Genomic DNA, 45088 nt, shown 5'->3' with positions numbered 1-45088 from the left:
GAAAGAACGTTCTGATCTGTCAAATGATCTTGGACCGTCATTTCTGTCGGTACGTTTGAAGTTATCTCTTTTGTCAAAAGAACGCTCTGATCTGTCGAATTTATTGAAGGAATCTTTTTTATCAAAAGATGTTGAAGAATTATTTTTATCAAATGGACGCGATCCTCTACCGAATGATTTTTCTGAATTATCTTTTGAACGGGAGGAATTATTATCTTTTTGGAATGATGGTCTGTCTGAGAATTTTTTAGATCCGAATGATCTATTTTCACGATTATCATCTTTTCTGAAAGATCCTCTTTCAGAAGAGTCGTTTGACCCGTATGATTTTTTTCCGAAACTATTGTTCTTGTCGCCTCTAGATTTGAAGCTGTCTGAGTTGCCTCGTGACTTTCTGGAGTTGTCATCACGACTGTTCCTTTTATTGCTGAATGGCATTGTGTTTTACTAAAAATGTGAACTGCAAAGTTAGGTATAATTTTGGGTTTTGCGAAAAAATCCTTATCTTTTTGTCTTTTGCTGAATTTACTTCATTTTTAGGCTAAAAAAGCCGCCTTAAAGGGAGTAGGAGGTAACTATTTGTTTTTTAAATAAATAGTGTTTACCTTTGTACCCTTGAATTTGAACCAAGCTATTTTTTGATCGATTAGACTCGTGGATAGGATAGCATTAAGGGAGTAAATGATAAGAAAGAAAGTTTTATGTAGTAGCGTAATTTTGTTTGCTTTATTGCTGTCGAAATTATACTCAACCCCACACAACAACGCTTCGAATGAAGGTAAGATCGCCCAATCGAAGCTCATCTTAATTCCAGCTCATTCTGGAAAAGATGACGAGAAGAAAGAAAAAGTCAATTCGTTGGAATCTTATATGAATTCCTTGACATTTGCCGAAGATTCCTTACCTATGGATCGTCCGCTTGTGGAAAGTAAATTGCGCAAATTTTTCAATCGATTCTCGTTTAAAAAGACAGGATCTTACGATATGCATAGAAAGGCAGAGACCTATTTACCAATGATCGCTAAGATCCTTAAATCACATGGTATTCCGGAGGACTTTAAGTACATTCCATTGGTGGAAAGCGGACTTAGTAAGGCTGTAGTCTCCTCTAAGGGGGCAGGTGGTTATTGGCAATTTATGCCCGCAACAGCCCGTTTGTATGGATTGCGAGTCAATGGTAAAGTCGATGACCGGAAAGATCTTGTTAAATCAACGCATGCTGCTGCCAGGTACCTTAAATATCTGTATGCCCAATTTGGAAACTGGACTTTGGTGGCTGCTGCATACAATGTCGGTGATGGTAGTCTAAAGGGCTCCATCAGGAGGCAAAAAAAGGATGACTATTTCGCGTTGAAGTTGAATAATGAAACGGGTTCGTATGTATACAAGCTTGTTTCAATGAAGGAAATTATTGAACATCCGCAGAAGCATGGCTATTCGCGTTATGCGAATAAAGAATTGGAAACCTTAGATCAGGAACCGAATATGCTGTAAAATCAGCTGAATTACAATAATGCCTGCAGTGCAATAGAAAAGGCTTTNNAAAGCCTTTTCTATTGCACTGTGTTTTTTAAGTCGTATATGGTCGAAGCATTTTTATCTTAAATCGACTATATCGAATCCTTTGTAGTCATTCTTGTTAAATACGAATAGATTATCTGAAAGTGCCTTATTGCCCTGTTGTGATGCTAATGTATAGGTATAGCGGTTTCCACTTTTATCAAATATAGTGGTATCGTAGATCAAATTTGTTGCTTTATTGATGCGCAGCTTTATCTTTGAATAGTTTTTTTTGCTATCCACTGGCGTTAAATTCACGACATTCAATGTAAGTCCATTGACCTTTTCGGCATTGGTCAATGTATACTTAAAACCAGTCGTATAGAAGCTAAAGATATTTGTTGCGTTGATCTCATTGGTCGAATTGCTGGCTTCTGAAATTTCAACTTCTTTTTCAGCTTTCATGATATTCCACTGTGTTTTGGCGTCTGATATCAATACTTGATTTTTGGTGTTCACCTGATATTTGTTGTTAGCCTTGTCCAGGTATAGGGTTCCAGCATCTGTATGTGATCCTCCGTTCGCTTGTTTAATAAGCAATGAGAAGTTGGCCTGTATTGTTTTGTATGTATTGTACTTTTGGCTCACTTTTGTCAATAGCGCCTTAGCAGCCGCATCATTTTGTGCATAACTGTTTTGACTGTATATCATTAATAGCAGCCCTACAATAAACCATAATTGCTTTTTCATTTTAGTTGTCCTTTTTTAACGTCTCCAAAAATTGTTCTAATGAATACTCATCTGGATAGAGCACTTCGCGTGCTTTACTACCTTCAAATGGACCTACAATTCCTGCAGCTTCCAATTGATCGATGATTCGTCCTGCTCTGTTATAACCCAATTTTAATTTACGTTGGATTAATGAAGTTGAGCCTTGCTGATGCATGACAATCAATCGGGCAGCTTCTTCGAACAATTGATCGCGGTCTTTGGGGTCGAAATCTGTACTACCAGAACCATCACCGTTTTCATCTACGTATTCTGGAAGCATAAATGCCGAAGGATAGCCTCGTTGTGCACCGATGTAGTCGGAAATCTGTTCAACTTCAGGTGTATCGACAAATGCACATTGAATACGTATCAGATCACTTCCCGTAGCCAGCAGCATATCACCTCGACCGATCAACTGATCAGCCCCGCCTGTATCTAGAATAGTCCGTGAATCGACTTTTGATAAAACACGGAATGCAAGACGAGCAGGGAAGTTGGCCTTAATTGTACCGGTAATGATATTAACAGATGGTCGCTGGGTCGCTATGACCAGGTGAATGCCCACTGCACGGGCTAATTGGGCCAAGCGCGCAATTGGTGTTTCTACCTCTTTTCCTGCTGTCATCATCAAGTCGGCAAACTCATCAACAATAAGAACGATATAAGGTAAGAATCGATGACCCTCTTCAGGGTTTAATCGGCGATTGATAAATTTTGAATTATATTCCTTTAAATTACGTACCTGAGCATTTTTTAACAAATCATAACGCTGATCCATCTCTATACACAAGCTATTTAGTGTGTTAATTACTTTTTTAGTATCGGTAATGATGGCGTCTCCGTCATCAGGTAATTTCGCAAGGAAGTGCCGTTCAACTTTTTTGAATAAAGAGAGTTCCACTTTTTTAGGGTCAACGAGTACGAATTTGAGCTCAGCCGGATGTTTTTTGTACAGCAAAGAGGTCAGAATGGCATTAATACCGACTGATTTACCTTGGCCGGTAGCACCTGCAACCAAGAGGTGGGGCATTTTCGCTAAATCTGCAATATACACTTCATTGGAGATTGTTTTACCTAACGCAATAGGCAGATCCATTTCTGTTTTTTGAAACTTCTCTGTAGCGAGTACCGATCGCATGGATACCATCTCCGGATTGGAGTTTGGTACTTCAATACCGATAGTTCCTTTTCCGGGCATAGGCGCAATAATACGGATGCCTAAAGCAGCAAGACTTAAAGCAATGTCATCTTCTAGATTCTTGATTTTTGAAATCCTTACCCCTGGTTTTGGTATAATTTCATACAAAGTTACCGTTGGTCCGATGGTTGCTTTAATGCTTTCGATCTCAATGCTATAGTTTCTCAGGGTATCAACAATCTTGTTTTTGTTTGCTTCGAGTTCGTGTTGATTGATTGTTATTTTACCCCCACCATAGTCTCTCAATAAATCCAAAGTTGGGTGTTGATAACCCGAAAGATCCAATTTTGGATCATATTGTCCGAATTGCGCCACAAGGTCGCTGGCGGTAATTTCTTTTTCTTCTTTGATATCTTCGACAACCAGACCTGGCACTGCTTCGATTTCGAGTGATGTTTCAGGTTCTTTTTGCGACGGAGTCGCTACAGCTGGCGGTTGGTATTCACGTATTAGCGGTACCTCCGCGTCTTCGAATTCTTCATTCGGCTGGTCAATTGTAAAACTGATAGATGGTGTATGCTCTGTTCGATCCATCGGACTATCATCAAATGATAGTACCACTTTATCTTTTGGATCAATCTGTACATCAGGTATTGGTTGATGGGTAAATGCAGGGCGTTGACGCTCTTCTTGTACTTCCTTTTCGCGGGCAGATTGAAAACGCTCGTTGATGGATGTCGGCCGTTGGATGGATTCCCGTACAGATTGGATGGAATCATCTTCGATATGAATTTTGTTCCTTAGGTTTTGTGTAGCGTATTCATCTTCGTCCTCCTGATCTATATCTCCCGAAAACGAACTGGATTTTCTGTTGCTGAAAAGAACAAATTTGAAATCTAGGTTGTATAATAAGATTAATGTGGTGAGGTATGCAAAAGCTAATATACAGCCAACGCCGACAATGCCAACTTGTGCTTCCAATAATTTATTGGTCCAAAAGCCAAATTTACCCTCGAGCATATGCGGAGTGTCGGCCATAAATCCATGTAAGAAGCCCAGTGTTACGGAAATAAAAACGATGGCAATAAAGGAATAGACCACAGTACGGTACAATGGTAGCAAAGATTTTTTAAACAACAAGCGATAACCTAAAATAAAGATTACTGGGATAAAAAGAAACGATGCGACGCCAAACCATTCGTACATGAACTGGTTGGCAAGCAATGCCCCAAATTTCCCTAATTTATTATCGACAACAGGTAGATCCACCGCTTCGTCATTAATCTCTTCTACAGACCGGAATAATGTAGACCAGCCGCCATTGGTTTTAGCGATATAACTTTGATCGTCTTCCCAGGTAAATAGATACGAAACGAAAGCTGTGGCAAAAGCCAATGAAAGCAAGATCAATAAAATTCCTAATATCTTGACCGCTTTTTGCTGTGCATCAGAATAATCTGTTGGCACAGTGTTTTTTAGACTTTTTTCTTTTTTTAATGTTGTCGATTCCTTTTGAGAGGCACGTTTGCCGGAAACTGAATTTCCTGTCTGCCTAAATGTATTTCCTTTGTTTGACATTGAAAAGCTCACAATTATACTGCTTACAAACTTAGTTATTTTGATAGTATTTAAGGATTCCTATGATCTATTATTTTAAGTTTGTCGTTTTTTATGCATGAATAAATTTAGATGTCGCTAAAAAGCGTGATAGGTATAAGGACTAGCAAATACTATGCCCTGCAAATGGGTCGGATAAAAGAATGGTGAATAGCTGTAATGGATTGTCGTACTTTCGATATTCTTGGAGTTGCAGTAAAATATGTAGTTTTACGAAAAAATACAAGAGATAGCATGAACACGTTTGAGATACGTAAAGCGACATTAGCTGATAAAGAACGAATTTGGGAGATCATACAGCAGGCGATTGCCTTGAGGAAGGAACAAGGCAGCAGGCAATGGCAAGATGGGTATCCGAATGAGGATGTCGTACAATCGGATATTGATAAAGGATATGGCCATGTCGTTGAAGTAGCGCATAGGATTGTAGGTTATGTTGCAATAATTTTTGATGTGGAGCCTGCTTATGATGATATCGAAGGGGAATGGTTGAGCAATGGTCCCTATGTCGGTATACACAGACTTGCCTCGGCGCAGGATCCCCATATAAAGGGTCTGGGAACGGCTATTATGCTGGGGGTTGAGGAGATTGCAATTGATCATTCGGTTTATAGTATCAAGGTAGATACTAATTTTGATAATGGCGGTATGTTGCACGTGTTTCAAAAATTGGGATACCAATATTGTGGTGAGGTGCATTTTAGAGGTGCGTCACGTAAAGCTTTTGAAAAACTATTAAAATAAAATAACCAGACCTATTTTTTTAACGGAATAAAAATGGCTTTGGATTGCGTAAAAAAGTCCCTTTTGATTTTTTCAAAAGGGACTTTTTTATGTTTATGGATTATTAAACCAGGATATTGCTGATCACTAATCTGCGATAATCAGGTAATAATTCTTTTTACCGCGTTGTGCAACAATATATTTATTGTTTAGCAGATGATTGATGGTAATGGAGGCTTCAATATCCGTAGCTTTTTCTCTATTGATAGAAACTCCCCCGCCTTGCAGCATTTTTCGGGCTTCGCCTTTTGAAGGGAATACTTGAGTCTGAACAGCCAGTAAATCAAGAATATTGATGCCTGTAGCGAGATCTGTACGAGCGATCTGGAATTGCGGAATACCTTCAAATACTTCCAGAACAGCCTCATGATCTAAATTGTCCAAGAATTCCAACGAACCATTTCCAAAAAGAAATTCAGAAGTTTTGATCGCTGTTTCATAAGCTTCTTCCGAGTGTGTGCGAATGGTGATATCTTTTGCCAATGCTTTTTGAACTAAACGTAAATGAGGGGCAGCATCATGGTCTGCAATAATAGCCTCTATTTCGTTTTGAGGTTTTAGCGTAAAGATTTTGATCCAGTTTTTAGCATCATCATCGGATGTATTCAACCAAAATTGGTAATATTTATACGGAGAAGTTTTCTTTGGATCTAGCCATACTGCCCCAGATTCTGTCTTTCCAAATTTTTGGCCATCCGCTTTTTTGATCAATTGTGTGGTGATGGCATAGGCTGTTCCTTGATCCTGACGACGAATCATTTCACTTCCTGTTACGATATTACCCCATTGATCGGACCCACCCATCTGAATTTTGCAGTTGTGGTGCTTCCATAGGTAATAGAAGTCATATCCCTGAATCAATTGATAGGTAAATTCTGTAAATGAAAGACCATTGTCGCCTTCTAAACGTTTTTTTACAGAATCTTTTGCCATCATATAGTTAACGGTAATCATTTTACCAATATCACGGATAAAGTCCAAAAATTTAAAATCTTTAAACCAATCGTAATTATTAACCATTTGGGCATCATTTTCACCTTCTCCAAATTCGAGAAATTTGCCTAACTGTTTTTTCAGACAAGCTACATTATGCTGTAGGGTAGCTTCGTCCAACAAGTTACGCTCTGCAGATTTGAAAGAAGGGTCTCCAATCATCCCCGTTGCGCCTCCAACCAAAGCCACCGGCTTATGGCCCGCATTTTGGAAGTGGATCAATGTCATGATTTGAGTTAAGTGTCCTACGTGTAGAGAGTCTCCTGTGGGGTCAAAACCGATATAACCAGCGACTTTCTCCTTATTTAGTAAGTCTTCAGTTCCCGGCATAATGTCTTGTAACATGCCTCTCCAACGTAATTCTTCTACAAAGCTCATTGTTAAATGGATTTAATTTTTTAATTTACAAGATGCAAAGATAGGAGATTAAGCGTATATTGAGCGAATAAATCCGTATAAAACCACACGCTAATAAGCTGGTATGAATTTTTTATCACATTTTTATTTTGAGCGGTTTGCCACTAACCCCGAACGTATTGTAGGTGGATTGTTACCCGATCTATTAAAGAATGCTGATAAATCTTTTATGCTAAAGCCTCGTCAGTATGAAGATGAGCTTTTGAATAACCCTTTATTGGAGCAAATGTATATCGGTTGGAACCGTCATATTGAAGTGGATCGACTTTTTCATAATTCAAACTATTTTTTTCATCATACCCATCAGCTCAAATTACAAATTCAGCCTAGTTTGGTGGGAATGCCTATCCGGCCTTCCTTTATGGCACATATTGGCCTAGAGCTTTTGTTGGATCATATACTCACACAAAAGAGCGCTGTTTCCATCGATAAATTCTACGCCGCGCTAATACATGTCAACCAAGATGCCCTGCGAAAGTTTTTGGCAATAAATCAACTTCATGACATTCCGAAGTTTGAAAAATTCTATCATCAGTTTATAGACTGGAAGTATATTTACGACTATGCGAAAATGGAAAAAATTGCAGGTGCGCTTTTCAACATTTGTAAGCGATTGTGGCATTTTGATGTTTCAGCCGAGCAAAGACATCTTTTGACAGAACAGCTAATTTCCTATTTGCATACACGGTTGGCCGATTATCAGGAAATTTACCAGTATATTCAATATGAGCTGATGGACTTTAGTTAGCCTATCAAAAAATACCAATAGTATAAGACCTTGAAAATATTTATTTTCGCATAATTTTAAGTACCAAAACTAAATTTACATGTCACATAGACTTTTTCGGAAGAAAAGTGTTGATCAGATTCTCCATGACACTCAAAAAGAGGAGGGAACAGGCCTTGCAAAGGTGTTGGGTGTAACAGATCTGGTTTCTTTGGGTATCGCCGCCATTGTTGGAGCTGGAATTTTTAGCACAATCGGACTGGCCAGTTATGAAGGTGGGCCTGCAGTATCACTTCTCTTTGTTTTTACAGCTTTTGCCTGTGTTTTTACGGCATTGGCTTATGCGCAATTTGCCAGTACAGTTCCTGTTTCGGGCTCGGCGTATACCTATGCTTATGTGGCATTTGGTGAATTGTTTGCCTGGATCATCGGTTGGGCATTGGTTTTAGAGTATGCGGTTTCGAATACGGTTATTGCGATTTCGTGGTCGCAGTATTTTGTTTCCATGCTGGAGGGCTTTGGTGTTCACATACCTCCTTGGTTATCCATGGCTCCAGGCTACGCGTACGATGCTGTGGACAAAATGAACCAGCATGGTGCGTCTGCCTTAACTGCAATCGATCAGCATGGGTTAGATGCTTTTAATAGCGCTCCACGAATCGGAGGGCTACCTATTATTTTCGATTTACCAGCGGGGGTCATTACATTTTTGGTCACATGGTTGGTTTATATCGGTATAAAGGAATCTCAAAAAGCGAGTATGATCATGGTGATGATCAAAGTTGCTATTATTCTAGCGGTAATATTTGGTGGAATATTCTTCATAAAGCCCGAAAACTGGACTCCTTTCGCACCTAATGGCCTTAAAGGTGTACTCGGAAGTGTTGCCGCTGTGTTCTTTGCCTTCATCGGATTTGATTCGATATCGACAACTGCCGAAGAGTGTAAAAACCCACAGCGCGACCTGCCTAAAGCCATGATTTATTGTTTATTGATTTGTACAGTACTGTATGTAGCCATAACCTTGGTATTGACAGGAATGGTCAATTATACAGAATTGAATGTAAAAGATCCGTTGGCTTTTGTTTTTAAATACGTCGGCTTTGATCATATGGCGGGAATTATATCCGTGACTTCCGTAATTGCCATCACTAGTGCCTTACTGGTATATCAACTGGCTCAACCAAGAATCTGGATGACCATGAGCAGGGATGGTCTGTTGTGGAAGAAATTTGCAACGATCCATCCCAAATATAAAACGCCTTCTTTCGCTACGATCGTCACGGGGTTGGTGGTAGCCATCCCATCGTTATTTTTTAAAATGGACTTCTTTGTGGATCTGACGAGCGTGGGTACCTTTTTTGCCTTTATCCTTGTTTGTGCAGGCGTATTGTATATGGACTATTCCGGCTTATCTGCAAAATCGAAATTTAAGGTTCCTTATATCAACGGTAAATATGTAGTGGGTGGTGGACTGTTGATTGCTATTGTGCTCATTTTTATATACGGCCAGGGAACGGTACAGGAATGGAAATCGCTGTCGGCACTTGAAATTATAGAACATAAAATGCTCGTCATTATATTTTGGCTGATTTGGCTCGGGCTAAGTGTTTACAGTTTCAAAATGAGCTTTTCTTTATTGCCTGTCGTTGGTATCCTGATCAATTTGTATTTGATGACGGAATTGGGGGCTAGTAATTGGATTATATTTGTGATCTGGCTCGTGGTCGGCTTGGCTGTGTATTTTATGTATGGCTATAAGCATTCTAAGTTAAACAAGTTGACGGAAGTATAACAGCTGAAATCTTATTCAAAAAAGGAGCTATTTTTCGTAAGATAGCTCCTTTTTTATATCCTGTATGTCGTTATTAGAATCTCCATAGGAGGATCCGACTTACTTTGTTGCCTTGTTCCATGCGGATTACCTCAGTCTCTTTTACATTTATTTTTTTTAGTTTGTGCTGTAAAAAGCGAATATCTTCACGATGTGCCACTAAGGTCGTGAACCATTTTACTTGATCTTTGTGGAACTGGCTTTCAAAGATCATGCGTGACAGAAAGGCTTTTTCACCACCATCGCACCATAATTCGCTTCCCTGTCCAGAAAAAGTTTGTGTCACCGGTTTTTCGTCTATTTTAGCATCTTTTATACCAGTAGTTTTGCGGATGGATTGTTGTAAAGCTTCGGTTTGAGAGCTAAAAAACGGCGGGTTACAGATCACTACATCGTATTTTTCACCTGGAAGGATGATATCTTTGAATATGGCCTTTGGATTATTTTGCAGGCGTATTTGTATGCTCTTTTTTAGGCTCATGTTTGTCCGTGTTATCTCGATAGCATTTTTATATGCACTCTTGATAATTTCGGAACCTACAAAGCTCCAGCCATATTCCTGATGACCGATGATCGGGTAAATACAATTGGCTCCAACACCGATATCGAGGATATGAATATTTCCGCCTTTTGGAATTTCATTGTTGTTGTCGCGCGCAAGCACATCGGCGATATAATGAATATAATCAGCGCGGCCGGGAATAGGAGGGCAAAGATTCTCTTTGGGAATGTCCCAGTGTTGAATGTGATAGTATTTCTTTAGAAGCGCCTTGTTTAATGTCTTCACGGCATCAGGATTGTTAAAATCGATGGATTTTACATTGTAAGCGTTTGCTATTACAAATTCCTTGAGCGAGGGTTCTACTTTGCTCAGTTCTTCAAAATTGTAGTTATCGAGATGTCTATTTCTAGGATGTAATTTCTTTTTTGGATTAGCGTCTGCCATGATGTATTATTTGCAACAAAAGTAATGCAATTCTATTGAATAAAAAAGGTGATGCTTTAGCATCACCTTGAGAAGTATTAATCTTTTCGTATGAGATGGACTTCTGAAGTCTGTGGAAAATTGAGCGGTACGCGCTCTATGGTAACAAAACTAGAATCCAAACCAAAACCTTTTTCTTCGGATAAGCTCATTTTTTTGAGGTAACCATAGATGTCCATAATAACCTTTTCTATCCAAGTCATCTGATTGGTTTTGGAAAGTACTTTTTCTAAAACAACAAATTTAAAATCGCCTGGTATATTATGTTTACGTAAGGTGTCGTACTGACTAGTGATGTCAATTTCACCTTTTTTCACCATTTCTTCCACAACTTTTCTAAACAATAAACTGATGCGTTGCTCTTCTCTAAAACCAAGTTTGAAATCAATTCGTATTAACTTCCCAGGGATAAGTTGATCGATCGAATATTCTTTGGTGTGTGGATGATCCATCACGTCAACATGTACCAGCCAATATACGTCGGCCCGCTTTGGTTTTTTATTTATAATGGAATAAATAATTTTAGCTTCTATCTCTGATTTAAAATTTGCGCTTGTTAGGTACACCAAATGTGATGCATATGGTGGCACAGATTTGTCTTCACTTAATTCTGAGATGATGGGGTAATATTTGTTGATATTGATAAAGTTGACATAGCGATTTTTAATTTTTCGCGCTGTATACCAACAGTACATTGTTACGAATAATGCCGTGGCAAGCATCAGGGTTAACCAGCCACCATGAGCAATTTTTACCCCATTTCCTACTAAGAAAGTTAACTCGATGACAAAGTAGGCGATCAAGAATATAGCAATCACTGCACGATTGACTTTTTTCATCGACAGAAAATAACCCATTAAGACCGTCGTCATCAAAACGGTTAGATTGATAGCGAGACCATAGGCTGCGTCCATTCGGCTGGATTCTTCGAAAACCCAGATGACAATCATACAGCCTATCCATAAAATTAAATTGATGGAAGGAACATACAGCTGTCCTTTATGTTCGCTTGGATAGCGGATAGCAACTTTAGGCCATATATTCAATCGTACTGCTTCCGAAATTAAGGTGTAAGATCCGGATATCATGGCTTGACTCGCTATGACAGCAGCAATTGTCGCTATAGCGATACCGTAGCCGATAAACCAATCGGGCATGATCGAATAGAATGGGTTTGATCCACCTAGAACACGTCCCTCTTGCGTCAATAACCAGGCACCTTGTCCGAAATAATTTAATATCAGCGTGATCTTTACATAAATCCAGCTAATACGGATGTTGTTTTTACCACAGTGCCCCATATCCGAATATAAAGCCTCGGCTCCGGTAGTACATAAAAACACCGCGCCAATCAATAATAGCGAATGCGGGTAAGTAATCAGAATATGAAAGGCATAATAGGGATTGATTGCTTTCATGACTTCGGGTGCAAGGTGAAGATGGGATAAACCAAGCACGCCAATAATTGAAAACCAGATGGTCATCAACGGCCCAAAAACCTTTCCAACAACGGATGTTCCAAATCGCTGAATTATAAATAATAAGGATATGATTGTAACAACGATAGGAACTGTAGGTAATCCAGGGAATTTGATGTCTAGACCTTCAATAGCTGAAGATATTGTGATGGCAGGTGTGATCATTCCATCAGCCAATAAGGTGGCAGCACCGATCATCGCCGGGAAGATTAACCAAGGTGCGCGCTTACGTACCAAAGAATAAAGGGATAAAATGCCCCCTTCACCTTTATTGTCTGCCCGTAATGTAATCCAAACGTATTTAACGGTTGTTTGGAGTGTCAGCGTCCAAAAAACGCAGGATAGTCCTCCCAAGACCAGGTCTTTTTGGATGGCTCCTTGTCCCATGATTGCTTTGAAAACGTATAACGGGGAGGTTCCTATATCTCCAAAAACAATTCCTAAACTGATCAATAATCCGGCGAAACTCACCTTATTGATACTGCTGTGATGACTATTGTCTGCCATTTATCAAGTATTTTATTTCAAAATATACTGCAAAAATATACTTTTTGCCTGTACTTTAAGTAGGTACATTTGCTGCGCCAAATTTTAGCATTTCCTTTGACATGCGCAAGAGCTGTTAAAATTTGTTAAAAGAAACTTGGAAAGGCCCTTCTTGACAAAAAACTTTTAAACAAAATACTAACTTTGTTGTTGATAATTCAAATAGTTAGCGTTATATTTGATTAAACCGTAACCAGTATTTGAAGTCTAATTTAACACTATGGGGAGAAATCTACTTAAAGCAGCTTTTTTGACACTATTATCCGCACTGACATTGTGCAGTGGGGGGGCAAGGGTGTATGCAAAGTCTCCTTATGACCATACTTTTTCGCAACATATTTGGGACGGCAATGAGGCATTCGGAGGTGATAAAACGATCAAGGAAACAGAGAAACTGATCAATAATGTTAAGGTATTCTATAATCCAATTGCAGAGCAAATAAACCTTTCTTTTAAATTGGCAAAATCTTCGGGTGTTTCTATCAAAGTTATGGACGCATTGGGCAATGAGATTCTTCAATTAATGAATGGTAATCTGGATTCAGGAATTCAAAATCTTTCTTTTGAGCATGGCGGAAAATTAACCACAGGATTTTACTTCGTAAGGGTAGTGGCTGGTTCTGAAACTGTTGTTAAAAGATTTTCTATCCGATAAGGAGACAATTGACAAGATAATTCGTTAGTATACAAAAACAGCAGCGGGANNTCCCGCTGCTGTTTTTGTATAGCGTTTATTTGTGGCTTTAGTCTTGTAATTCTTCGATCCAAAGGCCATCATCTTTAATGATTTTGATCAATTCGTCCAAGGCATGTGCAGAACTCACATTTTTCTTGACAACCTGCTGGCCTCTATACAACGTAACTTTATCAGGTCCCGCTCCCACATAGCCATAGTCTGCATCAGCCATTTCACCAGGACCATTCACAATGCAGCCCATGATACCAATTTTTAACCCTTTTAAATGGTTCGTGCGGCTTCGAATCATCTGGGTAGTTTCTTGTAGATCAAACAAGGTTCTGCCACAACTTGGGCAGGATATATATTCTGTCTTGGATATTCTTGATCGCGTTGCCTGCAAAATTCCGAAAGATAATGAGGCTATGTTTTCCAATGCTGTTGCCGGTGAATCAATCCAGATTCCCGATCCTAATCCATCGATCAATAGCGCGCCTAGATCTGTCGATGCATAAAGCTGTATTTTGGAAATAGGTTCTTCGGGATTCATATATTCACCAATAGGGCCTGAGAAATCTTCTTTTGGATAGGAGCGTTTAATAATGACTGGATTGTTGATGCCTATTTCCTGCAAATTACGGAAAAATTGTCTTTGATCTGCCATCCCGTGCAAGTAATCGGTTTCCACTATAAATACGACAGTTTTGTCAAGCTGTAAAGATTCAAACAATGGGGTCAACAAATCTGAATTGCAGATTTTGACCATATTCAACACCGTATCTTTATAGTCCGCTGCTACAAATTGTGCTAAGGTAAAGAGGGGATGGATGTTGGTTTTATCAGCAAGTTGGAACCAAGTGTCGTAGTTATAAATCTGTTTCAGGTTGGCCGGCATAGTGAAAGACGGTAAACTATCTGCGAGATAAACAAAGTCTACAGACTGCTCGCCCATGTGATATTTATCCAATAGGATATCATAGCGATAGCCAACTTTGGTAAGTATCTGGGCGTCTTTCAAATTTTCTTTGGAGATATCAACGACAATCCTGGGAACTAAAGCCCCCCCGATGAATGTATTTACTTCTTCGCTGGTATAAGGGACAATGGGTGTGTCTGTGGATAGTTGAATAATTTCTTGTTTGGGCTGAAGCTCGAGGTTTGCCTGCCGTTTGCTATATCGATTGACAAGAGCTATTGCTACGGGGGCTTCGCGTTCGGGTTCTTCGGTTAACGATACGCGTACAGTATCTCCCAGTCCATCCTCCAACAGTGTTCCAATGCCGACGGCAGATTTCACACGGCCATCTTCACCATCTCCGGCTTCCGTTACTCCGAGATGTAGCGGGTAGTTCATGTTTTCGGAAACCATTTTTTCGACCAACAAACGGTAGGCTTTTACCATGACCTGCGGATTGGATGATTTCATTGAGATACAAAGGTTATAAAAATTCAGGTCTTCGCACATCCGGATAAACTCCATGGCCGATTCAACCATGCCTTCAGGCGTATCGCCATAATGGCTCATAATTCTGTCGGATAAGGAACCATGGTTGGTGCCAATGCGCATGGCTGTACCATTTTCTTTACAGATATTGACAAGTGGAGCAAATTTATGATAAATGCGCTCCAATTCAAGTTTATATTCAGCTTCGGTATACGACAGCTGATCGAATTTTTTCTTGTCCGCATAGTTTCCGGGGTTGACCCTTACTTTCTCTACGATACGGGCGGCTACCTCGGCAGCATTGGGGGTAAAATGAATATCAGCAACTAAAGGAACATTATATCCTCTTCGCCGGAGTTCATTCTTTATATTGGCTAAATTTTGTGCTTCTTTTATACTGGGAGCGGTAATACGAACGTATTCGCAGCCCGCTTCAACCATCCGAATCGTCTGTTCAACTGACCCCATCGTATCCATGGTATCTACCGTTGTCATACTTTGAATACGAATGGGATTATCGCCACCCATTGGAGTATCACCGATTTGAATTTCCCTCGTTTTCCATCTTGAATAATCTACCTTGGAATTGCAATAGATTCCAGGCAATGTCAACATATTACTTGTGTCCATATCTAACACAAAGTTAACTTTTCTTGACTAAAAATCGGCTGTCAATTAATATCTTCTAATTTTTATTGATGCAATACCACCGTTGATGTCAAAATCGAATTTTTGAGTAGCTGTGTCGTAATTTATCGATTTTGCTTCTCCTTCACTTTTAAGGAAATCGCCCTCATAATCTGTAGAGGATAACGCATTATCGCTTGTAATACGGCAGGCCGCATTTTTCGGAATCATGATTTCGATTGATGACGCTCCGGCGTCCATCGAAATCTTTGTTGTAGCCAGTGGCTGACCCAATTTTAGTTTTAAACTTGTTGCACCGGCATCGATATCTAATGCCTCTATTTTATAGGGGGAAAGATCCAGCTTGGCATCAATCGCGCCGACATCAAAATTCAGGTTCCATACGATGTTGGGGTTTAAAGCAATAAAAGTATTATTATTTTTGCTATTGAAATCCTTGTTTTGGAATTTCCCTTTTAAATTGATGTCAACTTTTTCGGTAGACTCTCCATGTACGGTTACGCCCAGTAAATATTCTTTTGAGGTATTATATGCCGAGAAGATCTGTGACGTCGTGCTGCTATCATTTCTTAATGAGGTGGCGCCTAAATCGAGATTCAAGGTAGCACTTTGGATTTTATTGTTCAGTGGTACGTTGAGCTTTTCCGTTGTATAATTCGTTTTATCATTTGGATCATCATTATATTTGACGCCAAGGGTTTTACTCTTTAATAGCTGTGTTAATAGTGGTTCCTTAGGTGTCGATAGGCCGATGTATGTCAGGAACCCTAAAATGACCACGGTAGAGCCAATGGCAACAAATTGTCCAACCTGTTGATCTTTGGGTACCAGCATACGAATTCCGGCAAGAACGATAAACAGCGGCCAATATCTAAAAATACCGGCCCAATTGAATGAAATTGTGTCAAGCTGTGACAATAATAAGACAACGCCTATAAAGAGAATGGTGATACCAGTTGTTATTCTTCGTGTATTCATAACTAATTCTGTTTGTTAATATATCTCAAAAGTAATTCGATTTGGGAGATACTGTATGAATGTTTAGGCTATTATACATAAAAAATCGGTAAATGTGACTAATTGATCGGTAAGTAATTTCGTTTTTCCATTACTTTTTGGCTTTTTGCTTGTTTATATATTACCGGGAATTAATTACCTTTAATGGATATCTCGGCTTAATATAGTCTTATAATTGACGTAATACATTGAAATTAAATAGATAACATGATCTTTCATCACATTGGTGCCTATCTCATACTCCTCAAATCAGTATTTAAAAGACCGGAGAAGGGGCGGATTTATTGGAAGGAAACCGTATTGGCAATGACCGATATTGGTATTGGCTCGCTCGGCCTTATCGTCATTATCTCCACCTTTATTGGTGCTGTTATGACCATGCAAATAGCCTTTCAGATGGTTTCGGACTTGATACCTAATTCGATTATAGGCTCTATCAATCGGGATTCGAATATCTTGGAATTGGGGCCAACGATATCTGGCTTGGTTTTAATGGGAAAAATTGGTTCGTCCATATCTTCACAGATTGGCTCTATGCGTGTTACAGAGCAGATTGATGCCTTGGAAATTATGGGGATCAATGCTCCTGGCTATTTGATTTTGCCTAAAATTTTGGCTGGTGTGACCATGATTCCGATGTTGGTTATTATTTCCATCGTGTGCGCCTTGGTGGGCGGCCTATTGGGGGGATCCCTTTCGGGAGCTGTTACGCAAGCAGATTATATTTTGGGGATTCAAGATGGCTTTAATGGTTTTACCGTAACGGTGGCACTTGTAAAAGCGGTGGTCTTTGGATTTATTATTACATCGATTTCTGCTTATAAAGGATATCATGTGAAGGGTGGGGCTTTGGAAGTTGGGCAGGCGAGCACGGAAGCTGTAGTGGTAGGCTGTATTACCATTCTAGCGGCGGATTATGTAATTACGGCACTAATGCTTTAAAAAGATTTTATGATTCAAATCGAAGATATTAACAAGTCGTTTGGTGATAATCATGTGCTGAAAGGTATCAGTGCGAATTTTGAACCCGGTAAAGTGAGTTTGATTATTGGTGGTTCGGGGTCGGGAAAGAGCACCTTATTGAAGTGCATCGTTGGGTTGCATCAACCGGAAAAAGGAAAGGTCATTTTTGACGACAAAGATTTTACTCGGATGAATTTTGAAGAACGTGTCCCCATTCGTAAAGAAATAGGTATGCTTTTTCAGAATTCAGCATTATTTGATTCGATGACTGTCGAACAAAATATTATGTTTTCTTTGGATATGTTTACGGACATGTCGAAAGCGGAGAAATTGGACCGGGCAAATCATTGTCTAGAACAGGTTAATCTGGAGGGACGGAATAAGCTATTTCCTGCCGAGCTCTCAGGCGGGATGAAAAAGCGGGTAGGGATTGCGCGTGCGATCAGTATGAATCCCAAATACCTTTTTTGTGATGAGCCTAATTCGGGTCTAGACCCTGAAACTTCTATTGTTATCGATGAGTTAATTTTGAAGATAACTCAAGAATTAAAATGTACAACAGTTGTTGTTACGCATGATATGAATTCTGTAATGGGAATAGGGGAATATATTTTGTTTCTTTACCAAGGGGCGAAGTTTTGGGAAGGGTCCAATAAGGATATGATGCGCTCGGATGTGAAAGAATTAAACAACTTTGTCTTTGCAAGCCCATTGATGAAAAGTGCTAAGGCCTCGATGGGCGAATAACGGGTGAGATTATTGTTTTAGTGTGTCCGATTTTAGGCGCTGATCGGGGTTAGGATCATGCAGATTTCTTTTCTATTGAAATTTAGCTTAGTTTTGTCGGAAAATTTTGATTTTGGCAGCAACAAATATACAACTATTGACTCCACAGCATTGGAGAGACTATGAACTCATTGATTGTGGTGATTTTGAAAAATTGGAACGCTTTGGTGATTTAATTCTGGTCAGACCTGAGCCTCAGGCTGTATGGCCTAAGGCGTTGAGTGAAGCAGATTGGAACAAACGTTATCATATCAAATTCAAAGGTCGTTCGGCTACTTCTGGAGAATGGTTGAAGAAAAATCCGAAGGTTCAGGACCGTTGGCACATCGAATATAAAAATAGCGATGTGGCTATCAAATTTAGGTTGGGCCTGACATCTTTTAAACACGTCGGGATATTTCCGGAACAGGCTGTAAATTGGGACTATATTTCAGAATCTGTTCGTTCATTTAAGACGGAAAAACCGAAGGTTCTCAATCTTTTCGCATACACGGGAGGAGCATCTTTAATAGCGAAAGCTGCTGGTGCGGATACAACTCACGTGGATTCGATTAAACAGGTTGTGACCTGGGCGAATGAAAATATGGAAATTTCCAACTTGGATAACATTCGTTGGGTTGTTGAGGATGCGTTAAAGTTTGTAAAGCGTGAACTGAAAAGAGGTAATACCTATAATGGAATTATTTTGGATCCACCAGCTTATGGACATGGGCCGAAAGGTGAGAAATGGAAATTGGAAGACCACATTATGGAAATGATGACAGAGGTTGTTCAACTATTGGATCCTCAAGAACATTTCTTGATTTTAAATACCTATTCTTTAGGTTTCTCTTCGGTTATTGTGGAAAATTTAATTAAGACTGCTTTTCCGAAGGTTGAAAACTTAGAAATAGGCGAGCTATTTTTACAAGCAACTGCAGGTCCGAAACTTCCACTTGGCGTATTTGGTAAATTCCGTAAGATAGCGAAGTAATACGGTCAAAAGATTTCTGATAACAAACACGGGGCGNNCGCCCCGTGTTTGTTATCAGAGACAATTGTTTTAATATGCATCAGGCGCATTACATATGGATATCCTTCAACCGTAGCGATGCGAGTTCCAGCTGCTTTGGGATGGCTGCAATGATGTTCTGCGGGATATGTGATAAGTGTTGAGCTAGCTCATCATAGTAAGCAATCCCAGCTTGTAACTGCGCTTTAAATTTGGCTACATACTTTACCTTTTTATCATTAATGATGTTTTGATTATCTGTTACATATTTTTGAATATGATCAATGTACAGGTTGAGTTCGTTGATCAGGACAAATGGGCGATTGTTATTTTCAAAGACTGAGATACGGCCATAGATATGATCGATCATTTCCCGTAAAGTGTATTGTTTTTTAAACCAAACAAGATTTGGACCCGGACAAATGGCGACGGCGGTCTGTTCTTTAGTCTTCTGGATATTGTATTTAAGATAGGCAGGTGCTGCGAGTCCTTCACAAAGACAGGTCTTTTCGGTAATGGCCTCAAAAGCTTTTTCGTATTCAGCAGCAGACAGGTTTTGTTGTTTTAGTTCCTGTATCTTTTGATGTTGATATACGCGTGATGCGGTGCAGATGGGCTTGTCACCGAACTCGGTGTTGGAAATAAGATACTCTTTTTTGCAGGGGCTTCCAGGGCGGCCTTTTTTAATTCGTTCTACTCGTAAGTGCTCAGCGCCACTTTTTCTAAAGTTGTTGAATGGAATGCCTAATGGAGATGCTCCACTGCAGTAGAAGTCTTCTTTTTCGGCAAGTTCCAATGTTTTCAACGTTTCTTGATCTACCGTAGTTGCTTCGGGTACCATTAGGAATGGAGATCCCCATCCTACAGCGTCAAATCCATAATAATCTAAAAAAAACTGATGTTCTGAAGCGGTACCCACCCCTCCTTGAACGGTATATTTGATAACGGGAGGTATGGTTAAAAAGCGCTTTTGAGCATTCCAATATTCTTGGTATATCTCGAAAAGTTCGGCTTTTAAACTTTCTTTCTTTTCTTTGAATTCTTGAAGGATTGGACCAAGAAGAAAGCCATCCGTTGCGAAAGCATGTCCACCACAGTTCAAACCGGATTCTATTCTGAATTCAGATACCCAAACCCCTCTTTTGGCGAGATATTTTGCCTGAATGAGTGCCGATCGGAAATCGCTTACTTTGAGTGTTACCTTTTTGTCGAACATACTTTCATTATCAGGGAAGAAAGCTGGCAATTCAGCAAGGTAAGCATATAGGTGTGGATTCATTCCAGCGGAAAGGATAAGCGAAGAATGAAGATTGGAATTTGCAAAGCCACGTAAGGCTGCTAGTGCATCCGAAAATCGCTCGTCTAATACCTTACCGTCTTTATAGTTTATCTTGTCAACTTTGGACATGATATTAACATCAATGTCACCCGGCTTTAGATAAGTGATCAATAAATCTTGGAGTTCGGTCTTAATGGCCAGATTTGTTTCCATCTCCATAGCGTGATACAGCGGCTTGGAGGGATGTGAATCTGGTAGAAGCTGAAAGTATTTTGCCAATTCTGAGCCTTTTGTAAAGGGTTGATGTTTTAAGGCTGTAATTTGTTTATTGACCACAAATTGTACCAGATTGAGGTATGCTGTGATTCTATTTGCCCGATAATCTTCTTCAGATGTGCGGATTGGTTGATAGGGGATTTGATATTCTCCACAGTAATAGCAGCGCATGCGCTCGATTAGTTCATCGTCAACGATAGACATCACGGAGGAGATTCCGTACTGTGCAACCTTAATTGCTGAATCGATCGAGAAAGCTAGGCCTAATACGGGGATATGAAAAGTATGCGTCATTCTTAAATATTTCTTTTACGAAAGAATGAAGAATAACGCTAAAAAAAAGTAATGATTGTTTTATGGGGATATGATTGTAATCACTATTCAAATACAATTGTTTTGTAGTCGTTGCGCATGACACGATCCTCGCTAAGCAGGCGAATTGCACGGCTTAAAACGGCTTTTTCTATTTCCTTTCCAGCAGTAACCATGTCTTTCACCGTGTAGGTGTGGTTGACATGCCGTATATCCTGGACGATGATCGGACCTTCATCAAGTTGGTCGGTCACGAAATGCGCTGTGGCTCCAATAATCTTAACACCTCTTGCATGTGCCTGTTTGTAAGGGTTGGCTCCGATAAATGCCGGTAGGAAGGAATGGTGGATATTCACTAATTTATTCTCAAAAGTTCCAACAAACGCTGGTGATAAGATTCGCATGAATTTAGCTAAAATGATATAATCGAAATGATATTGTTGGATTTGTGCTATCAGTTGTTTTTCGAACGTTTCCTTTGTCAGGTTTTCATGTGAGATACAGTGAAAAGGAATGTCGAATTTTTCTGTAAAAGAGCGTAGCGATTCATAATTGCCAATGACAGCCTGCACTTCGGCTCCCCAAGTTTCGAAATGCTGTCGTACAAGTATGTCTGCAAGGCAGTGATGCTCTTTGGTCACCAAGACAACAATCTTTTTTCGGGTATTGGGGTTGATCTGTATTTGAGCAGAGGGAGGAAGGACCTCAGCCAAGGAGTCGGAAAGCTGTTTTTGATCCATTACTAGACCGTTACAGACTACACGCACGAAGAATTTATTGGCTTCTTCATCTACATATTCGCGCATGGTGACAATATTGAGCTGATATTTTGCAAGCGTGTTTGAGATGTTGGCGACTAGTCCAACGGCGTCTTGACATTGGATCAAAATTAGGGTTTGGTTGTGCATGAAATTTGGTTGTAGGTTATTGAAAAAAAGCGGGCTATGTTAACCCGCTTTTTTTGTTAGTTCTTCTTCTAGGTCAACTTCAACACGTAGATTTTCGACGATATGTTTTTGTCTATCGGGCGTGTTTTTACCCATGTAATATTCTAATAACTGTTGAATCTTATTGTCTTTGGACAAGATAACAGGATCAAGGCGGATATCTTTTCCGATAAATAAACCAAACTCGGAAGGTGATATTTCACCCAGACCTTTGAATCGGGTAATTTCGGGTTTAGCTCCTAATTTTGCGATTGCTTTTTGCCGTTCTTCGTCGGAATAGCAATAAATTGTTTCCTTTTTATTGCGGACACGGAAAAGGGGCGTCTGCAAAATGGAAACGTGTCCTGCTTTAACAAGGTCTGGGAAGAACTGTAAGAAAAACGTTAATAATAGCAAACGGATGTGCATTCCATCAACGTCGGCATCGGTAGCGATAACGATATTGTTGTAACGTAATCCATCTAGACCATCTTCAATATTAAGTGCATGTTGCAAAAGATTGAATTCTTCGTTTTCATAAACAATCTTTTTGGACATTCCATAAGAGTTAAGCGGCTTTCCTTTTAGGCTAAACACGGCTTGAGTCTGTACGTCGCGTGATTTGGTGATCGAACCAGAAGCAGAATCCCCCTCGGTAATAAACAGTGTCGTTTCTTGGTTGCGTTCATTTTTATCGCTAAAATGCACTTTACAGTCACGTAGTTTACGATTATGAAGAGAGGCTTTTTTTGCCCTTTCGTTGGCCAATTTTTTAATACCCGCGATGTCCTTGCGCTCGCGTTCGGATTGCAGGATTCGTTTCTGAAGGGCATCTGCCGTAGCTGGATTTTTATGCAGGTAATCATCCAATGCTTTTTTTACAAAGTCATTAATGAAGCCTCTTACAGTCGGGCCTTCAGGACCGACACTTTGGGAACCCAATTTTGTTTTAGTTTGAGATTCGAAAACAGGTTCTTGTACTTTGATGGCGATTGCTCCGATGATTGAAGACCGAATATCCGATGCGTCAAATTCTTTTTTGTAGAATTCGCGGATCGTTTTGACGAGTGCTTCACGAAATGCTGCCTGATGTGTTCCCCCTTGGGTTGTATGTTGTCCGTTTACGAAGGAATAGTATTCCTCTCCATATTGTTGTCCATGTGTCATGGCAATTTCAATGTCTTCACCACGCAGGTGAATAATTGGATAGCGCATGGATTCGGCATCAATATTACGTTCCAATAAGTCTTTTAGACCATGCTCGGAAATAAATTTCTGATTATTGAAATTAATCGTAAGCCCAGAATTCAGGAACACATAATTCCAGATCATGTTTTCAACAAATTCTAGTCTGTATTTATAATTCCGGAAAATGGAGTCGTCTGGATAGAATGTTACCGCTGTGCCATTTCGTTGCGTTGTTTCTTTTTGTTCATCATTGACTAATTCTCCCTTAGCGAATTGAGCGATGCGGGTAATATTTTGCCGATAGGACTGTACGGTGAACTGACTGGACAAAGCGTTCACTGCTTTCGTACCGACCCCATTTAAACCGACGGACTTTTGGAAAGCCTTACTATCATATTTACCACCTGTATTGATTTTAGAAACAACATCAACAACAGAACCAATTGGAATACCACGTCCATAATCGCGTACGGAAACTTTATTCTCGTTTACCGTGATATCAATCGTTTTACCAGCTCCCATAACAAACTCATCGATGGAGTTGTCAACGACCTCTTTCAATAAAACATAAATACCATCATCATAGGCCGAACCGTCCCCCAACTTTCCAATGTACATTCCCGGACGAAGGCGAATATGCTCTTTCCAATCCAGGGACCTAATGCTGTCTTCGTTATATGTACTCATAAATTTATGTTGAACTTAGCTAGCAAAAGTAAAAAAAATAAACTACGATAAGTAGTCTAAAAGGCTAAATTTTTTAGATATCCCCAGTTTATGTCCAGATGATGAAAATTGCTGGTTTGCCGGGAAATGTTTACATTTAGTGTAAGTAATTTTAAAGCGAATAATTTATGGGATTATTTGATAAAATCAGGAATGAGTTTGTCGATATTATCGAATGGGTCGATAATAGTACGGATACAATTGTGTGGAAATTTCCAAGGTATCAGAATGAAATAAAAATGGGTGCACAATTGACCGTGAGGGAAGGACAGGCAGCCGTATTTTTAAACGAAGGTGTGGTGGCTGATGTCTTTCAACCCGGTCGTTACGAATTGACAACCCAAAACATGCCCATCATGACTACCATTAGGGGGTGGAAGTATGGATTCAACAGTCCTTTCAAAGCGGATGTTTATTTTGTGAATCTTCGTCAATTTGTTAATCAGAAATGGGGTACCAAAAATCCAATCATGTTGCGGGATCCTGAATTTGGACCCATTCGACTCCGAGCTTTTGGTAATTTCTCCTTTCAAGTGAAAGATGTTACCGTGTTCATGAAACAGTTGGTTTCAACAACACCGGTATTTACGGTTGAAGATATCACAGAACAGCTTCGAAACATTGCGGTATCGAGAGGGATGGATGCTATTGCTGAGTCCAAAATTCCTGCATTGGATCTTGCATCCAACTACGATGAAGTTTCAGCCTTGATACAGCAGAAAATTGGAGCCGATTTTGATGAGTTGGGATTAAGTTTAACGAAGTTTTTAATAGAAAATATTTCTTTCCCAGAAGAAGTTGAAAAGGCACTTGATAAGCGAAGTAGCATGGGCGTTGTTGGTAATCTTGGAGCATATGCTCAATTTCAAGCTGCTAATTCGATGGAGAAAGCTGCTGAGAACCCAACTAGTGGAGGGATCGTAGGTGCTGGATTTGGTGCGGGACTGGGAGCGGGAATGGTTGGTCAAATGGGAAATGTCTTTCAACAAAATAGTTTTGATGGAAACAATCCAACTGGAGTAGGGGGTGCAGGTGCTTCTGCTACAACAGCGGGGCCGCCGCCGCTGCCTAAAAGCGTAGCTTATTATCTCGCGATTAAAGGAAAACAGGAAGGACCGTTTGATCATGAACAATTGAGTAGCCTTGTCCAGGATGGCACGCTAAATACGGCTACCCTCGTTTGGAGAGAAGGACTTGAGAACTGGATTGAAGCTGATAAGGTGAGCGATTTGAAAGGACTTTTTTCACAGATTCCGCCTCCGATACCAGGAGTTTAGGAAAGAAACGCATGACTGTGTTGTATGAGTTTTGAAGAAAAAACCTCCGAGATAGAGCAAGGATTGAAATGTCAGGGCTGTGGTGCAATTCTGACTTATCAGCCCGGTACTTCCTATTTGGAATGTTCCTATTGTGGAACCAGAAATGAAATAGCTGATCAGTTGCCAGAAAATGGGCGTATTGAATCAACGGATTATAAGGTCTTTGGAGCCGCGATGGAAGGACTCGAAGATGAACGATATAGTTATTTAGCTGAGGTCGTGCATTGCGGCAACTGTGGTGCAAACTCGCGTTTGAATCCTCATGTTACGGCAGATTTGTGTGCCTTTTGTGCATCACCATTGGTCATTGACCATCAGCAAAAACGTATTGTAAAACCGCATGGTGTTGTTCCTTTTGGTGTTGACTATAAAAGTGCTTTTGGGCTATTGACGCAATGGGCTGGGAAGGTATGGTTTGCACCGAATGACTTTACGCGGATTTTTAACGCTAGGAATGACCGTTTAAAGGGGGTATATATTCCTTTTTGGTCCTATGATGCAGAGGTGAATTCTGATTACATCGGCTCGCGTGGTGAGTATTATTATGTGACAAGGACGAGGCGTAATTCGGATGGCGAAACAGAAGAGTACGAAGAAAGACGAACCAACTGGTATCCAACTTCAGGTACTATTTATAGCCAATTTAAGGATATTGTTATTTCTGGATCAACCTCCCTTCCGGAAAAGTTTTCCGAAAAGATCGGGCCGTGGAATTTGGGCTATCTAAAACCTTTCAATGAGCAGTATCTGAGTGGTTTTATCGCAGAAACTTTCAGTGTAGGTCATGTGAAAGCGGCAACAACTGCCCGAGCGATTATGGACCGGGAAATCGAGCGACAGGTTGAGAATGACATCGGTGGCGATACGCAGGATATCGATTCCATTGATAGTGATTTTAAATCCATTAAATTGAAATATATTCTTTTGCCCGTTTGGTTATCTGCTTATCAATACAAAGGAAAGAGTTATCAGATCATGGTTAATGCATTTAATGGTAAAGTGTACGGGCAACGACCTTATAGCTTTTGGAAAATCGCTTTTTTGGTATTGGCGATCATTATTGTTTTGTATCTCTTGAGTTTTATGGGATGACAAAAAAGGTTATATAAAAAACGCTGTTCTCTTAGTTTGAGAACAGCGTTTTTTTATAGGCTAAAAGGTGCCTATTTGTTTAACGATAGTAGAAATCCAATGGTAAAGTTGGCGTCCCAATCAAAAACAAAGGTATCGCAGTTGGTCGCATCTTTAATTGCTTTATAAATGTTAACACCGCTTTTTGTTTTTATTTTATCAGTGTTGTAGGAAGCTGGGTCATTCAAAACGGTAAAACGTTCTTCACCTTGGCGCGTTTGCGACGCAAGTTCAAATGGAACGCCACCGATGATAAAACAAACTTCTCTTTTATTTTCCGGAATCTTTTCGCCTAATTTTTTTACTTCTGCATAGACAGCATCATCTTTGAGATCTTTCTCATAGTACTTTGCGCCGGGTGCTTCTACAGATTTTGTATCGCCATCGATCCATGAAATTTTTGTATTACCAGACCCGATGTCAACAACAAATGCATTGTCTTCATATGCTTTTGGAAGGACCGATTTTAATGCAAGCTTTCCTTCTTGCTCTGCTGTAACCAAGTTGACCACAAAGCCCATTTTTCTAAGTTCGCTGCTAATGATAGTTGTTTTGGGTTCCTTTTGCGCTCCAGAGCTAATGACGAAATGTATATTTTTCGATTTAACACCTTTATCCAGCATCATGCCGATATAGTCTTTTAATCCTTTGCGAATATCTTCGGTATTTGCCAATCCTTCATAAGCAAAAGATTTTCCAAAATCTTTGGAAACGATTTCCCAACGATTCTCTTTATCCATATTGACGACGAAGGAATTGAACCCAGAGGCGCCCACTTCAACCACTCCTTTGTATTCACCGTCAACAGGCTTTTCAGGTTGATAGTTGAATGATCGAGTGTCTTTCGAGCCCGATGAGTGGTTTGAATCCGCATTTTTGTGACTAGTTGAGTCTGTTTGTACAGTAGGGTTAGCATCAAATTTGCCCGATTGCATTGCCCAGTAACCGATTGCCAAAATAGGTAAGGCAATAATAATTGCTTTAATAGGCCATCTTAATCTTGCCCATGTTGATCTTTCTTCCATAATGTTGAAGTAATATAATTTTATAGTTAATCAAGTAATGTAAATCCTTTATCCACTTTCTCTTCGGGCTTGAGCTCATAGCTAGCGTCTGTCATCTGCGTTACATTCAAAACCTTCAGATTGCGCTCGTCTACTTTGCGGATGAATTCTTCTAATTCACCCTGCGTTGGCGCTCCACCGACAGTGATGTTGTTGTTTTGATCCAGGAAATCCAAATTGGACCGGATAGAGGCTATATTTTGGCTAATGGCACCTGTTGCGGCATTCATGGCCTCTTGAAATGCCCAGCCATCTTTGATATTGAACACATCAGCAAGGCCGTCGGTGGCATTCTTCATTTTTTGGGTCGCTTCTAGCTTCTTCGAAATGATGGAAATGCTGCTATCTAAGGTGCTAACATAAATTCGGGCGGCACTTTCATTGTCTTTGAGTACTTCCAATACTTTAGCAAACTGATTGGCATATTGGACATAGCTACGCGCATTTTGCTCTTCTGATTCTCCTTCTTTTCCCAATAGAAAGGCTTTAGTACGCGTTTCCTTAGCATCTCTGGCATAAGCATTTGCTTTTTCTGCGTTATTTTTACTGGCTTCTTCTTTCGATTTTTCGTCGAGATTAGCTGCTTCCGCTGTAAAACGTTTGGCATACGTATATTTTTCTTCCGCAGTCTTTTGTGCTGTTTCACCACTTTGAATCATATCAATGCGGACTCCATCGACATTGCTAATTTTTTCCTTTACTCGTTTCAGCGTGTCTTTTGCATCTCTTGACAGCAATTGTAAGGTTTCTATTGGGTTATTTCTAATGATGGATTTTTCACCTTTAAATAGTAGGACGGTTCCCAATCGGTGCAATAGCGAAATGATCTTTGGCGCTAGCAATAATAAGGTAATCAGGATAATACTGAATATCACAAAAAGTATACTTTTTCCGGCATATTCCAGCATAATCGGTAAATATTTGAAAAATGCAAAGGCTCCGCCAAGTAAAAGCGCCCAAAAGAAAACTTTTGATGCAGTCTTTTTTGCTTCTGGAGATTGTAGCTGTGCAGGCAGATGATCGCCCAATACTTGAAATATCGGAAGTTGCGTCTTTATCTCAGCGGGAATGTTAACATACTGATCTTTTCTTTCCATTGATTTATTTTTATGTTATCGATTGATTAATCATACGTAGTGCAGCGTTGATTTCGGTAACAACCTCATCAACGGCCGCGTTGCCGATGTTTATTTTTTGTTCAATATCTTTAATTCTGGGTGCGTACTTTTCATTAATCTGTCCCAAAGCGAGCTGTTTTTTCTGTAGGTCATCTTGCAATTTGGCGATATTCTCCGTTATTGTTTTGATTTCAGTGTTCAGATTTGCAATCTCCATGGTTCGGTCCTGTTCAGTCTTTTTCTTTTCAGCCTGTTTTTGTTCCGATTCTTTGGCAATGGTTTCTTTCAGTTTATTAGCATAATTTGTGCCAGTTGCTACTAGTTTATCCTTAGTTAACGAACTGTCTACAAATTTAAGTGATGTATAAGCTGCTTTGAGTGTGTTTTCCTCCACTTTTCCCATCGCTGCTGCAGCATTCCATACCTCAAAAAAGTCTACCCCTTGTTCATTTAGTTTTTCCAGAATGGCATAGACCTTTAATTTCATTTCTTTAAGGTCGGTAGTTCCATCGTTGGCCGTTATCGGGATTGGAGGAGGTGTTTTGCCAGTTGTTGGCGTAGCAGGAGAATAGGATGGTTCCTTATAAGGGGTGTTTGGAATAGCATTTGGTGCAGGCGCCAATGGCGTTTGTGGGCGCTGGCTTTGCTGGGGTTGATCATCTTCAAAAATTAATTTTTTCAGACTGTTTAATATACCAGATCCTCTTTTAGTGTCGTCGTTGCTCATCATATCATAGTTGCTTATATCTTTACTAAAATAATAAAAAATACTATTCTCTTCTAATGAATTGCGCTATGGAATAGCTGAAATGGCCACCGGGGTATGAGAGCTTGCAAAGAAGCGACGAAATGCATCTGTAAGGGAGTGAATCAGCTGCTAGGGCATTATGTTTGGGGTAAAAACAAAGATTCCCAATTGTTGATTGGGAATCTTTGTTTTGGCGGTAACGGTCCTGTGGGACTATTACCTGCCAAAATCGTCCTGTACGCGAACGATATCGTCTTCGTCAGAAGGGTTGTTGGCATCTGTATGTTGCCAAATTTCTGCTAAAATACCGAAGCCGTCCAATCCAATTAAACGGTGGCGTTGTCCTTGGCGCAATCGGATTGTTTCGCCTTCTTTCAATGTAGATACGACAGATTCTTCATCTGTGTCAGAAACCATAACCCCTACGTTACCTTGAATAACACGCCAGATTTCAGCCCGGCGGTGGTGGTATTGCCAAGATAGTCTTTTATCCGGCGCAACAATTAGAATTTTAGGACTTAATTTTCCGGATATTCTTAATTCTTGCACATCCATTCCGCCGAAATATTCATCGGCAAATTCCTGTGCCTGCGTTTCGTCAATGACGAAAAATCCGCCCCAAGGACGCGCTGCATCTGATTTATCGATACGAAAACCTTTGGAAGTCAGCATTTCCTGTACATTTTCAAACAATGCAATTTTATCTATAGCCATATTACAATTCTAAAAATTTGTTATTCGTTAATTTAGCAGCTAAATATAAAAAAAATCTATTAATAATTTAAGTTAACCGTTTTAGCAATATTTACATACCAACTATAGTTATTTCTTTGGTCGTGCTCAATAGCTATGTGCCAGGTAAAGTTAAAAATGAAATTGCTAATTTTGTGATCAATCTAATTTCAGGATATGTCAAACTTTCAAGTCGATCGGGAAAATACTGCATTTATGCAGGCTGTTGCTTTCGTTAACCAAACGAATCAAAACGTATTTATCACAGGGAAGGCAGGTACTGGAAAAACGACGTTCTTGAAGTATATCAAGGAGCATAGTTACAAGAAGATGGCGATTACCGCACCTACTGGCGTTGCTGCGATGAACGCAGGCGGAACGACTTTGCACTCTTTATTTTGGCTTCCTTTTGGAACTTTTATAGAAGATTATGAGTTGCGGTGGGACGAGCAGGATAGTCATATTTACAATAAATCCCGTCTCTTCAGCACGATTAAACTGACGAAGCAACGCCGGGCGATTTTGCAGGAACTTGAACTGTTGGTGATTGACGAGGTGTCGATGGTTCGCGCAGATACATTGGATGCGATTAATGTTATCCTTCAATCTGTTCGTCGCGATATGCGGCCTTTTGGAGGATTGCAGGTGTTGTTTATCGGAGACTTGTACCAGTTGCCACCTGTCGTGAAAGATGCCGAGTGGAATGTATTAAAAGATCATTACTCTTCTGTTTTCTTCTTCAATGCCAAGATATTGAGAGATAATCCGTTGGTAATGTTAGAGCTTAATAAAATCTATCGTCAGCAAGACGAGGGTTTTATTTCCATTTTGAATGCCATACGAAACAACCAGTGTACAAGTGAAATGCTAGCGACCTTAAATGGTTATTATCAACAGGACTTTGTCCCAAATGAAGAGGAGCAGTATATTACATTGACCTCCCATAATCGAAATGCGGATGAAATAAACGGAGCGAAGTTGGCCTCATTATCGGGGAAAATGTTAAATCTTAAGGCTGTTGTCAAAGATGATTTTGCGCAGGGTTCCTACCCCGCTGAAGAAACGTTATCCTTAAAGATAGGGGCACAGGTGATGTTTATTCGAAACGATTCGGGAGATGAGCGTAAATATTACAATGGAAAGATTGGTACGGTAAAGGATATCGATACGGTGCAGGGCACAGTAACGGTTACATTTCCTGATGGCTCTGAATCTGTAACGGTAAAAAGGGAGACCTGGGAGAATATCCGTTATAATTATGATAAGGGACAGGATCAGATTAAGGAGGAGATTTTAGGTACATTCTCACAATTTCCGCTTCGGCTCGCCTGGGCGATCACTATCCATAAAAGTCAGGGATTAACATTTGAAAAAGCAATCATTGATGCGGGTACCTCTTTTGCAGCAGGTCAGGTTTATGTTGCATTGAGCCGTTTAACGAGTTTGGATGGACTTGTATTAAAGTCTATCATTCCTTCTTATGCCATCCGTACCGATTATCAGGTTGTTGAATTTGCACAGCGCGCGCAGGCTCAGCCTGATATCAATTCGATTCTGGAGCAGTGCCAACGGAATTACCTTGGTCAGATTTTGATGCACGGATTTCGGTGGGATGGCTTATTGGTGGAGACGTCTGATTTATTGAAGTCGCTCGAAGAACGTAACATTGATGGTAAGGAACAAGCGGTATTGTTTTTTCAGCAACTGGTCAAGCACCTGCAGATGCAAGAGAAAGTTGCCCACAAGTTTATTGTTGTGTTATATGATTTGTTACGTGATAAAAATGCAATTGATTACGATGTTATCTGTGAGCGTTCTACCGCGGCAGTCAATTGGTTTTTGCCAAAAATGGATACCGATCTGATTGATGCGCTGAACAAACATATTGAAGAATATCAGATACGGAAACGTACCAAGAAATATATTGACGAGTTGAAAGTGCTATTGCTTGATTACAAGCGAAAACGCGAACAGTTGCAGCATTGTCTTCTTATTGCTGCTACACTATCCAAACGAGAAGATTTTCAAACGGCGATGTCGGATGTAGCTGCTCGTGTGAAGACTAAAGAGAAAGATGATTTGGCTGCGCAAACTGCAGATGAAGAAGGACCTAAAAAATTAGATACGAAAGAGATTTCTCTAGAAATGTTTAAGGATGGAATGAGCATTGCTGAAATAGCAGGTAAGCGCGGGATGGTTGCAGGCACGATTTACGGACATTTGATTACCTTTGTAGGGACAGAAGTGGAGGCTACAGAGTTGATCGAGCAGGAGAAGTTGGATCGTATACTAGATGTGATCCGGACAAACCCAGATAAATCATCTTCTGAACTTAAAATGCTTTTGGGGACAGATATAGACTATCCAGATATTAAAATTGGACAAAAAGTTTTGGGATTGTAGGCAATAAGGATTTATGATGTATATTTGTAACAAATATTGTGATGTAGTTTGTTGAGCGTCCATTGATAACCTGACGATTTCTTATGGAAGACAAGAAAGATCCTAACAAGTGGCTTGTGTTGACAACTATTTCGACTCAGATGGTTTTTACCATTTACGTATTTTATTTATTAGGAGATTGGTTGGATGGCAAGTTTCATAGTGATAACCAATTATGGATGAAAATCTGTACCCTTGCTGGGATTGGGATTTCTCTCTACCAGGTCATTAGACAAGTGAATCGATTAAACGATAGATGATAGTATATTTAAAGCAGGCACTTATTTTATTTTTTGTTGCGGTATTGGTATTTGCCCTTCATTTCTTTTTGTTAAAATCTTTTGATGGAATACAAAATCTAGATGATCTACATTTTCCATTGTATGAAATATATGTTTTTCAATTGATTTTATCGATTATTATTATGGCAGGAGTGACTTACTTTTCGCAGCAATTTCCACAATATGTCGGTTTTATTTTCTTAGGATTATTGACGTTAAAATTCGTCCTAAATTATCTGTATATCCATAGCGGCCTAGCAAAACCACAGGCCGATATTTTAAAATATAACTATTTGATCGTTGTCGTTTTATTCCTTTTTTACGATGTGGTATTTGCTTATAAGGCTTTAAACAAATCCTAATGGAGAAAACGATAGTTTTTTCAAAAAAATGTAATATTAAAGTAGCTTTTATGCTTTATATGTAGTATTTTCGCAAAAATTTTAAATAACATAATAGTAGTATCGTGAGTCTTAAAAGAACACTTCAATTTTTAGCAGTTATTCTGTTTGCAGTTGCGCCATTTTTAACAAAGGCCGATGAGCATGCACACGGAGAAAAATCGCAGGCTGAGGAAATCAATAGCCATATTGAGCATCACTTACAAGATGATTATTATTTTAGCTTCTTTTCCGATGAAGAGACAGGTAAACACTTTGGCTTTTCATTGCCAGTTATTTTGATTGACAATGGCTTGAAAGTTTTTATGGCTTCTGCATTTGATCACGGTAATAAGGTTGCTGAAGTTGATGGTCAATACTATGCATTATACCATGGCAAAATTTATAAGACCGATGCTACTGGTAATTTAGGTGGTCATGAGTACCGCAAAAATGCCGACGGTAGTTATGTTATGACTGTAAACGAGAATGGGAAGGAAGTGAAAAAGGAATTTGAAACTTCTTATGTTGTCGGTTCTCATGAAATTCACGATGCTGTCGATTTTCATCCTACAGTAGCGATGCCTTTGGATTTCTCGATCACAAAGAGTGTTGTAGGTTTATTTCTAGCTGCATTTTTAATGTTTTGGGCATTTATAAGCTTGGCTAAAACCTATAAAAAGGGTGCTAACAACTTACCCAAAGGTGTAGGACGTGTATTAGAACCTTTGGTTATCTATGTGCGTGATGAGATGGCAATTCCAAACATCGGTCATCGTTATAAAGAATTTATGCCCTATTTATTGTCTGTATTTTTCTTGATCTGGATTTTGAACTTAGTTGGTTTGACACCACTAGGATTTAATGTGACAGGTAACATTACAGTAACATTATGTTTGGCTCTTTTTACTTTTTTAATTGTAAATATCAAAGCAAACGCAAACTATTGGAAACACATTTTCTGGATGCCGGGTGTTCCTGTTCCGTTTAAATTCGTTTTGGCGCCAATTGAAGTATTGGGTTTGTTTACAAAGCCATTCTCTTTGATGGTTCGTTTGTTTGCAAATATTACAGCTGGTCACACGGTTGTGATGGGATTGATTGCGATTGTTTATTTATTGCAACACCAATTGACAGTAGTGGGTAGTATCGGTGTTTCCATGTTCTTAACAATCTTCTTGATGGTTATTGAGTTATTGGTTGCCTTTTTACAAGCATTTATTTTTACGATGTTGTCATCCTTATTTATCGGTATGGCTGTTGAAGAACATCACGATCATTAATTAGCAAATTTTTTAATTATTCAAATCATACATTATGTACAATTTAATTGGAGCCGGTTTAATCGTTATCGGTGCAGGTTTAGGTTTAGGTAAAATTGGTGGTTCTGCAATGGAAGCTATCGCTCGTCAACCAGAAGCAGCATCTAAAATCCAAACTGCAATGATTATCATTGGTGCCTTACTTGAAGGTTTAGCATTCGGTGCTTTATTATTAGGTAAATAGTCACAACGGTTTTATGATATAACCTGCAACGGTTGGTTGCAGGTTATATTATTCCTGAATCTTAAAAAATAAAAATTATCATTATATAGTATAACAATGGATAAATTAATACATTCGTTTTCGTACGGTTTGTTTTTTTGGATGGTCATCGTCCTTGTAGTTATTATCTTTTTATTAGGTAAATACGCTTGGAAACCAATTGTTGATGCCCTAGACGAACGTGAAAAAGGTATTGCAAGCGCTTTGGAGGCAGCTGAAAAAGCTAAATTGGAAATGGCTCGTTTAACAAATGAAAACGAACAATTACTGAAAGAAGCACGCGCAGAGCGCGACATTATCCTTAAAGAGGCTAAAGAGCTTAAAGATAAGATCGTAGCTGAGGCAAAAACTCAGGCACAGGCTGAAGGTGCAAAAATGATTGCTCAAGCGAAAGAGGAGATCAATGAACAAAAGAACAAAGCTTTGGCTGAGGTTAAGTCACAGGTTTCATCTCTGTCTTTGGATATTGCTCGTAAAGTGTTAAACAAAGAATTTGAGGACCAAGGAAAGCAAGAAGCTTTAGTAGCAGACTTGCTTAATGACGTTAAATTGAACTAATCCGGTCACTCAAATTACGAAATAGAATTATGTCAGTATTTAAAGTAGCATCGAGATATGCGAAGTCATTAATTGACTTGGCAGGCGAGCAAGGCTCACTGGAAACAATCAAGACCGATATGGATTCATTCATTGCGGTTTTGAAATCCAGTACCGAACTGCAAGCTGTTTTGGCCAATCCTATTGTCCCTTTGGATAAAAAGAAAAACGTATTGGATGCGCTATTTAAAGATAAGATCAATCCAAATATCTTGGCGTTCTTTAAGATCATGATCAATAAAGGTCGTGGTGAGATAGTATATGCCACGGCTCAAGAATTTATTCGTGAGTTTAATGAGGTGAAAGGAATTGTGAATGCTACAGTTACATCTGCAGCGCCACTTTCTGAAGCTAATTTGGCGGCGATGAAAGATGTACTTGCAAAAGAAACCAATGCTCAAGTAATATTGGTCAATAAAGTTGATCATAATTTGATCGGTGGTTTTGTAGTCAATATTGGCGATCGCCAGATTGACGCAAGTATTGCTGGTAAGTTGAATAAATTGGAAAGATATTTGAATCAGAATAATTAGTTTTTTCTGAGATTTGAAGTAAAATAAATCAAAAAACCCCTTATAATAATTAAAATGATAGAGGTAAGACCAGATGAAGTTTCGGCAATTCTAAGAGAGCAATTGTCGGGCTTTAAATCAGAAGCCGAACTAGAGGAAGTGGGTACCGTACTTGCTGTGGGTGACGGTATTGCTCGTATTTACGGCTTAACTAAAGTTCAGTCCGGTGAGTTGGTTGAATTTGATAACGGATTACAAGGTATTGTATTAAACTTAGAAGAAGACAACGTTGGTGTTGTACTTTTAGGTCCTTCTGATGAAATCAAAGAAGGAGATACTATTAAGCGTACCAACCGTATTGCATCCATCAAAGTTGGTGAAGGCTTGTTGGGACGTGTTGTAAATACTTTAGGTCAACCAATCGATGGTAAAGGACCTATTCAAGGTGATTTGTATGAAATGCCTATCGAGCGTAAAGCTCCAGGTGTTATCTACCGTCAGCCGGTAACTGAGCCATTACAAACAGGTATCAAAGCGATCGATGCGATGATCCCAGTTGGTCGTGGTCAACGTGAGTTGGTTATTGGTGACCGTCAAACAGGTAAAACCGCTGTTTGTATTGATACAATCTTGAACCAAAAAGAATTCTACGATGCAGGAGAACCTGTATTTTGTATCTACGTTGCCGTAGGTCAAAAGAACTCTACCGTTGCGAATATCGTGCGTACATTGGAAGAGAGAGGTGCTATGGCTTATACAGTAGTTGTTGCTGCATCTGCTGCTGATCCTGCTCCACTTCAGTTCTATGCGCCTATGGCAGGTGCTGCTATCGGCGAATTCTTCCGTGATACAGGCCGTCCGGCATTGATCGTTTATGATGATTTGTCTAAACAAGCGGTAGCTTACCGTGAGGTTTCGTTGTTGTTACGTCGTCCACCGGGCCGCGAAGCATACCCAGGTGACGTATTTTATCTACACAGCCGTTTATTGGAGCGTGCAGCGAAAATCAACTCTTCGGATGATATCGCACGCAACATGAACGATTTACCAGAATCAATCAAACATTTGGTGAAAGGTGGTGGCTCGTTGACTGCGCTTCCGATCATCGAAACTCAAGCGGGTGACGTTTCTGCTTATATCCCAACCAACGTAATTTCAATTACAGATGGTCAGATCTTCTTGGAGTCTAACTTGTTTAACGCAGGTATCCGTCCAGCGATCAACGTAGGTATCTCTGTTTCTCGTGTAGGTGGTAATGCGCAGATCAAACCGATGAAAAAGGTATCTGGTACACTAAAGTTGGATCAAGCGCAGTACCGTGAATTGGAAGCTTTTGCTAAATTTGGTTCTGATCTAGATGCTGCTACTAAATCTGTCTTGGATAAAGGTGTTCGTAACGTTGAGATCTTGAAACAAGGTCAATACTCTCCGGTTTCTGTTGAGAAGCAAGTTGCGATCATTTATATCGGAACTAAAGGTTTGTTGCGTAACGTTCCTGTAAATAAAGTGAGAGAATTTGAAGAAGAATTCTTGACTCAATTGGAGCAACGTCATCCAGAAGTATTGTCAGCTTTTAAAGCGAATAAGTTCTCCGATGAATTAACTGCAGTATTAGAAACAGTAGCTAAGGATTTAGCATCAAAATATTAATAGTAATGAGTATTTGGTATTGAGTCTATCGATAAGGCTCGATACTCAATACTAGGTACTTAATACTTAAAACAAATATGGCAAATTTAAAAGAAGTAAGAAACCGGATTACCTCAGTATCATCAACACAGCAGATCACGAAAGCTATGAAAATGGTTTCGGCTGCTAAATTGAAACGCGCTACTAACGCTATCTTACAATTGCGACCATATGCGAATAAACTAAGAGATATTTTGGCGGATGTTTCTGCGAGTGTTGAGGGAAGTAATTCTCCTTTTACAGTGGATCGCGAGCCAAATAAGGTGTTGATCGTTGTTGTTTCTTCTAACAGAGGATTGGCCGGAGCATTCAACGCAAATGTTATCAAAGCAACGAATAACTTGATCGCCAACAAATATGCCGAGCAACATGCGAAAGGAAATTTGAGTATCATTGGTATTGGTAAAAAGGGTTATGATTTCTTTTCGAAGCGTAACTTTAATGTGGTAGCTAATCACTCTGATTTGTTTTCTGATTTAAATTTTGGTTCTGTATCCGTGGTGACTGAATTTATCATGGAACAATTCAAAGAAGGTAATTTTGATCGTGTTGAAGTGGTTTATAATCAGTTCAAAAATGCAGCAGTTCAAGAGTTGACTGCAGAGCAGATTTTACCATTATTACCTGTAGAAGAAAACAAACAACATACGCATAAAGCAAAAATAGAAGCTGAGGTGGATTATATCATCGAGCCTTCCAAAGAGAAGATTATCGAGGAGTTGATTCCTAAAGCAATCAAGATTCAATTATACAAAGCTGTTTTAGACTCGAATGCTTCTGAGCATGGAGCACGTATGACAGCGATGGATAAAGCGACAGAAAATGCAGGTGATTTATTAAAATCATTGAAGCTATCTTACAACCAGGCACGTCAGGCAGCAATTACAACAGAATTGACGGAGATCGTATCTGGTGCAGCAGCATTATCAAACGGATAATTTTTTTATTCGGAAACACATAGAAAAAGGTGCTGATCATATCATATGATCAGCACCTTTTTTTAATCAACTAAATTACCATCGAATCAAGGCCGAGCCCCAGGTAAACCCTGCTCCAAAAGCTGCCAAGCATACGAGATCACCTTCTTTAATCTTTCCTTCTTCCCAAGCCTCGCATAGTGCTATCGGTACAGAGGCTGCAGTGGTATTCCCATATTTCTGAATGTTGTTGAATACCTGATCTTCCCTTAATCCGAGAGTTTTCTGTACAAATTGCGAAATGCGAAGATTGGCCTGATGCGGAATCAATAAATCGATATCACTGGTTTTTAAATTATTTTTTGCCAGCGCTTCGTGAATGACCTCAGGAAATTTGACAACAGCTTTTTTGAAGACGGCCTGGCCATCCATATTTGGAAAAGCAGTTCCATCTTCGAGCATCTCTTTGGTCATCAATAATCCGCCCAATTCCTGATCCGGCCATTTGGGCATTTTATCTAGCCAAATTCCACTGGAAGCTCCGGGGTAATACATCGCTAGCTTTTCGGCTTCGGCTCCATCTGAATGTAAGTGCGTGCTCAGGATTCCCTTGCCATTTTCGGTTGTAGGCTGCACAACTACTGCTCCAGCACCATCGCCGAAAATCACTGAAACGGCTCGTCCTCTCGTAGAAAAGTCAAGTGCAAAAGAATGTTTCTCCGAACCAACCACTAATACATTTTTGTACATCCCTGTTTTGACAAATTGATCGGCAATAGAAAGGGCATATATAAAACCAGAACATTGGTTTCTAATATCCAGTGCCCCGACCTCCTTCATCTTCATTTCCCGTTGCAGTAGAACGGCGCAGCCCGGAAAATAATAATCTGGTGATAAAGTGGCAAAGATGATGAAGTCGACATCTTCAGATGTAATATGGGCTCGTTCGATGGCAATTTTAGCCGCTTCGACTCCCATTGTTGTGGTGGTCTCGCCTATTCGGTCGGCATATCTACGTTCTTTAATTCCTGTTCGTTCTTGAATCCATTCGTCACTGGTATCCATAAAGCGTGTGAGATCGTCATTGGTATAGACGTTTTTTGGAACGTAATAGCCAATTCCTGCAATTTTTGACTGTAACATAATAAATTCTGCTAATTGATTGTATTCTTCCCTTTTATAATATCGTTAATTTAAAAAAAAATATTCTATTTTTGCAGCATGGGTACCCAAACTGCTGAAGAAACCTTTACGTTAGAAGAGATTTTAGCCTCGGTCAAAGAGTCTAATCGACTCATTTTATGGAATGATGAAACCAATACGTTTGAACATGTGATTCACTGTTTAATTTATCATTTGCAATATACCGAAAAGCAAGCCGAGAAGATTGCCTGGAAAGTACATACTGAAGGAAAATGTGCTGTACTGGAAGGGAGTTATACGGAGATGGAAATCTATCGCAAAATTTTGAAAGCAGAAGGTTTAACTGTCTCTGTAGAATAACTTGCCATTCTTTTGTTACCGTAATAATATGGTTACGCTTCGGTTTTGTCTATAAGTTTTAGTTTTCTTTGTAGATCATAACTATAAACTAAGCTGAAGCTCTCATGTTGTTTAACGCTAAATCGTTTAAATCTTTTTTATTTGTATTCTTTTTACCTGTTGTTCTTTTTGCTCAAACAGGTCAAATCAAAGCTATTTTAGTCGATAGCGCAACCGCTAAGCCTATATTATCTGCAAGTGCCGCACTCATGGATACGAAAAATAATACCTTTGTCAAAGGCGGACAGTCTGTAGACCAAGGATTTCTCTTGTTATCTGATATTAAACCCGGTAAATACAATATACGTTTTTCCTATGTCGGCTATGAAACAAAATCTATTGATGCTGTAGAGATCTTAGGAGGAAAGAGTAAAGATCTAGGCCGCATTGCATTGAAGCCCATAGGTAATATCTTGAATGAAGTGGTGGTTGAAGGAAGGGTTCCAGCCATGCAAATTGGTATAGACCGTAAAACGTTCAATGTAGGCGAGAGCTTGGTCAGTGCTGGCGGAACTGCAACAGATGTATTAGCTAATGTTCCAACCCTACAGGTTGATCAGGACGGATCGGTCAGTTTGCGCGGATCAAGTAGCGTAAAAATTTTAATAGATGGACGTGAGTCCGCTTTAGCCGGAAGCGATGTGACATCGTTGCTTCAAAGCCTACCTGCTAATTCAATCGATAAAGTTGAGGTCATTACCAATCCCTCTTCCAAATACGATGCCGAGGGACAGACTGGGATCATCAATATCGTTTTAAAGAAGAATATCAGAACCGGATTAAATGGATCTATCAATACCTCTGCCGGGTCCTATGATAACTACATGGCAGGACTCACCTTGAATTATAGGGATAAAAAGTTTAATTATTTTGGATCTTATAATTTCAACAAACGCCATATGGTTGGAAGCGGTGCCGTTGATAATATCTTTAAAAATAACAATAGTGAGATATCCAATAATTCGGAATCATCAAGAAAGGGTAATAGTCATACGATAAAAGCTGGAGTGGACTATAGTCTTTCCGATAAGACTTCCTTGAGCCTTTCTGGTAATGTGAGCATCAGGGATAATAACCGTGGTGAGGACCTATGGTACCGTTATTTTAATCACCCAACCTTATCTGGCACGAGCACTAGAACATCTCGCCAACTCGAGGATGATTTAGGCTATGAATTTACAATGGATTTTAGACATCAATTTAAGCGATCCGGTGAAGAGCTGACCGCTAATGCAAGCTATGGACGCGATAAGGAAGATGGCACAAATGTTTTTTTACAGGAGTTTAGCTCTGGGACATCTAGCACAGGCCGAAATAATGTCAGTTCGGAAGACGGTAAAAATATCAATATACAAGCGGATTATGTGCTCCCTTTTTCAGAAGATAGTAAATTTGAGGCAGGTTACCGTTCGCAAATCAGAAAGTCATTCGATACTCAATTCTCGGATACGTTGTCGGTAGCTAATGGTAACTATCTGCCAGACTATGGCATCAGCAATGATTTTGATTTTACGTCTACTTTGCATGCCCTCTATGCCAACTACCAAGGGAAACTATCGGATAAAATAGGTTATCAAGTAGGTTTGCGTGCTGAGCAATTTAACTTAAATTCTACTTATTTTTCAAAAGACCCGACTGTTATCGACAAGGAAACTAAGGCCAGTCAAGATTTCTTTCGTCTCTATCCAACCTTATTTTTAACATACAATGTTGGTGATGAAGGTGATAAAATCCAGTTCAGCTATTCTAGAAGAGTTCAGCGAGCGAGAGGTTGGCAAGTCAATCCATTCTTGAATGTTTCAGATGACATGAACAGACGGCAGGGGAATCCCAACTTGAAGCCTGAAGATGTTCACGGCTTTGAGTTGAGTTTTGCCAAAACCTTCGGTAAGGTGAATTTGATTTCTTCTGCGTACTTCAATCATACCAATGAGGTGATGCAGCCTTATGTTTATTTTGTGGACACCTTGAGCAGTGTGACCTACAGCCGTTGGGAGAACTTGACAAGTAGAAATCTCTCCGGATTTGAATTTATTTCTAAAGTCAATGCAACTAAAGATTTTGATTTTACATTCAATCTTAATCTGATCAATATCAATTTTAAGGCGAATGAGGCTTATAATGTTAAAGCATCCAATGGTTTTGCATACAATACCAACTTAACGGCTAATTATCGTTTTACGCCAACGTTTTCAGCGCAAGTTCGTGGTGAATATAACTCTTCGCGGGTGATGGCACAAGGGAAAATGAACGCTATGAAAGGTGTTGATATTGCATTGAAAAAAGATGTGCTAAATAAGAAGGCATCTATTATGTTCAATGTTAGAGATGTATTTAATACTCGGAAAATGCAGGGCTTTACTGAGACACCACAATTGAGTTCTAATTTTGAACACCGTTGGATGAAAAGAATGTTTACTTTGTCGCTTTCCTACCGGTTTGGTAGCCAAGATTTAAACAAATCAAAGAAGAGGGTGTCAAATACAAACGAAGTAGGAGAAGGAGAGGAATATTAAAAAATATTGATCTTTATAATCCCAAATGCTTAAATTTAATTTTAAAAAAAACTTAAACTAAAAAGAATGAAGGTATTAAAAACAGTTCTTGCGGTATCGGTGATTGCTTTTTCAGCACACCTTAATACGGCCATAGGGCAAACAAAAAAAGAGGTTCCTGCATACAAAATCTTAGATTTACCACGTGTAGATATCAAAAAATTTAAAAAGAATAAGGCTGGAGCTTATGTTATTTTTGATGGTACTTCTATGGACGGCTGGAGAGGCTATGATAAGACTGTCGTCCCTAAACGATGGGTGATTAATGAAGGTGCAATCAAATTTGATAGCCAAGCTAATCTTGGAAAGGAAGAAGGAGGAGATTTGGTATTTGCTCATGATTTCAAAAACTTCGAATTAGAAATGGAATGGAAAGTTGCTAAAGGGGCAAATTCGGGAATTTTCTTTTTAGCCAAGGAGGTGGAGGGCCAGCCGATTTATATATCGTCTCCAGAATGTCAGGTTTTAGATAATGAAAATCATCCTGATGCTAAAATGGGTGTGGACGGAAACCGAAAATCGACATCACTCTACGATATGATCCCGGCCAAGCCGCAGAATGGTAAACCTTTTGGCGAGTGGAATAAGGTGAAGATCAGAGTTAACAATGGAAAAGTAGAGCATTTTCAGAATGGTGTAAAAGTCGTAGAATATACATTGTGGGATAAATCATGGATTGATTTATTGCAAAAGAGTAAATTCAGTGAAGAAAAGTGGCCTTTGGCTTTTGAATTGTTGAGCAATGTTGGTGGCGATACTAAGTCAGGGCTTATTGGTCTCCAGGATCATGGAAATGATGTATGGTTTAGGAATATTACGGTAAAGGTATTAAAATAAGAAAAGCAGCTTTAAGCTGCTTTTCTTATTTTTTAAAGTATCGATTGCAATTCTTTTAAATCGACAATCATATGGGTGACATCTTCCGGCTTCTCGATGTTACCAGGATTAAAGAAAATGGCGTCCATACCGGCATTTACAGCGCCACGTATATCGGCGTCAAGGTTATCTCCAATCATCAATGACTGCTGAGGTTGCGCAAAAGCTGTCGTCATTGCAAATTGAAATATTCGAGGATCCGGTTTGTTTATGCCGACTACCTCTGAAATAAAAATATGTTTGAAATATTTTTTTAAGTCGCTTTTTTCCAATTTTGTTTCACACGCTTCTTTAAATCCATTGGATATCAAGTGAAGATTATAGCTGTCACCTAGATAGGAAAGCGTTTCATGAGCATTGGGAAACAGGTTTGTTTTTTGGGGACAGATAGCGAGATATTCTAATTCGAATTCCTCAGGAAACAATTGGGGATCCACACCGAGTTGTGTAAAGGTATCGGCAAACCGTGCTGTCCTGAGTTCAGGTTTTGAGATCTTTCCATGATGATAAAGTCCCCAAAGCCGATGATTGTTGATTGTATAAGTTTCTATAAAACGGGTGGACGACTCTTGATTAAACAAGCGATCAAACCTGTATTTGAAATATAACTCGTGAAGACTTTCTTCGGCATTTTTATCAAAATCCCAAATCGTATGATCCAGATCGAAGAAAATGTCTTTTTTTCCCTGATTAAACATATGCAAAACTAAAATAAAATCGTCTGAAATACGAAATACTATCCGTTATTTGATTGTTAAATTGCTAGAAAGCCTGTTGCAGTGAAGATATATTAGGGGTATAGTAATGCTTTATTAATGTTGCATATCGCTTAATTTTCTTCTTTGTGTCATAATCCTTCGGATATTTCCGAATACCTAGTTGAATACCTATTTTTGTCACATGAAGAAAGCGCTGTTACTCTTTTATTTTCTATTGTTTTATGCGGTTATGCAATTGATTTGGTGGGGGGTGATGTTTGTTCGATTTGACCCCAGCAAGCAGAACATGATCATTGGAGAAGGGATTTTCTTCCTAATTATTTTCTTATGGGGAGCATGGCGGCTAAAACGACTCGTGGAAAGAGAGCAGAAATTATTGCAGCAACAGCAAAACTTTCTTTTAGCCATTACACATGAACTGAAATCACCTTTGGCTTCGGTCAAACTGTATATTCAAACGATTTTGAGGCGTGATTTGGATAAGGAACAACAGCAGACGTTCTTGCGTAATTCACTAAAGGATATCGAGCGTTTGGATGATTTAGTAGAAAATGTGCTAATGACCACCAAATTGGATAGCCGCAATTATAGTATGCCGAAAGAGGATTTTAATTTTACTTCTTTGGTAGAGCAGATCGTTGACAGGCTGCAAAAGAATTCGTGCAGTTCACAAGTTTTGAAACCTTATTTGGAAGCGGATATTATTATTCATGCTGATAAGTTTGCGATTAGTAATGTGGTGACTAACCTGATTGAAAATGCGATTAAGTATTCACCCGCATGTGCTATGGTGGATGTGAAATTATATACGGAGAATAGTAAAATAATTTTTTCTGTTGCTGACCATGGTATTGGTATCAGCGATGAAGAGAAAAAGCTTATCTTTAATAAGTTTTATCG

Annotated in this window: 40 protein-coding genes (1 of these 40 only partly in view); 24 read left to right on the top strand and 16 right to left on the bottom strand. The window is 39.4% G+C overall.

The features are described 5' to 3' along the window. Positions 1-451: hypothetical protein (locus B2107_RS16440; RefSeq protein WP_293956736.1), on the top strand; the 451-nt coding region annotated here is incomplete at its 5' end. Between the two features lie 230 nt (positions 452-681). Next, positions 682-1494, top strand: coding sequence for a lytic transglycosylase domain-containing protein (locus B2107_RS16435; protein ID WP_293956735.1), 813 nt, complete (start codon positions 682-684; stop codon positions 1492-1494). Between the two features lie 102 nt (positions 1495-1596). Here the strand turns inward: B2107_RS16435 and B2107_RS16430 are convergent, their stop codons facing one another. Both B2107_RS16430 and B2107_RS16425 read right to left on the bottom strand, forming a co-directional pair. Further along, the gene (locus tag B2107_RS16430; protein ID WP_293956734.1) at positions 1597-2250 is read right to left on the bottom strand and encodes a LolA family protein; all 654 of its coding nucleotides are present in this window, start codon (positions 2248-2250) and stop codon (positions 1597-1599) included. Between the two features lies 1 nt (position 2251). Continuing rightward, positions 2252-4987, bottom strand: coding sequence for an FtsK/SpoIIIE family DNA translocase (locus B2107_RS16425; RefSeq protein WP_293956733.1), 2736 nt, complete (start codon positions 4985-4987; stop codon positions 2252-2254). A gap of 273 nt (positions 4988-5260) precedes the next feature. Between B2107_RS16425 and B2107_RS16420 the strand changes: the two genes are divergently transcribed. Next, positions 5261-5770, top strand: coding sequence for a GNAT family N-acetyltransferase (locus B2107_RS16420; protein WP_293956732.1), 510 nt, complete (start codon positions 5261-5263; stop codon positions 5768-5770). A 126-nt stretch (positions 5771-5896) separates the two neighbouring features. Here B2107_RS16420 and tyrS read toward each other — a convergent pair whose 3' ends face one another. Then, positions 5897-7180: a tyrosine--tRNA ligase gene (gene tyrS / locus B2107_RS16415; protein ID WP_293956731.1), complete on the bottom strand. Its 1284-nt coding sequence runs from the start codon at positions 7178-7180 to the stop codon at positions 5897-5899. 103 nt (positions 7181-7283) lie between these two features. Between tyrS and B2107_RS16410 the strand changes: the two genes are divergently transcribed. Then, complete coding sequence (locus B2107_RS16410) at positions 7284-7967, top strand: hypothetical protein (protein ID WP_293956730.1); 684 nt, start codon at positions 7284-7286, stop codon at positions 7965-7967. Positions 7968-8046: 79 nt separating this feature from the next. Next, complete coding sequence (locus B2107_RS16405; protein WP_293956729.1) at positions 8047-9741, top strand: amino acid permease; 1695 nt, start codon at positions 8047-8049, stop codon at positions 9739-9741. Between the two features lie 73 nt (positions 9742-9814). On the opposite strand, the gene rlmF is transcribed toward B2107_RS16405, so the two are convergent. Together rlmF and B2107_RS16395 are read right to left on the bottom strand one after the other, a co-directional pair. Next, complete coding sequence (gene rlmF / locus B2107_RS16400; RefSeq protein ID WP_293956728.1) at positions 9815-10726, bottom strand: 23S rRNA (adenine(1618)-N(6))-methyltransferase RlmF; 912 nt, start codon at positions 10724-10726, stop codon at positions 9815-9817. Positions 10727-10803: 77 nt separating this feature from the next. Next, complete coding sequence (locus tag B2107_RS16395; protein WP_293956726.1) at positions 10804-12750, bottom strand: KUP/HAK/KT family potassium transporter; 1947 nt, start codon at positions 12748-12750, stop codon at positions 10804-10806. Positions 12751-13009: 259 nt separating this feature from the next. Between B2107_RS16395 and B2107_RS16390 the strand changes: the two genes are divergently transcribed. After that, entirely contained in the window at positions 13010-13444 is a 435-nt protein-coding gene (locus tag B2107_RS16390; protein WP_293956725.1) for a T9SS type A sorting domain-containing protein, read from the top strand. Between the two features lie 88 nt (positions 13445-13532). Here B2107_RS16390 and ispG read toward each other — a convergent pair whose 3' ends face one another. Beyond that, a complete protein-coding gene (gene ispG, locus B2107_RS16385) occupies positions 13533-15539 on the bottom strand; it encodes a (E)-4-hydroxy-3-methylbut-2-enyl-diphosphate synthase (RefSeq protein ID WP_293956724.1) in 2007 nt (668 codons plus the stop codon). A 45-nt stretch (positions 15540-15584) separates the two neighbouring features. Continuing rightward, complete coding sequence (locus B2107_RS16380) at positions 15585-16535, bottom strand: LiaI-LiaF-like domain-containing protein (RefSeq protein ID WP_293956722.1); 951 nt, start codon at positions 16533-16535, stop codon at positions 15585-15587. Positions 16536-16781: 246 nt separating this feature from the next. Here B2107_RS16380 and B2107_RS16375 point away from each other — a divergent pair, with 246 nt between their 5' ends. The 3 genes from B2107_RS16375 (at position 16782) to B2107_RS16365 (ending at position 19296) form a co-directional block, all read left to right on the top strand. Continuing rightward, a complete protein-coding gene (locus B2107_RS16375; RefSeq protein WP_293956721.1) occupies positions 16782-17516 on the top strand; it encodes an MlaE family ABC transporter permease in 735 nt (244 codons plus the stop codon). A 9-nt stretch (positions 17517-17525) separates the two neighbouring features. Further along, positions 17526-18284 carry an ABC transporter ATP-binding protein gene (locus B2107_RS16370; protein ID WP_293956720.1) on the top strand — a complete coding sequence of 253 codons (759 nt, stop codon included), beginning with the start codon at positions 17526-17528 and terminating at the stop codon, positions 18282-18284. A gap of 106 nt (positions 18285-18390) precedes the next feature. After that, a complete protein-coding gene (locus B2107_RS16365; RefSeq protein WP_293956719.1) occupies positions 18391-19296 on the top strand; it encodes a class I SAM-dependent methyltransferase in 906 nt (301 codons plus the stop codon). Between the two features lie 88 nt (positions 19297-19384). On the opposite strand, the gene B2107_RS16360 is transcribed toward B2107_RS16365, so the two are convergent. From B2107_RS16360 to B2107_RS16350, 3 genes are all read right to left on the bottom strand, one after another. Continuing rightward, positions 19385-21163, bottom strand: coding sequence for a hypothetical protein (locus B2107_RS16360; protein WP_293956718.1), 1779 nt, complete (start codon positions 21161-21163; stop codon positions 19385-19387). Positions 21164-21246: 83 nt separating this feature from the next. Continuing rightward, positions 21247-22089, bottom strand: coding sequence for a formyltetrahydrofolate deformylase (gene purU, locus B2107_RS16355; RefSeq protein ID WP_293956717.1), 843 nt, complete (start codon positions 22087-22089; stop codon positions 21247-21249). A 39-nt stretch (positions 22090-22128) separates the two neighbouring features. Beyond that, positions 22129-23982 (bottom strand): DNA topoisomerase IV subunit B, encoded by a 1854-nt coding sequence (locus B2107_RS16350; protein WP_293956715.1) that lies wholly within the window; start codon positions 23980-23982, stop codon positions 22129-22131. 167 nt (positions 23983-24149) lie between these two features. Between B2107_RS16350 and B2107_RS16345 the strand changes: the two genes are divergently transcribed. Then, on the top strand, positions 24150-25298 hold the full coding sequence (locus B2107_RS16345) for an SPFH domain-containing protein (RefSeq protein ID WP_293956714.1): 1149 nt from the start codon (positions 24150-24152) through the stop codon (positions 25296-25298). A gap of 24 nt (positions 25299-25322) precedes the next feature. Continuing rightward, positions 25323-26432 (top strand): zinc finger domain-containing protein, encoded by a 1110-nt coding sequence (locus B2107_RS16340; RefSeq protein ID WP_293956713.1) that lies wholly within the window; start codon positions 25323-25325, stop codon positions 26430-26432. Between the two features lie 71 nt (positions 26433-26503). On the opposite strand, the gene B2107_RS16335 is transcribed toward B2107_RS16340, so the two are convergent. The 4 genes from B2107_RS16335 to B2107_RS16320 all read right to left on the bottom strand — a co-directional run bounded on the left by B2107_RS16335 (position 26504) and on the right by B2107_RS16320 (position 30115). Then, a complete protein-coding gene (locus tag B2107_RS16335; RefSeq protein ID WP_293956712.1) occupies positions 26504-27496 on the bottom strand; it encodes a hypothetical protein in 993 nt (330 codons plus the stop codon). Between the two features lie 26 nt (positions 27497-27522). Further along, positions 27523-28632, bottom strand: coding sequence for a hypothetical protein (locus B2107_RS16330; RefSeq protein WP_293956711.1), 1110 nt, complete (start codon positions 28630-28632; stop codon positions 27523-27525). Between the two features lie 10 nt (positions 28633-28642). Next, positions 28643-29383: a hypothetical protein gene (locus tag B2107_RS16325; RefSeq protein WP_293956710.1), complete on the bottom strand. Its 741-nt coding sequence runs from the start codon at positions 29381-29383 to the stop codon at positions 28643-28645. Between the two features lie 234 nt (positions 29384-29617). After that, a complete protein-coding gene (locus tag B2107_RS16320; protein WP_293956709.1) occupies positions 29618-30115 on the bottom strand; it encodes a phosphoheptose isomerase in 498 nt (165 codons plus the stop codon). A 195-nt stretch (positions 30116-30310) separates the two neighbouring features. On the opposite strand from B2107_RS16320, the gene B2107_RS16315 reads away from it, so the two are divergent. The 9 genes from B2107_RS16315 (at position 30311) to atpG (ending at position 38517) form a co-directional block, all read left to right on the top strand. Next, the gene (locus tag B2107_RS16315) at positions 30311-32536 is read left to right on the top strand and encodes a helix-turn-helix domain-containing protein (protein ID WP_293956707.1); all 2226 of its coding nucleotides are present in this window, start codon (positions 30311-30313) and stop codon (positions 32534-32536) included. Between the two features lie 83 nt (positions 32537-32619). After that, positions 32620-32835, top strand: coding sequence for an AtpZ/AtpI family protein (locus B2107_RS21960; protein ID WP_209581368.1), 216 nt, complete (start codon positions 32620-32622; stop codon positions 32833-32835). Beyond that, positions 32832-33218, top strand: a complete 387-nt coding sequence (locus tag B2107_RS16310; RefSeq protein WP_293956705.1) for a hypothetical protein — start codon at positions 32832-32834, stop codon at positions 33216-33218. The genes B2107_RS21960 and B2107_RS16310 overlap by 4 nt, the downstream gene beginning before the upstream one ends. A gap of 104 nt (positions 33219-33322) precedes the next feature. Further along, positions 33323-34519, top strand: a complete 1197-nt coding sequence (gene atpB, locus B2107_RS16305; protein WP_293956704.1) for a F0F1 ATP synthase subunit A — start codon at positions 33323-33325, stop codon at positions 34517-34519. A gap of 34 nt (positions 34520-34553) precedes the next feature. Continuing rightward, the gene (atpE, locus tag B2107_RS16300; RefSeq protein ID WP_021188666.1) at positions 34554-34742 is read left to right on the top strand and encodes an ATP synthase F0 subunit C; all 189 of its coding nucleotides are present in this window, start codon (positions 34554-34556) and stop codon (positions 34740-34742) included. A gap of 96 nt (positions 34743-34838) precedes the next feature. Then, positions 34839-35339 (top strand): F0F1 ATP synthase subunit B, encoded by a 501-nt coding sequence (locus B2107_RS16295; protein ID WP_293956703.1) that lies wholly within the window; start codon positions 34839-34841, stop codon positions 35337-35339. A 29-nt stretch (positions 35340-35368) separates the two neighbouring features. Beyond that, positions 35369-35911 carry an ATP synthase F1 subunit delta gene (gene atpH / locus B2107_RS16290; RefSeq protein WP_293956702.1) on the top strand — a complete coding sequence of 181 codons (543 nt, stop codon included), beginning with the start codon at positions 35369-35371 and terminating at the stop codon, positions 35909-35911. Positions 35912-35965: 54 nt separating this feature from the next. Next, positions 35966-37540: a F0F1 ATP synthase subunit alpha gene (gene atpA, locus B2107_RS16285; RefSeq protein ID WP_075994168.1), complete on the top strand. Its 1575-nt coding sequence runs from the start codon at positions 35966-35968 to the stop codon at positions 37538-37540. Positions 37541-37617: 77 nt separating this feature from the next. After that, entirely contained in the window at positions 37618-38517 is a 900-nt protein-coding gene (gene atpG, locus B2107_RS16280; RefSeq protein ID WP_293956700.1) for an ATP synthase F1 subunit gamma, read from the top strand. A 75-nt stretch (positions 38518-38592) separates the two neighbouring features. Here atpG and B2107_RS16275 read toward each other — a convergent pair whose 3' ends face one another. Continuing rightward, on the bottom strand, positions 38593-39639 hold the full coding sequence (locus B2107_RS16275) for a 3-oxoacyl-ACP synthase III family protein (protein WP_293956699.1): 1047 nt from the start codon (positions 39637-39639) through the stop codon (positions 38593-38595). Between the two features lie 78 nt (positions 39640-39717). Here B2107_RS16275 and B2107_RS16270 point away from each other — a divergent pair, with 78 nt between their 5' ends. The 3 genes from B2107_RS16270 to B2107_RS16260 all read left to right on the top strand — a co-directional run bounded on the left by B2107_RS16270 (position 39718) and on the right by B2107_RS16260 (position 43430). After that, entirely contained in the window at positions 39718-39999 is a 282-nt protein-coding gene (locus B2107_RS16270) for an ATP-dependent Clp protease adaptor ClpS (RefSeq protein WP_209581393.1), read from the top strand. A gap of 104 nt (positions 40000-40103) precedes the next feature. After that, the gene (locus B2107_RS16265) at positions 40104-42554 is read left to right on the top strand and encodes a TonB-dependent receptor domain-containing protein (RefSeq protein ID WP_293956698.1); all 2451 of its coding nucleotides are present in this window, start codon (positions 40104-40106) and stop codon (positions 42552-42554) included. A 66-nt stretch (positions 42555-42620) separates the two neighbouring features. Further along, the gene (locus B2107_RS16260) at positions 42621-43430 is read left to right on the top strand and encodes a 3-keto-disaccharide hydrolase (RefSeq protein ID WP_293956697.1); all 810 of its coding nucleotides are present in this window, start codon (positions 42621-42623) and stop codon (positions 43428-43430) included. Positions 43431-43462: 32 nt separating this feature from the next. Here the strand turns inward: B2107_RS16260 and B2107_RS16255 are convergent, their stop codons facing one another. After that, on the bottom strand, positions 43463-44167 hold the full coding sequence (locus B2107_RS16255; protein ID WP_293956696.1) for a YjjG family noncanonical pyrimidine nucleotidase: 705 nt from the start codon (positions 44165-44167) through the stop codon (positions 43463-43465). A gap of 202 nt (positions 44168-44369) precedes the next feature. Here B2107_RS16255 and B2107_RS16250 point away from each other — a divergent pair, with 202 nt between their 5' ends. After that, positions 44370-45088, top strand: the 5' portion of a protein-coding gene (locus tag B2107_RS16250; protein ID WP_209581404.1) for a sensor histidine kinase. The gene runs 157 nt beyond the window's last position; the window shows 719 of its 876 coding nt (coding positions 1-719); its start codon is at positions 44370-44372; its stop codon lies beyond the right edge, outside the window.

The sequence above is a fragment of the Sphingobacterium sp. UBA7855 genome (assembly GCA_002500745.1).
Lineage (GTDB): Bacteria > Bacteroidota > Bacteroidia > Sphingobacteriales > Sphingobacteriaceae > Sphingobacterium.
This window is presented reverse-complemented; position numbering and strand designations above follow the sequence as displayed.

What these genes read in the sequence shown, in the direction of transcription:
- B2107_RS16435 (WP_293956735.1), top strand. Translation starts at nt 682, where the DNA reads ATGATAAGAAAGAAAGTTTTATGTAGTAGCGTAATTTTGTTTGCTTTA.
- B2107_RS16430 (WP_293956734.1), bottom strand. Translation starts at nt 2,250, where the DNA reads ATGAAAAAGCAATTATGGTTTATTGTAGGGCTGCTATTAATGATATAC.
- B2107_RS16425 (WP_293956733.1), bottom strand. Translation starts at nt 4,987, where the DNA reads ATGTCAAACAAAGGAAATACATTTAGGCAGACAGGAAATTCAGTTTCC.
- B2107_RS16420 (WP_293956732.1), top strand. Translation starts at nt 5,261, where the DNA reads ATGAACACGTTTGAGATACGTAAAGCGACATTAGCTGATAAAGAACGA.
- tyrS (WP_293956731.1), bottom strand. Translation starts at nt 7,180, where the DNA reads ATGAGCTTTGTAGAAGAATTACGTTGGAGAGGCATGTTACAAGACATT.
- B2107_RS16410 (WP_293956730.1), top strand. Translation starts at nt 7,284, where the DNA reads ATGAATTTTTTATCACATTTTTATTTTGAGCGGTTTGCCACTAACCCC.
- B2107_RS16405 (WP_293956729.1), top strand. Translation starts at nt 8,047, where the DNA reads ATGTCACATAGACTTTTTCGGAAGAAAAGTGTTGATCAGATTCTCCAT.
- rlmF (WP_293956728.1), bottom strand. Translation starts at nt 10,726, where the DNA reads ATGGCAGACGCTAATCCAAAAAAGAAATTACATCCTAGAAATAGACAT.
- B2107_RS16395 (WP_293956726.1), bottom strand. Translation starts at nt 12,750, where the DNA reads ATGGCAGACAATAGTCATCACAGCAGTATCAATAAGGTGAGTTTCGCC.
- B2107_RS16390 (WP_293956725.1), top strand. Translation starts at nt 13,010, where the DNA reads ATGGGGAGAAATCTACTTAAAGCAGCTTTTTTGACACTATTATCCGCA.
- ispG (WP_293956724.1), bottom strand. Translation starts at nt 15,539, where the DNA reads ATGGACACAAGTAATATGTTGACATTGCCTGGAATCTATTGCAATTCC.
- B2107_RS16380 (WP_293956722.1), bottom strand. Translation starts at nt 16,535, where the DNA reads ATGAATACACGAAGAATAACAACTGGTATCACCATTCTCTTTATAGGC.
- B2107_RS16375 (WP_293956721.1), top strand. Translation starts at nt 16,782, where the DNA reads ATGATCTTTCATCACATTGGTGCCTATCTCATACTCCTCAAATCAGTA.
- B2107_RS16370 (WP_293956720.1), top strand. Translation starts at nt 17,526, where the DNA reads ATGATTCAAATCGAAGATATTAACAAGTCGTTTGGTGATAATCATGTG.
- B2107_RS16360 (WP_293956718.1), bottom strand. Translation starts at nt 21,163, where the DNA reads ATGACGCATACTTTTCATATCCCCGTATTAGGCCTAGCTTTCTCGATC.
- purU (WP_293956717.1), bottom strand. Translation starts at nt 22,089, where the DNA reads ATGCACAACCAAACCCTAATTTTGATCCAATGTCAAGACGCCGTTGGA.
- B2107_RS16350 (WP_293956715.1), bottom strand. Translation starts at nt 23,982, where the DNA reads ATGAGTACATATAACGAAGACAGCATTAGGTCCCTGGATTGGAAAGAG.
- B2107_RS16345 (WP_293956714.1), top strand. Translation starts at nt 24,150, where the DNA reads ATGGGATTATTTGATAAAATCAGGAATGAGTTTGTCGATATTATCGAA.
- B2107_RS16340 (WP_293956713.1), top strand. Translation starts at nt 25,323, where the DNA reads ATGAGTTTTGAAGAAAAAACCTCCGAGATAGAGCAAGGATTGAAATGT.
- B2107_RS16335 (WP_293956712.1), bottom strand. Translation starts at nt 27,496, where the DNA reads ATGGAAGAAAGATCAACATGGGCAAGATTAAGATGGCCTATTAAAGCA.
- B2107_RS16330 (WP_293956711.1), bottom strand. Translation starts at nt 28,632, where the DNA reads ATGGAAAGAAAAGATCAGTATGTTAACATTCCCGCTGAGATAAAGACG.
- B2107_RS16325 (WP_293956710.1), bottom strand. Translation starts at nt 29,383, where the DNA reads ATGATGAGCAACGACGACACTAAAAGAGGATCTGGTATATTAAACAGT.
- B2107_RS16320 (WP_293956709.1), bottom strand. Translation starts at nt 30,115, where the DNA reads ATGGCTATAGATAAAATTGCATTGTTTGAAAATGTACAGGAAATGCTG.
- B2107_RS16315 (WP_293956707.1), top strand. Translation starts at nt 30,311, where the DNA reads ATGTCAAACTTTCAAGTCGATCGGGAAAATACTGCATTTATGCAGGCT.
- B2107_RS21960 (WP_209581368.1), top strand. Translation starts at nt 32,620, where the DNA reads ATGGAAGACAAGAAAGATCCTAACAAGTGGCTTGTGTTGACAACTATT.
- B2107_RS16310 (WP_293956705.1), top strand. Translation starts at nt 32,832, where the DNA reads ATGATAGTATATTTAAAGCAGGCACTTATTTTATTTTTTGTTGCGGTA.
- atpE (WP_021188666.1), top strand. Translation starts at nt 34,554, where the DNA reads ATGTACAATTTAATTGGAGCCGGTTTAATCGTTATCGGTGCAGGTTTA.
- B2107_RS16295 (WP_293956703.1), top strand. Translation starts at nt 34,839, where the DNA reads ATGGATAAATTAATACATTCGTTTTCGTACGGTTTGTTTTTTTGGATG.
- atpH (WP_293956702.1), top strand. Translation starts at nt 35,369, where the DNA reads ATGTCAGTATTTAAAGTAGCATCGAGATATGCGAAGTCATTAATTGAC.
- atpA (WP_075994168.1), top strand. Translation starts at nt 35,966, where the DNA reads ATGATAGAGGTAAGACCAGATGAAGTTTCGGCAATTCTAAGAGAGCAA.
- atpG (WP_293956700.1), top strand. Translation starts at nt 37,618, where the DNA reads ATGGCAAATTTAAAAGAAGTAAGAAACCGGATTACCTCAGTATCATCA.
- B2107_RS16275 (WP_293956699.1), bottom strand. Translation starts at nt 39,639, where the DNA reads ATGTTACAGTCAAAAATTGCAGGAATTGGCTATTACGTTCCAAAAAAC.
- B2107_RS16270 (WP_209581393.1), top strand. Translation starts at nt 39,718, where the DNA reads ATGGGTACCCAAACTGCTGAAGAAACCTTTACGTTAGAAGAGATTTTA.
- B2107_RS16265 (WP_293956698.1), top strand. Translation starts at nt 40,104, where the DNA reads ATGTTGTTTAACGCTAAATCGTTTAAATCTTTTTTATTTGTATTCTTT.
- B2107_RS16260 (WP_293956697.1), top strand. Translation starts at nt 42,621, where the DNA reads ATGAAGGTATTAAAAACAGTTCTTGCGGTATCGGTGATTGCTTTTTCA.
- B2107_RS16255 (WP_293956696.1), bottom strand. Translation starts at nt 44,167, where the DNA reads ATGTTTAATCAGGGAAAAAAAGACATTTTCTTCGATCTGGATCATACG.